We start from the raw sequence: 57,024 nt of genomic DNA, 5'->3' as shown, positions 1-57,024 counted from the left end.
ATATCAAATGAGAATGAATCGCATCAGGGGTAGGGGGGGGATCAAATCTTCAAATCCTTTGCCCCAAATGACCGCCGCCAAAGTTTGATTTTAACGCTAACCCGATTTTTTCCGTTTTAAGGTGTTGACATATGGCAGATAAACGAACCCGCTCCGACAGTTCGGCGGCGGCGATTCAGGCCATGAATAATGCAGCAGTGGACACCATCGATCCGCCGTCCCATGCAGGTTTGGAGAAAAAAGCCGAACCATTCTGGCATGACAATATCAGATCGAAAGCCCTGGACAGCTGGACACCCGCCGACCTTCTGGCCGCTGTAGAACTGGCAAATAACCAGCTCTATATCACCGTTTTACGCAGAGATTTGCGCAAAGAAGAGCGCGTGCGCGGTGAAGGCAGAAACGAGGCCCTGATTAAAGACCTGCGGAAGCAAATTCCAGAATTGCAGCGAACCATCCTGGCACAGCGACGTGACCTCCAGATCCATTCCCACGCAACCAACGGCGAAAGCCGCGACCAGAAGAAACGCAACCAGAATGATCGCGCTGCCCGGGACACGCGAGCAGAGCATCAGGACCAGGATGACAACCTGATCGCTTTTCCCAAACACGGATAAGAGACTATGACGCGAGGTGAGCGCGTAATAGCGTTCATTGAGCGCTTTTGCATCGTGCCTGAAGGCAAGCTAATCGGGCAGCCAATGCGGCTCGACCCTTTTCAGAAAACATTCATCCTGTCGATTTACGACAACCCGGCCGGTACGGACATGGCGATCCTCAGCATCGCGCGTAAAAACGGTAAAACAGGGCTGATTGCCGGGATCCTGCTGGCGCATCTTGTGGGACCCGAAGCGGTACAGAACACGCAGATCGTCAGCGGCGCCCTCAGTCGGGAGCAGGCGGCCATTGTTTTTAACCTGGCAGTGAAGATGGTTAACCTCAATCCGAAGCTGCAGGAGCTGGTTCACATCACGCCCAGCGGCAAAAAGCTGATCGGGTTGCCGTGTAACGTTGAGTACAAAGCTTTATCTGCTGAGGGTAAAACCACACACGGCCTTTCTCCCATTCTTGCGATTCTGGATGAAACCGGGCAGGTAAGGGGGCCGCAGGATGATTTTATCGACGCGATAACCACGGCTCAGGGCGCACATGAAAGCCCGCTGCTGATTGTTATCAGCACCCAGGCGGCGAACGATGCTGACCTGCTGAGCATCTGGATAGATGACGCAGTTAAATCGAAAGATCCGCACATCGTCTGTCACGTTTACGAGGCCCCCAAAGAGGCGGATATCAGTAAACGTGAATCCTGGCTTGCCGCTAACCCGGCGCTTGGTACGTTCAGGTCTGAAAAAGACATGGCGCGCCAGGCGGAAAAAGCGGGGCGCATGCCCAGTTTCGAGAACACCTTCCGCAACCTGAACCTGAACCAGCGCGTGTCTACAGTATCGCCGTTCATATCCCGCAGTGTATGGGAGCTGTGCGGCGGCATACCGCAGAACACGGCACGGAAATGGTATGCCGGGCTGGATCTGTCAGCCAGGAACGATTTAACGGCGCTGGTCATTGCTGGTGAGGCAGAAGATGGTGTCTGGGATGTTTTCCCCTTCTTCTGGACACCCGAAAAGACCCTTGAGGAACGAACTAAAACAGACCGTGCGCCGTATGACGTCTGGGTCAGAGAAGGCATTTTACGCACGACGCCCGGCGCGTCTGTCGATTATTCATTCGTCGTCGCTGATATCGCCGCAATTATCGGTGATTTCGATATTACCTCGATGGCCTTTGACCGCTGGCGCATTGACCAGTTCAGGAAAGAGGCGGACACCATCGGGCTGAGCCTCCCTCTGGTTGAGTTCGGCCAGGGCTTTAAGGATATGGGCCCGGCAGTGGACACCCTCGAATCGCTGATGCTTAACGGGCGGGTGAGGCATGGCATGCACCCGGTTTTAACGATGTGCGCCGTGAATGCGGTGATCGTGAAAGATGCTGCCGGCAACCGCAAACTCGATAAATCAAAAGCAACGGGTCGTATTGATGGCATGGTCGCAATGACAATGTCCGTTGGTGCCGCCAATGGGGAAGTTACCGAACAGGGTGGTGACTTCGAGGACTTCATTTTTCGACCGCTGAGCATGTGATGGAAGAACCTAAATACACGATTGACCTGCGAACCAATAATGGCTGGTGGGCAAGGCTGCAGTCCTGGTTTGTCGGCGGGCGTTTAGTCACCCCAAATCAGGGCTCTCAAACGGGGCCAGTTTCGGCCCACGGTCACCTGGGCGATTCATCCATTAACGATGAACGGATACTGCAAATATCGACGGTATGGCGCTGCGTGAGTCTGATTTCGACACTCACTGCGTGCCTTCCGCTGGATGTCTTCGAGACTGACCCGAGCGACAACCGAAAAAAAGTCGGTTTGAGCAATCCGCTGGCTCGTCTGTTGCGCTACTCCCCCAATCAGTACATGACCGCCCAGGAGTTCAGGGAGGCCATGACGATGCAACTTTGTTTCTACGGGAATGCATATGCGCTGGTGGATCGTAACAGCGCGGGTGACGTGATCAGCCTGATACCGCTTCAGTCCGCCAATATGGATGTGAAGCTGGTTGGTAAAAAAGTGGTTTATCGCTATCAGCGTGATAGCGAGTACGCGGACTTTTCCCAGAAAGACATTTTTCACCTTAAAGGCTTCGGATTTACCGGGCTGGTCGGCCTCTCACCCATCGCGTTTGCCTGTAAATCGGCAGGCGTGGCGGTGGCGATGGAAGATCAGCAGCGAGATTTCTTTGCGAACGGCGCTAAATCGCCCCAAATCCTCTCTACCGGCGAAAAGGTGCTAACTGAGCAGCAGCGTTCTCAGGTTGAAGAGAACTTCAAAGAGATCGCCGGCGGCCCGGTAAAAAAACGCCTCTGGATTCTGGAAGCGGGCTTTTCTACTTCGGCAATTGGCGTGACACCTCAGGATGCCGAAATGATGGCGTCCCGAAAATTCCAGGTTAGCGAACTGGCCCGATTCTTTGGCGTACCGCCTCACCTTGTTGGCGACGTTGAGAAGTCAACGAGCTGGGGATCGGGCATCGAGCAGCAGAATCTCGGCTTCCTGCAGTACACCCTGCAGCCCTATATCTCGCGCTGGGAAAACAGCATTCAGAGATGGCTGATCCCGGCGAAGGACGTTGGCCGCATTCACGCTGAACACAATCTTGATGGTCTGTTGAGAGGTGATTCTGCTTCCCGCGCTGCATTCATGAAGGCGATGGGAGAGGCAGGGCTTCGCACGATCAACGAGATGCGGCGAACGGATAACCTCCCGCCGCTACCTGGCGGCGATGTGGCAATGCGGCAGTCGCAATACGTGCCGATCACCGATTTAGGAACCAACAAAGAGCCCCGCAATGACGGGGCTTAATTTTTATGGGGGCCGAGATGCCTGAGATTGTAAAAACGCTGTCTTTCGACGAGACAGAAATCAAGTTCACCGGTGACGGGAAGCAGGGCGTTTTCGAAGGATACGCTTCTGTTTTCAATAATACCGACTCCGACGGCGACATCATCCTGCCCGGCGCTTTCAAAAACGCCCTGACCAACCAGACCAGAAAAGTGGCGATGTTCTTCAACCACAAAACATGGGAATTGCCGGTTGGAAAGTGGGACAGCCTCGCCGAGGACGAAAAAGGCCTCTATGTGCGCGGTCAACTGACGCCAGGGCACAGTGGCGCTACTGACCTTAAGGCGGCAATGCAGCACGGTACGGTTGAGGGGATGTCGGTTGGTTTTTCGGTTGCTAAAGACGATTACACCATCATTCCCACCGGTCGCATTTTTAAGAATATCCAGGCGCTGCGCGAAATCAGCGTCTGCACCTTCCCGGCCAACGAACAGGCTGGCATTGCAGCCATGAAAAGTGTCGATGGCATCGAAACCATTCGTGATGTGGAGAACTGGCTGAGGGATTCAGTCGGGCTCACCAAATCACAGGCAGTTGGGTTAATAGCCCGGTTTAAGTCAGCGATTCGGAGCGAGTCCGAGGGCGACGGAAACGAAGCACAAATCAACGCTCTGCTTGAGAGCATCAAATCCTTCCCTTCTAATTTAGGAAAATAATTATGTCTGAACTCGCTCAAATTCAAAAAGCCATCGAAGAGTCCCAGCTGAAAATGACTCAGCTTTTCGATGCCCAGAAGGCAGAAATCGAAAGCACCGGCATGGTGTCCAAACAGCTGCAGTCCGACCTGGCGAAAGTACAGGAAGAGCTGAGTAAATCCGGCACCCGTCTTTTCGACCTGGAACAGAAACTGGCTTCCGGCGCCGAAAATCCAGGTGAGAAGAAATCCTTCTCTGAGCGTGCAGCTGAAGAGTTGCAGAAGTCCTGGAATGGCAGCAAAGGTAGTTTCGATGCGAAGACCTTCAACAAATCCCTCGGCAGTGATTCAGCTTCAGCGGGCAGCCTGATCCAGCCGATGCAGGTTCCGGGAATCATCATGCCCGGCGTGCGTCGCCTGACCATTCGTGACCTGCTGGCGCAGGGCCGAATTTCCAGCAACTCTCTGGAATACGTGCGTGAAGAGGTGTTTACCAATAACGCCGACGTGGTGGCTGAGAAGGCGCTGAAGCCTGAATCGGATATCACCTTCAGCAAGCAGACCGCGAACGTGAAGACCATCGCTCACTGGGTACAGGCATCCCGTCAGGTTATGGACGACGCGCCAATGCTGCAGTCCTACGTCAACAACCGACTCATGTACGGCCTGGCGCTGAAGGAAGAAGGCCAGCTGCTGAACGGTGACGGCAGCGGGGATAACCTGGAAGGCCTGAACAAAGTGGCAACCGCCTACGACACCGCATTGAATGTCACCGGCGATACCCGCGCGGATATCATCGCTCACGCTATTTATCAGGTGACTGAGTCCGAGTTCAGCGCCTCCGGCATCGTCCTGAACCCGCGCGACTGGCACAACATCGCGCTGCTGAAGGACAACGAAGGTCGTTATCTCTTCGGTGGCCCACAGGCATTCACCAGCAACATCATGTGGGGCCTCCCGGTCGTTCCGACTAAGGCCCAGGCAGCCGGCACCTTCACCGTCGGCGGTTTCGACATGGCGTCTCAGGTCTGGGATCGCATGGATGCTACCGTGGAAGTCAGCCGCGAAGACCGCGACAACTTCGTGAAAAACATGCTGACCATCCTGTGTGAAGAACGCCTGGCGCTGGCTCACTATCGCCCGACAGCAATCATCAAGGGCACTTTCTCTTCTGGCTCATGATGGGGGAGGGCGGGGTAATCCGCCCTTTTAACGTATGGCGATAGATGTTCTGCAGGTAATCGGCCTCAACCTGTTTAAGCAGCAGATAGAGTTTGAAGAAGATGACAGGGACGAGCTGATCACGCTTTACGCCCAGGCAGCCTTTGACTACTGCTATCGATGGTGTGACGAGCCAGCATGGAAGGTGCCAGGTGATATTCCGGCAGCGGTTAAGGGAGCCGTGCTCCTGGTATTTGCTGACATGTTCGAACACCGGACCGCACAAAGCGAGGTTCAGCTTTACGAAAATGCTGCTGCTGAGCGAATGATGTTTATTCATCGCAACTGGCGCGGAAAAGCGGAACCTGAGGAGGGCTCCTGATGGAACCTGGACGATTCAGGCACAGAGTTAGAATCCTGAACTTCACAACCTCCCGGGATTCATCTGGTCAGCCAGTGGAGTCATGGAGTGGTGGCGATCCGGTTCCGGCAGAGGTGAAAGGGATCAGCGGCAGAGAGCAAATGTCAGGTGGGGCGGAGATGGCTCAGGCAACGATCCGCGTCTGGATGCGTTTCAGGCCTGAGGTACATGCTTCCTCCCGCGTCGAGGTGCTCAGTGGCCCATATATCGGACAGGAAGGTAGCCTTGCCTATAAGACACTGTTTATTGCCAGTAAGGCGGCAGCAATGGCGCAGGCAGTGATCAACACTGAACTTGCAGCAACCAAGGCTATGGCGGAAGGCGGGCTCATTATGGGGATCCCTGCGGCCACAGCAATCCGCGCCGTTGGTTATGCGTCAGTGGCGTTGATAGCAGGTCAGTCACTCGCTGGGATGGCGCACGATGGAATTGACCGGGTTCCGGAAACAGGAACCTGGCTGCTGCAAAAAGGAGAGCGAGTGGTTACCGCCAGCACTTCGGCCAAGCTCGATGCAACCCTTGAGAGGGTGCAACAGTCACGGCAGGCCAACGCCGGTGGCACTTTCAATATTCAGAACTCATTTACCGGAAAACCTGATGATGCAACGCTTGAGGCAATCGACCAGCGAAACCGTCAACTGGTGGTTTCGATTCGCAAAGAAATGGCCGCTCAGGTTGTTAAACCCGACAACGATTTTGGCAGAGCCCTGCAGTCCGTTTACCCGAACAGGAGGCGAGGATAATGGCTGACTTAGCATCGTACCCACATGGTTATCTGCCGATGCCACTCCAGGACGGATATGGATTTAAGCCTGTCAGTCCACTACAGAGAACGGCAACAACATCAGGCCGCGCGCGGCAGCGTAGGAAATATACGTCAACTCCTACGATCGCCACTGTGAACTGGATTTTTCCAAAGGATAATCAGGCACAGCTATTTGAATCATGGTACAGGGATGTACTCACCGATGGTGCCGCGTGGTTTTTGATGAATTTGCAAACACCACTCGGTTGCCAGCAAACCTTTAAATGTCGGTTCACTGATATCTATGAAGGCCCAACGTTAGTTTCACCGAAATACTGGCGCTACAGCGCTCAGCTTGAATTATGGGAGCGACCGCTGCTACCGCCTGGCTGGGGATTATTTCCCGAGCTGGTGGCTGGTTCTGACATTATCGATCTAGCCCTGAATAAGGAGTGGCCCGAAGCATGACCAGTGCAGTTCTCAACCGGCTTTACGCATCCGGCGGCGATGAGGTGATTCTGGACACGCTGCAGATCACCGTTGGCGGTCAGAGCTACTGGCTGACCCGCGGCTGGGACGATATTACCGTTACGCTTGAAACAGGCGGTAAGGCGACATTTACCGGATCGGCAATCGACGTGGCATTGCCGGCGCGCAATTCCGACGGCACGCAGGATCTAAAATTCGCCATCAGCAATATCGATGGCGTGGTATCGACCGCAATTCGCAACGCACTGGACAATCTTTCCACTGCCTCATTAACTTTCCGCCGGTACGTCTCCACCGATCTGTCAGCACCCGCAGCCCCCCCGTTCACCCTCGCGATTAAAGAAGGTTCCTGGACAGCAACGGAGGTGCAGATCACCGCCGGTTACATGAACATTCTCGATACGTCGTGGCCACGTTATCGATACACACTGACAGACTTCCCAGGCCTTCGTTACCTCCAGTAGGAAATCATCATGTTTAATCCTGATAAATACCGTTCTGTCGAGTGGCAGAAGGGCGGCCGCGCTTTCCCCTCACTCGACTGCTTTGGCATCGTTAACGAAATACGACGAGATCTGGCACTGGCTCCATGGCCTGAGTTTGCCGGGATTACAAAAGATGATAACGGTCTAGACCGGGAGGCGCGCGGGCTGATGGCTGATCTGCAGCGTTGCGCGCCTGCGCCGGGAGCGGGAATTGCCTGCTATTCCGGCTCAGTGGTGACGCATGTCGCCATCGTCGTGGAGATTGACGGTGTGCTGCATGCCGCCGAGTGTAATCCCCGCACTAACGTGACCTTCCTGCCGCTGGCGCGGTTTACGCGTCGGTTTATTCGCGTGGAGTACTATCAGTGACGATCCGAATCTATCCGTCCCGGTTGCCCGGCGAACCGCTGGAAACCCACCATCATGAAACCCTGACGCTAAGCGCCTGGTTTGCAAAGAACGTTGAGGGCTGGACGCCGTATCAGCAGCACCCGGTTGCGGTTGAAATCGACGGCGTTCCGGTGCCGCCGGCTGAGTGGGTGTTGTATGCCATTCGCCCCGACAGCGATGTAAGGATGTATCCGGTGCCGTACGGTACCGGTGCGGAAATCGCGCTGTGGGTGGCCGTCAGCGTGGCCGTCGCGTCGGCAGCGTACTCGATTTACATGATGAGCACCATGCAGACGGGGGCAGCCAGTCAGCCCGGCAGTGGTGACCAGCTTGAGCTCAACCCGGCGAAAGCCAACATGGCAAAACTCGGCGACCCGGTACGGGAAATCTTCGGACGGTACCGCGTCTGGCCGGACTATGTCACGCAGCCGGTTAACCGCCTGGCTGCGCAGTCAGACCGGCGTATAAACGTCACTCCCACCCGACTTTATGACGGGCATGCCTCACGCACGATCAGCGGGGCGCTGTACCACGTTCTCGAATCACTCGGCTTTAAGCCTGAACAGATTGACCATACAGCGATCGATACGCTGGAGCAGAACTACTGGACGCCCCGCGGTGAGACGTTCGACTGGGCAACCGGTGACAGTAAATCAGCACTGGAAGTGCTGAAGATCATCGCCGGGGCGGGGATGGGCTACTTCATGCTGTCAGATGGCCTGGTGTCCGCCGGGCGTGAAGGGGTGAAAAACTGGACGGGGATGATCACCCCACAGGAAACTACCGAAGAACTGCAGACCGCGTTTAAGGCACCGAGTCAGGATGATTACGACGGGGTCGATGTCACCTATATCAATGGCACGACATGGGCTGAAGAAACTGTTCAGTGCCGGTTGCCTGGGAACCCTACACCAGTGAAGGTGGAGGAATACAAACTGGAGGGTGTGGTGGATAAGGACCGGGCGTACCGTATAGGCATGCGCCGCCTGCTGGGTTACCGCCTGCAGCGCCTGCAGCACACTACAACCACTGAAATGGATGCGCTTTGCTATCAGTTTATGGACCGCATCATTCTTGCTGACGACGTTCCTGGCAGCCAGACCCTTAGCTGCCTTATCACTGAGATGAGCTGGGACAGCACAGCGATCACGCTAACGCTAAGCGAACCGCCGGACTGGAGCTTTCCAAACCCAAGAGTGGTGGTCCGACACCAGGACGGCCGGGCATCGGCGCTGTTGGTTCCTGCGCGCATTGATGATTACTCTCTGCGCATTCCTTACAGTGCCGCGCTGACGCCGGAGGAGTGGGATATGGACAGCCCGTATATTGAGCCGCCGCGCCTGTTGTTCTGCTCATCTTCCCGCGTGGGATATGAAGCACTGGTTGGGGAAATTTCCCCGGGTAGCGACGGGACCAGTAGCGTAACAGCCATTCAGTACCATCCCGGTAAATATCAATACGATGACGCCATTTATCCTGGAGATGTCGCGTAAAACTCAAAAATTTAATTACCCGCTTTGGCGGGTTTTTTTATGCCCGGAGCGAGCATGACAACCTATTTCACGAAAAACCCATTGGGTTCTTCCAGTCCTTACGATCTATTTGATAACTCGCAGAACTTTGACACAGCAGTTAACACCATTACTGCTGCCATATGGCAGGATCGCTTTGGGAAAAATCGCCTGACTTGGTATGGTATCGAATCTCTCGCAATGCAATCGATGCTTAATTATGGCTATATCACGGCGAAATCTTTTGAGCAGGGTTATACCCTCCTCACTCCTAACACTGTTCTGCAGCTCGAGAGCAATGGCGAATACTACCGCTGGGATGGAGACTGGTCACAGCCCAAAGTCGTTCCGCCTGGCTCTACCCCGGAAAGTGCGGGGGGGGTCGGGCCAGGCAAATGGGTTGGGGTTGGTGATGCAGCATTGCGGACCCAACTTTCCGATCCGGATGGTGTCGGAAAATATCCTGAATTACAAATTGCCCGCTGGCGGGATGAGGGAGATGTCCGAGGGTGGGGCATTGCACCCGGAAGTAAAGATAATGTGCTTTTAATTAATAAGGCGATAACGGACTTATCTCTCAGAGGTGGGGGTGAGTTATTATTCAGGACTCCGGGTGTTTACTTGATAAGTGTGCCTATAGTTCCGCGTCGCGGCGTTCTTTGTAAAACCTCACCCGGAACTGTGACCATTAAACTGGCGAATAACTCGAACACAGGCATGGTGGAGAGCTATAAGTTTGACGCATTGCGAGCAAACAGCGCGCATTCTATCGCCGACGATCCTGATTTCACGCAGGATTATGGGTTTGATGGTTTTATCTTTGACGGTAACGGAGCAAATCAGAGCACGGCTACGTTGAAATATGGCGTTAAAATGTACGGTCTCCGTTTAACGCTCAAGCGCTGCATTATTCATAACTTTGCCGGGGTAGGGTTGTTGACTGCCCACGTGGGCGTGGCTGACGATAATTATACTGTTGATATGGCGTCCATTCCTGCCTGTATTGATGAGCTCGAAATCATTAACAGCTTTGATGAGAACTGGATTTACGAAGGGCCATCAGACACACCAATTGGCTCCGTCGTCACTAACGAGAATGGCGATAAAAACAACCCTGGCACCACACCACAAACATCACGGCATTTCCCGGGCGAGCCGGTTCACAGTGTGGTTGTTGCAGCCAATAAAGCCATGCAGGCTGATTACCTGAATTTAAACTCCCCCCGTTTTGGTAAGTGTTTTGTGGTTAAGGACAACTCACGCCTGACTATTGATACGCTAATTACTGCCGGTGGCTGGGGGAATGTGGAATTTGGCGTGAACTGTAACGGCGTGGTAAAAAATAACTTCAGCCAGGCCAACAAAATCAACTGGGGAGGGATCACCAGACCGTTCGTACTCAACCATTCCAACAAGCTTGTTATAACTGACACCATTATTCGACGGGCATCCGGGCAGGATGTCGGGGCAGATGGTGTGTTTGACAGCGGCGGCGCAAACTGGGGAACGGTTGCAAATCTACAGGCTGCAACTCAGGGCGGGCATTTGTTTATCGCTGATGCCGTGAGCATCATGATTGGGCAATTAAAATCGGTTGGCATTGGATCCGTTGGTAGTGATGGGTTAGCGTCAGCTGCACTGGTGACCACAGAGAACTGCGATCAGCTTAACTGCACAATGACGTTCTCTAATGTCTCGCTCGTATGGCGTAACAAGAAGAACGGGCTGATTGGCAATTTCATTGCCGCAGGCGATGTGGGGACTGGCAACAATTTTGCAGAAGGATTAACCGGCACTCCGGCGCTGAATAAGTCATCACTGATGACGATGCAGGCTGTATTCAAAGATGGTGCTGGCGACGTTAAAACAAACAACTTTATCGGCTCTGGCAATATCGATCTAACTTCAACAGGCGGTAAAACCGTAACAATCCCTCACACGTTATGGCGAGCGCCCTCTGTCGAAGAGATTCAGGCGACACTCCGGCACGGTTCATTTACGGCGCCAGGTACATTCTCACCGGTTTACATCAGCTCATTTAACGCAACACAGGTGGTATTACGTGTCGACGTAACAGCCGCGGCCACTGGCACTCCCATCTCACAGGTTGTATGCCGAATAAATTGATGGACTGTGAAACAGGCAATGGAGCTTGATCTGCACACCCTTTAAAACTACTGTATATAAAAACAGTATAAGGAGTGCAGATCATGCCCCGCAAATCAGACATTCACAGCGCATTTGTCGCTGCAATACAGAAAAACCCTAAAGGCTACCAGTGGTTACGCACGGATGACTTCATCCGTGAATTGCGCGCGAGAAACTGGCATTTCAGCCAGGCCGACGCCAATGACTGGATAGAGCGGTATCAGGATTTCTTCGTCGACAAGACGCCTGACCACAGCGAGAACCGTCTCTGGATGCTCCGTAACATGGGGAGGGTGCTGTAATGGGCTTCCCTTCGCCGGCAGGCGACTACGTAGAGACCAGACTCACCCCGGAGAGCATCTGCGGCGTTGGCATCGACACTCGCTTCCTTGAAACATCATCGGGGTTTGCGGTTATTGAGCCGGTCACCAGGCTGGTGCAGGGACAGACTCTGCTGATCCTGTCAGGTGGCCGAACGCAGTTTGCGAAGCTCAGGGGAAGGGCATTAATTACGGATGATGGTGAAGCGATCGAGGGGGCCGAGGCGGCAGAAGTCGAGGTGATGGGCAGGGTGACGTTCTTCATCAACAGCACTAACGCTGACGATGATTCTCCGGTGTAAAAAGCGGTGCGCACCATAAATCTTACAACGGATCGGTGGCGATTTTGCTTGGGTAGGCTGGTGGCGTAAAGCGGAGAAGATAATTTTTGGAAGGAGCTACGCAAAGTTTTAGCTCTTAAAAACTTCGCCATTGTGACTTTTTGATAATCGTAACTTGTTGATTATTCATTTTAAAAAAATAAAGATTAATGGCGAAAAAATGACGTATGTATTTGATAATTTTAAATAACACGCATGATTTAAAATCCCTCGGCGTTCGCGCTGTGTGGGTTCAAGTCCCACTCCGGCTACCATGGGAAAGCAAAGAATAATCAAAGCAATAAGCAGTGTCGTGAAACCACCGAAAGGTGGTTTTTTTGTGCCTGAAATTTGGCTTATCTGACATCATTTCGCGATGGGTGACCGCCTTCGGATTACCTCCTCTGACGATCAGGATCGGCTGAACAGGCGCGACAAATTAGCCCCCTTCAGGAAAATAAACGCCAGCAGCAGGCCGCCCCACAGGGCCATGGTGATATAGCTGCTCACCCCGAGAATGTTCAGACCACTCTCCAGCATCTGCAGCAGGATCAGCGCCATCACCATGCCAAAGACCTTGCCGAAGCCGCCGTCGGGGTTTACCCCGCCCAGCACCGCCGCCAGAATCGATACCAGCAGATAAGACTCACCGTAAGAGGCCTTGGCCGAGTTCAGCTTGGACATCATCAGCAGCGCGGCAATCACGCACAATACCGATGAAAGTATATAAACCCAGATAAGGGTCTTACGGGTGTTGATCCCGGCGTAGTGGGTTGCCTGTTCATTCGAGCCGATGAGGTAAATCGTGCGCCCAAAGGCGGATTTTTCGAGGATCACCCACAGCACCGCCACCACAGCCAGAAACACCAGTAACGGCAGCGGGATGCCGAGGAAATTGGTGCTGTTAATCGCCAGAATGGTGTCGGGGAAGTTCGAGATCGACGAGCCTTTAGAGATCAGAATATTTATCCCCTTCAGCAGGGTCATGATCCCGAGCGTGGCTAATATCGGCGAGACCCGCACCACAGCAACCAAAAATCCAATAACCGATCCAATCACGATAGCCATTGCCAGTCCGGCCGCCAGCACCAGCAGCATACTGCTGAGGGTCGGGGGATAATGCGTGGCGACCCAGGCCATCACCAGCCCACAGGCGTTCATGGTGGCGATGATGGACAGGTTGATCCCACCGGTGAGGATGGTGACCGCCATGGCTAACGCCAGTACCCCGAGGATCGGCATCTGCGAGGCGACAGACTGGAAGTTGGCTGACGACCAGAAGACAGAGGGAATAAGGAAGCTAAACGCGATCACGACGACGGCGATTAACACACTCAGGTAAATCTCAACGCGATCCTGGGTTTTTCTGGCGTTCATGCTACTGCTCCCTGACTTTTGCGCTGACTCCATGCCGTCATGCTGATGCTGGTGACGATCACCACACCGGTAACGACCGTATGCCAGTAAGAGGAGACCCCTGTCAGATTGAGGCCGTTTTGTATCACGGCCAGTAAAATCACCCCCAACAGGGTGCCGAGTAAGGTTCCGCGCCCGCCGACAATACTGGTTCCGCCTAACACCACCGCCGCCAGCACCGTCAGCTCATAGCCCAGCAGGGAGTCGGGGGCGACGGTTAAGACGGTCGCGGACTGGACCACGCCGGCCACGCCGGACATCAGCCCCATATAGCCGTAAACAAACAGCTGCATTTTAAAGATGCCGAATCCCATCCGGGAGGCCGCTTCGCGGTTGCCGCCCATGGCGTAAATCATCCGGCCAATGCTGGTTTTGTTCATGATAAAGCCGGTTAACGCCACCACCACCAGCAGGGTAAGGATTGGCAGGCTTAAACCGTAATCGTAACCATCGGCAGCGGTGAATTTAAACAGCATCACCCCCTGTTCAAACCACTCCGGATAGCTGTACAGCCAGACCCCTTTGGTCAGGTACAGCAGCAGGCCATAAAAAATATTGAGGGTTGAAATGGTAATGATGATGGAGGGCACCTTTAGCCGGTTAACCAGCGTGGCGTTGACCAGGCCGAGCAGTAAACCCAGCCCGCCTGACAGCGCAAACGCCAGGGCAAAGTTGCCGCTGGTGCCCTGTATCAGGGTGACCATAACGTACTGGGAGATAATGGTCATGGCCGGGAATGAGATATCGATCCCGCCGGAGATCAGGACGATGAACAGGCCGCAGGCCAGGATGGTTAACATGGCGTAGTTGTTGATCAGGTCGTAGATATTGCCGAGGGTCATAAAATCGGCGCTGGCAAACGACAGATAGCCGCCAATCAAAATAATGGTCAGCCCGAGGAACAGCTCATGGGTTTTCACCCCGATTTTCTTAACCATTGACGACCTCTGCCAGCGCGGCCTCTGTGGTCTTTTCCGGGAGGATCTCCGCGACGATCTCGCCCTTGCGCATCACTAAAATCCGATGGCTGTTAAAGAAGGCTTCGTCGATCTCATCGGTGATCATCAGCACCGCGATCCCCTTGCGCGACAGGGCAGAGATGATCTGGTAGATCCCGGCTTTATTGGCAATGTCGACGCCGACGGTGGGCGAGTCAAGGATCAGTACTTTGGTGTTGATGGCCAGCCATTTGGCAATCGCCACGCGCTGGGCATTGCCGCCGGAGAGGGTGTTAACGGGCAGATCCACGCTGCCAATTTTTATGCTCAGCTGCTCGACGAGTTCCGCGACGATGCGGTCCGATTTAGACCTGTCCAACAGCCTGAAGGGCGTTTTTAGCCGCTTCAGTACGGTCGAGATAATATTGTCATTGATCGACTGATCCATCACCAGGCCGGTGCTCATCCGGTCCTCCGGGACATAGCCAATTCCGGCTTTCACCGCATCCCGGTTGCTGGCGAAATGGACCGCCTTGCCCTCCAGTACTATCTCGCCGGAATCGGGCTTCGTGAGCCCGAACAGGCTGAGGCACAGCTCCGTACGCCCGGCACCCAACAGCCCGGTGATAGCCAGGATCTCCCCCTGATGGATCTGAAAAGAGATGTCTTTATATTGCTGAGCTTTGGTGAGGTTATTGACCTTTAGCGCCACGTCGCCAATTTTCTCAATCGGCGGCAGGACCGCATAAGAGAACTCTTTGCCGGTCATCAGGAACGCCAGCTTTTTATTATTGATCTCGCTGGCGGGGAAGGTGCCGATCAGGCTGCCGTTTTTCAGCACGCTGATACGGTCGGAGATTTCCAGCACCTCATCCAGCCGGTGGCTGACAAAAACCACGCAGATATTTCTTTTCTTCAGGTCGCCGATCACCCGCAGCAGCCCCTTTACCTCCTGGATGGTCAGCGAGGCGGTGGGTTCATCCATAATAATTAGCCTGGCTTCCTGGGCCAGCGCCCGGCAGATGGCCACGATCTGGCGTTGGGCGATGGGCAGGGAGTCCACGTTGGCATCGAGATCTAATTTCGCATCGATACTCTTCATCGTCAGCGCTGCGATACGGCGGATTTCGCGCTTGTTGACCAGCAGATGGTGGTGGTGCTGGTGAATACCGATATTTTCCGCAACGGTTAAATTGGGGAATAAGGAGAGATCCTGATAGATAACCTGAATTCCGGCTTTAACGGAGTCGATGGGTGAAAGATGAGCGTAAGGTTTACCCTCGATGGCGATCTCAAAACCGGGATCGGGTTTATAGACGCCGGAGATGATTTTAATCAGCGTCGATTTACCGCAGCCGTTCTGCCCGGCCAAACAGTGAACTTCTCCGGGTAACAGCGTCAGGTTGATGTTATCCAGCGCTTTCACACCGTAGAAAGTCTTGCTGATCTTACCCAGTGAAATAAAGGGCGCCATATCTACCTCTCAGGGGCTCATGCCGCACGCCCTGACAGGGCGTGCGGGTTCAACCGATTAATACAGGCTATCGATATTCTCTTTGGTGACGCGCAGGACTTTGTGGAACTTGATAATCCGTTTTTCGCTATCGACGTCCGCTTTACCGAGGTTCGGGATCTCCAGACCCTGGGTAATCTCTTCGCCTTTCAGGACCTTGTCGGCGATAGCGGTGATGGCATAACCGGCAGAAGCCGGATCGTAGGTGATACCCATGGCAATATCGCCGCTTTTAATCAGCGAGGCGGCCTGGGATGGGATCATCATACCGTAGACAAAGACTTTGCCTTTCGCCCGTTTCTCTTTCACCGCGCGGCCCGCACCGATAGGGCCCTGAGAGCCAAATGAGACGATCCCTTTCATGTCGGGATGGGCTTTCATCAGATCGATGGTAGTACGTCGGGCGTCATCGATGTTTTCAGCCACCGGCATCCGGTTGGTGACTTCATGCATCTCCGGGTAATGCTCTTTCTGGTATTTCACGAAAAGATCCGCCCACAGGTTATGCTGCGGCACGGTCAGGCTACCGACATAGATGACATAACCCCCTTTACCGCCCATGGCTTTCGCCATCTCTTCAACGTTGTCGGCGGCAAATTTCTGGTTATCGATAATTTCCACATCCCAGTTGGCGCTGGGTTGCCCCGGGGATTCATTGGTTAATACCACGATGCCCGCCTCACGCGCCTTTTTGAATACCGGCTCGAGAACATCGGCGTCATTAGGAACGATACCGATCGCGGAGACTTTTTTAGCAATTAAGTCCTCAATGATTTTGACCTGCTGCGGCGCATCGGTACTGGATGGCCCCACCTGAGAAGCTTTTATCCCGAGGTCGCTGCCCGCTTTCGTGACGCCTTCACCCATGCGATTAAACCAGGGCATGCCATCTATTTTTGAGATATTGACCACTTCAATTTCTTTTGCCATTGCAGCGGTGGAGAAAACCATCAGCCCGAGCAAACTCGCAGACAATAATTTTGTTAAGCATATTTTTCTCATCTCATACCTCTGTAGGGTGGTAAAAAAATTAAAGTGATAATGACGATGTGTTGGTTGAGATAGCCGTGTTCATTTTTAATATTAGGTGAGAATAATCATTGCCAATATTTGTTCGCGAATAAAATAAGCGTACGGTCGGTTCCTCTTCATTCAGGGAGAGGGATGGGGTGAGGGCGCGCAGGCCGCACACTATTTAGCCAATCCCGATCTCTCGCCCTGCAATTGTTGCGGTTATTTTCGATTTTTTGCCTTCATGCCTGTACAACCCCGCCAGAATGCCGCCTAATAACGGCGCTTAATCTTTCATTCACAGTTAACAGGTCTGTTATTGATGAATCATCTCTATCACTCCGCGCCAGCCCCTGTCTGCTGTGATGAACATTCATTTACAAGGGACAGATAGCCATGCAGCGTCGACAATTTCTTAAATCCAGCGTTCTTCTTTCTGCCGCAGGCTTAGTAGGCCCGGTCGTTGCCAGCCAGACGGTGGCGCAAAACAGCGCTCCGCTCGCCGCGCCGGTGATGCGCCGTCGTTTTGTCCTGTCACAAACCTATAAACTGGCACCGCCGCAGGGCTCCAGCGGGACAGTCAAACTCTGGATCCCGTTACCGGTGGATACCGCCTTTCAGCAGATGACCGGCCTGACGTTCAGCGGTAACTACCAGCAGGCGTATATCACCACCAACAACGTCTATGGGGCTAAAACGCTGTTCGCGACCTGGCCAAAATCCGACGGCGATCTGCTGCTCCAGCTCGATCTGGAGATCGAAACGGCAGACTGGGAGCCGCTGAAACATGAGGCTCTGAAACACTGGCAGGCTCCGGAACAGATCGTCTATCCGCTGGCGGTGAAGCCGTACCTGCTGCCGACAACCCATACCCCGGTTGATGGCCTGGTGCGCGAAACGGCGCAAAAAATCACCGCCGGCGAAACCGATCCGCTGAAGAAAGCGCGTCTCATCTACGAGTGGGTCAGCAGCCATATGGAGCGCGATAACGACGTGATTGGCTGTGGCACCGGCGATGTGGCCACCATTCTGCAAAGCGGCAAGCTCAGCGGCAAATGCACCGACATCAGCTCGGTGTTTGTCGCCCTGGCGCGGGCCAGCGGGATTCCGGCGCGGGAGCTGTTCGGCATCCGCCTGGGCCGGGCCAATAAACTGGAGCGTTACTCCGCCAGCGCCTTCGGCAAGGCCGACAGCGCGGGCGTCTCCGACGTCAGCGGCGGGCAGCACTGCCGGGCGGAATTTTATCTGGCGGGATACGGCTGGCTGCCGTGCGATCCGGCGGACGTCACCAAAATGCGTCTGGCGGAGAAAAAAGCCCATCAGGATCCCGATGTGCAGGCGGTGAATACGTACCTGTTTGGTAACTGGGAGATGAACTGGGTGGGCTTCAACTACGGGCGCGATTTCGAGCTGTACCCGGCGACGGAGCAGGGCGCGGTGAATAACTTTGGCTACCCTTATGCCGAGGTGGACGGCGACCCACTCAATTTTTACGATCCAAAGGTGTTCACTTACCACTATGTCTCAACAGAACAACGCTAAGGGTGCAGGGCTGACCCTGCTGACGGCGGCCGCGGCGGCCGTCACCGCCGGGCTGTGCTGCGTCGGGCCGCTGCTCTATCTGCTGTTTGGTATCTCGGCCGCCGGTTTTGCCGGCCTCAGCCAGCTTGAGTTCCTGCGGGTGCCGATGATCCTGCTCTCGTCAGCACTGATGCTGCGGGTGTTCTGGCGGCTCTATTTTTCAACGCGGCCGTGGTGTACCGGGCGGATGACGCTGGGGCAAATGCGTCTGCTGTTCTGGCTCTCGCTGCCGGTACTGTTGCTGGTGCTGTTCTACCCCACGGTGGTGGCCTGGTATTATGAGGTGATGGAATGAAACGACTGCTGATAACCGCGAGTCTGTTACTGCCGCTGTGCGCGCAGGCTGCAAATGAAAAAGTGGTGCTGGACGTGCAGGGCATGACCTGCTCGCTGTGCGTGATTTCGGTCAACCAGGCCCTGCGTGAAACGGAAGGGGTGGTAAAAGCGAAAGCGTCGTTGAAGACGCGGCAAACCGACGTCATCGTCCCGGAGGGATTCCCGACGGAGACGTTATTACAGGCGGTGGCGAAAACGGGCTATACGGCAACCGTGAACCGCATTGAAAAACCGTAAAAATAATAATAATTGATGATGGTTTAATTCATATTATCGCCTTTGCGTCTTTCTTAAATTGTGAGAAAGACGCGCTACCACACAATTATTAATAAATTATGATGATATTGCTTCAATTTGCTGAAGATGAGATGACAAAACGTTGATTTTCCCACCCCCGCGCTCTATCTTTGGATAAGTTTCTCCCTAAAATGCTCCATTTTTATCCCTATATCGCCTTTCCGGCGGTTTTTTTGATCCTTGGCGCCAGCATTTTGCTGCGGCTTATTGTGGATTACGGTCAATATGAATATAACCGCGAGTAAATATACCCTCTGGATCCGCGATATTACGCTTAATCCATGGACAGCTTTTTATTTTCTCCAGTCCGTGCTGATTAATTATTCGTTTGGGTATTCTTTCAGCCTGATCTATTCGGTGGCCTTTAGCTGCGTATTATTTGTTCTCTGGCGGATGGCGCCGCGCGTGCAGAAAGGGTTTATTGCCCTGTGCAGCCTGCTGGCGGCAATGTACTTCCCGTTTCAACAGGCCTATGGCGCGCCGAATTTTAATACGTTGCTGGCGCTACACTCCACCAACGTGACTGAATCTGTTGAGATCCTGACGATATTCCCCTGGCACAGCTATCTTGTTTCATTAATTATTCTGGCACTAGGCGGGGTAGCGCTGCGGCGTAAAATTACACCGAAAATGGCGTGGCGCCGCGTGGATATGCTCTGTCTGGCCTTCAGCGTCGCCTGTTTCTTTATGACGCCAATGAAAAACCTGGTCCACTGGGGAAGCTTTACCCTGCTGGATGTGGGCTATCCGGTGTTCCGCTTCGTGAAGGACGTGGTGATCAACAACCACGAAGTGGTGCAGGAAAAAGCACACATGCTGGAGCTGGCTAAAATGAAGGACAACTGGACCGTGCTGGCGGTGAAGCCCCGCTACCACAACTACGTGGTGGTGATCGGTGAAAGTGCGCGTCGGGATGCCCTGGGGGCTTTTGGCGGGCAGTGGAATAACACCCCCTTTGCCAGCACGGTTAACGGCACGTTGTTCACGGATTTTGTCTCCTCAAGCGCCTCCACCCAAACCTCACTGGGCCTGTCCATGACCCGGGTGAACGGGGGGAATCCGGAGTATCAGAATAACTTCGTCACGCTGGCAAACCGCGCCGGATTCCAGACCTGGTGGTTCTCCAATCAGGGACAAATTGGGGAAAACGATACCGCTGTCGCCAGTATTGCGAAGCGTGCGAATAACGTGCAGTTTTTGCGCAAAGGGTATTATGAAGATGAAAATAATCCCCGGGATGAAGCCCTATTGCAGATGACGCAGCAGGTGCTCTCTACCCGCCATAGCCAAACGCAGCTGATCGTCCTGCATTTAATGGGCTCGCATCCCCAGGCCTGCGAGCGCACCCAGGGAAAATATACCGAATTTGTACAGTCGAAAGAGACCTCCTGCTACATCTACAGCATCACCCAGACCGACACCCTGTTAAAACAGCTTTATCAGCAGCTACAAAATACCGGCGACAGCTTCTCGATGGTCTATTTCTCCGATCACGGTCTGACCTATAAATCCCGTCTGACCGGGGGCCAGTATATGGGGCATGGTGATGCCTTCCAGCAAAACTATCAGGTGCCCTTTATGATCATGTCGAGTGACGACAAAGAGCATCGCCTGATTAAAGCCCGCCGCTCTGCCAACGATTTTCTCGATTTCTTCTCCGTCTGGACCGGGATCGAGGCCAAAGAGTTAAGCCCGAAATACCCCTTTGTCTCGGAGCAGGATGTGGGCTCCCCCTCGGTGACCAACTTTAAGCAGCAGAAAGTGGCGTACGCGCAGCTTCCTGACGATCTCCACGAGTGACGCCAGTCAGGGAGACCTGACTGGCGGGATCGTCCTGGCTACACGCCGCCCAGATAGGCCTTTCTGACGTCCTGATTGCCGAGCAGCTCCTCGCCGCTGCCGCTCAGGCGGATCTGGCCGTTGACCATCACATATCCACGATCGGAGAGCTTTAGCGCATGGTGCGCGTTCTGTTCCACGAGAAATATCGTCATCCCGTTGCGCGCCAGCTCGCGCAGGGTCTGGAAGATCTGCTTCACCACTATCGGCGCTAACCCTAAGCTCGGCTCATCAAGCAGTAGCAGTTTAGGCCGGCTCATTAAGGCGCGGGCGATAGCCAGCATCTGCTGCTCGCCGCCGGACATGGTCATCGCCCGCTGTTTACGCCGCTCTTTCAGACGCGGAAAGAGGTCAAACATGCTCTGGAGATCCTCTGTCGCATACTGGTTGCCGATGGGGATGGTGCCCATCAGCAGGTTCTCTTCGACGGTCATATCGGGGAAGATGCGCCGTCCTTCCGGGGCTTGGGCGATGCCGCCCGAGGCCACGTAGTGGGTCGATTTATGGCTGATGTCTTCGCCGCAAAACAGAATTTGCCCGTCGCGTACCCTGGGCTGTCCGAAAATGGACATCAGCAGGGTCGATTTGCCCGCCCCGTTCGCGCCGATCAGCGCCACGGTTTCGCCGGGGTTGACCTGCAACGAAACCTGCTTCAGCGCCTGGATCACCCCGTAATAGACATCCACCTGACGAAACTCCAGCATTGCCTCACTCATACGCTGACCTCGCTTTCATCGGTGCCCAGATAGGCGGCAATGACTTTTTCATCGTGCTGGATCTGCTCCGGTTTGCCCTGAGCAATCACATCCCCGTGGTCGAGGACGATGATGTGATCCGATATCTCCATCACCATCCCCATATCGTGTTCGATCAGCAGGACGGTAATGTCGTGGCGATCGCGCAGGAAACGGATGATGTTACTCAGCGTGTGGGTCTCCACCGGGTTGAGTCCGGCGGCCGGTTCATCGAGGCAGATCATTTCCGGCCCGGTACACATGGCGCGGGCAATCTCGAGCCGCCGCTGCTGGCCGTAGGACATTTCGCCTGCGAGGCGGTTGGCGCAGTCCACCAGATCCACTACCTCCAGCCAGTAAAAGGCCCGGTCCAGGGCGTCGCTCTCCGCCCGGCGGTAGGCGGAGGTGTTCAACACCCCGGCCAGCAGGTTGCGGTTCACCTGCATATGCTGCGCCACCAGCAGGTTCTCCACCACCGACATCTCGCGGAACAGGCGGATGTTCTGGAAGGTACGCGCCAGCCCGGCGCGGTTGACCAGATGGGTGCCGCCAAACATTTTATAAAACAGACGCTGGCCGAACTGTGCCGGGTTGATCCAGTCCCCCGGCTGGAATTTCTGCCCGAGGATCTGAATCACGTTGGTCGTTTTGCTGCGGGTATTGAACAAAATATTGCCGCCGGAGGCTTTATAAAACCCGGTCAGGCAGTTGAACACCGTGGTTTTCCCCGCACCGTTCGGCCCGATCAGGGCGGTGATAGAGCCGCGCTGCACCTCAAGATTCACGTCGTTAAGCGCCTTGATGCCGCCAAAGTGCATCATCAGATGCTCCACGCTTAAAATGGTCCCGTTCATGGCGCCACTCCTTTTCGCACCGCGAAGCCGCTACGGTTGATGCGAATCAGCCCCCGCGGTCGCCAGATCATCATCACCACCATCAGGACGCCGAACAGCAGCACGCGGTACTCGGCGAAGGTGCGCAGCAGTTCGGGGGTGACGGTGAGCACAAAGGCCGCCAGCACCACCCCGAGGGTGGAGCCCATCCCGCCTAGCACCACAATGGCGAGGATCAGGGCCGACTCAAAGAAGGTGAACGAGGTGGGGTTAACAAACCCCTGATAGGTGGCAAAAAACACGCCGGCAATGCCCGCGGTAGAGGCCCCGAGGGTAAAGGCCGACAGTTTGACCAGCACATGGTTGAGGCCCATGGAGCGGCAGGCAATCTCGTCTTCACGCAGCGCCTCCCAGGCACGGCCAATCGGCATCCGCGTCAGGCGGTGCTTGATGTACAGCACCAGCAGCACCACCAGCAGCAGAATGGCGTAGATGAAGATGAACTTCAGATTGGGGTTGAAGGTCAGGTTGAAGAACTCGTGGAAGGGCACGCCGCCATCTTTCGCCCGACGGCCAAACTCCAGCCCGAACAGGGTAGGGGGCGGGGCGGAGATACCGTTCGGCCCGCCGGTGAAGGTGAGCCAGTTGTTCAGCACCAGGCGGATGATCTCCCCGAAGCCGAGAGTCACAATCGCCAGATAGTCGCCGTGCATGCGCAGCACCGGGAAGCCGAGCAGAGCCCCGGCCGCAGCGGCCATCAGCGCCGCCAGCGGCAGCATAGTCCAGAAGCCGAGCCCCAGATACTGATAGCCCAGCGCCAGGCCGTAGGCGCCGATAGCATAAAAGGCGACATAGCCGAGGTCCAGCAGGCCCGCGAGCCCCACCACGATGTTCAGCCCGAGGCCGAGCAGGACGTAGATCAGACCGAGGATTGCCACCGTCAGCACGTACTTGGTGGAGACGAACGGAAAACAGACCGCCAGGGCGATAATCAGCGGCAGGATCCAGCGCATCCGGCTTTTGTACTCTGGCGGGCGGACGTAGACCCCCGAGTTATCGTTGTCGAAGCGGGCCATCACCCGTCGGCCCGGCGCGGTGGTCAAAAAGGCGCTCAGTAAGAAACGGCCCGTCATCACCGTGGCAATGATCCACGCCAGCCGCCGCCCTTCGAAGTTAAAGCTGTAGCCATCCAGCACCACGCCGGCGATGGGACCAAAAACGATCAGCGCCACCATGCCGGCAAAAATGGCGTCGAGAAGACAGCGCTTAAGCGAAAAAACCTCGTGGGAAGCGGGTTGCGAAACGATTTGTGCAGTCATCTTTTTTCCCTCATACCTTGGCCACGACAGGGCGGCCAAGCAGTCCCTGAGGACGGAAAATCAGGATCACCACCAGCAATCCAAAGGAGAACACATCCTTATAGTCGGAGTTCACCATGCCGGAGAATTGCGCCTCGGCAATGCCGAGGATCAGGCCCCCCAGCATCGCGCCGGGCAGGGAGCCGATCCCCCCGAGAACGGCGGCGGTAAAGGCTTTAATCCCGATGATAAAACCGGCGTAAAAATCAAAGGTGCCGTAGTTCATGGTGATCAACACTCCTGCCAGCCCGGCCATCGCCGCGCCAATCACGAACACCAGGGAGATGATCCGGTCGGTATTGATACCCAGAATCGACGCCATCTTGCGATCCTGCTGCACGGCGCGACACATCCGCCCGAGCCGGGTATTGCTGATTATCCAGGTGAGCAGCAGCATCCCGGTGAACGAGGCGATCAGAATAAAGACTTTGGTGTAGGTGATCTGCACAAAGCCCTCGCCAATATGAAAACGCAGCACCCCGTCGAGCATGGTGGGGACCCCCTGCTGGCGCGGCCCCTGGCTGATTTGGGCGTAGTTTTGCAGGATCAGCGACATGCCGATGGCGGAGATCAGCGGGGCCAGGCGCGTGGAGTTACGCAGCGGTTTATAGGCGATCCGCTCGATGGTCCAGCCATAGACCCCCGTCACCACGATGGTGAACACCAGCGTGCCGAGGATCAGCAGCGGAAAGGATTCCAGCCCGAAGAAGGAGAGGAGCGCCAGGCCGATGGCACAGAGATAGGCGGAGATCATATACACTTCGCCGTGGGCGAAGTTAATCATGCCGATAATGCCGTAGACCATGGTGTAGCCGATGGCGATCAAACCGTAGACCGACCCCAGCGTTAAGCCATTGATTAACTGCTGCAGAAAGAAAGTTTCCATCATCGCGCGCTCGTGTTTTAGGCCGCCCGTTCAGGGCGCGGCCCGATGTTTATACTGCGTCGGTATGTCGCCATACCGACGTTGAGCGTGATTCCGTCCCGTTACTGCACTTCCTTATATTTTCCCTTGTCGTCCCACTCGTACACCACGTAGTCGGAGACTTTCAGGTCGCCTTTGCTGTCCCAGGATTTTTTGCCCATTACGGTATCCACCGAATTAGCCTTCAGCCATTCGCTGGCTTTGGCCGGATCGGCACCGCCCGCAGCTTTAAAGGCCGCAGCAATGGCCTGGATAGAGGCGTAGGAGTAGAGGGTGTAGCCTTCCGGCTCGAATTTACTGGCGCGGAATTTGTCGATCACCGCTTTGCCTTCCGGGATCAGGCGCGGGTCTTTACCGAAGGTCATATAGATACCGTTGGTGTATTGCGCGCCCCCGGCGGCGGTAACCATCTCTTCGTTGACGATACAGTCGCCGGAGAAGAATTTGGCCTGCACGCCCTGCTCACGCATCTGGCGCACCAGCGGGCCCGCCTCCGGATGGCAGCCGCCGAAGAAGACCACGTCCGGCTTCTGGGCACCGATTTTAGTCACCAGCGCGTTAAAGTCTTTTTCGCCCCGCGACAGGCCTTCGTACATCACATCCTTAACGTCGCGTTTCGCCAGCGCCGCTTTGGTGGCATCCGCCAGCCCCTGGCCGTAGGTGTCTTTGTCGTGAATGATCACCACCCGTTTGGCTTTCAGCTTATCGATAATGAAATCAGCGGCGACCTGACCCTGCTGGTCGTCACGACCGCACATGCGGAACATGTCGCTCATGCCGCGCTCGGTGATGAGCGGGTTGGTGGAGCCCGGGGTGATCGCCAGTACGCCGGCGTCGTTATAGACCTCGGAGGCCGGCATGGTGGAGGAGGAGCAGAAGTGGCCGACCACGGCTTTGACCTTATCCTGGTCAACCAGACGGTTAGCGACCGAGACGGCCTGTTTCGGTTCACAGGCATCATCGCCCTGCACCAGTTTGATCTTCTCGCCATTAATGCCGCCCGCGGCGTTAATGTCTTCCGCGGCCTGGGTCGCGCCGTGCCAGTACTGGTCCCCGTAGGTGGCGTTCGGCCCGGTGAAGGGACCCGCCACGCCAATGACGATATCAGCCTGGGCGGAAAACGCCGTCACCAGACACCCTGCCAGCACGATAGAGAGAGGACTTCTGATCAATTTCAGCGACATTATTATGTACCTTTTCTGAGTGGTTTTTGGCACAACCCTGTGTAGTCGAACGCCGGAGGCGTACCCAATCCAAAACGTGTTCAAAACGTAATGCACTAAACGGACGACATACCGCAGAAACAGGCGAGATTGCCTGAGGGTGATAACCCTCAGCACAACAGTAAGCAAAATGGTTGCCAGAACGGCAGCAGATTGCCTGTGTTTCGACAATTTTCAGTATAGAGCGCCGTTTTAAGCCACCCGGCACCACGCAGTGAAATTACAGCGGGGATCACATCTCATTAACAACAAAGCACATAAGTTGTGCAACGGTCACGATTCAGGCGCATTTGCACCAGTAAAGCGCCCGGGATAAGCAGGGGAAGGGGACAGTTCAACACGCTTTCTGTGTTACCCTGCACGCAATTCAATTCTGCAGGAGATTTACCATGAGCGAAGGCCCGTTAAACGAAACCGAAATGGAGTGGCTGGAAGAGACCTTAATGACCTACGGTCATGACGGCGAGTCCGTTATAGACGTCTCGGAGCTCGACGGGATGCTGACCGCGGTGCTGTCTGGCCCGGTGGTGGTTGAGCCGGACCGCTGGCTGGTGGCGGTATGGGGCGGCGAGAAAAACATTCCGCGCTGGAAGAACGATCGCGAGATGAACCGCTTTATCGATCTCTGCTTCAAGCACATGAACGATATCGCCGAGCGTCTGAGCGACTACCCGGAACAGTTTGAACCGATGTTCGGCATGAACGACGTCGAGGGCGAAACGTATACCGTGGTAGAGGAGTGGTGCTTCGGCTATATGCGCGGCGTGGCGTTGACCGACTGGTCATCCCTGCCGGAATCCCTGCGTGCCGATCTGGATTTGATTGCCCTGCACGGCTCCGAAGAGAACTTTGAGCGTCTGGATAGCTTCAGCGAAGAGGAGTTCCAGCAGAGCATCGAGAACATTCGTCCGGCGGCGCTGCGTCTGTATAACTACTGGATTGCCAACCCGCAGGAGCCGGTCACCCAGCAGCCGGTGATCAACGGCACCAAAGTCGGCCGCAACGATCCCTGCCCGTGCGGCAGCGGTAAAAAATTCAAGAACTGCTGTCTGCATTAACAGCGCCCGGCGGCGCTTCGCTTGCACGGGCCTACAGCTATCGTAGGCCGGGTAAGCGCAGCGCCACCCGGCACAACTGCTTATCCCACTTCCGGTAACAACCCCGCCGCAATGCCGAACTGCACAAGGATTATCGCAATCCCGCAGGCGAAGACCAGACACAGCGCCGGTTTACCGCCGGGTACCCGGTAGTCGCCGGTGGCATGCTGCTTACGGCTCTGCCAGACCAGCAGCGACGGCAGCAGCAGCGCCAGCACCGCCAGCGCCACCCCGGCATACCCCAGCGCCATCACAAACCCGCGTGGATAGAACAGGGCGAAGGCCAGCGGCGGCAGGAAGGTGATCGCCCCGGTCTGCATCCGCCCGCTCAGGGTGCGGCTGCGCTGGAACAGATCGGCAAGGTAATCGAACAGGCCCAGCGCCACGCCGAGGAACGAGGTTGCCAGGGCGAGGTCGGCAAACAGGTGCACCGCCAGCTCCACGTGCGGCGACGCAACCACTTCACGCAGGGCCTGCAACAGCCCGTTCAGGCCGGTATGGCTCGCCAGCATCCCCACAAAGGTCGAAGAGTTGATACTGCCGAGGGTGACCAGCTGCCAGAAGATATAGGCCACCAGCGGGATGGCGCTGCCGGTAATAAAAATCCAGCGCAGCTTGCGCACGTTGCCATTCATATAGCTGACGATGCTCGGCACGCTGCCGTGAAAACCGAACGAGGTAAAAATCACCGGGATGGCCGACAACGCCAGCCCTTTCTCCAGCGGCAGGGTCAGTAAGTTGACCTTATGAATATGCGGTGCCAGCAGGGCCAGCATCACGACCAGGAAGAGGATTTTTGCCGAGAACAGGAAGCGGTTGAAGAGATCCACCAGCGAGGTGCCCACGCAGACCACGCCGCCGCCAATCAGGGTAAAGAAGATCACCCCGGTGGCAGGGGTGATATCGGCGTTGAACCAGTCGTTAACGCTGGAGGCGATGAGCTCCCCCGCGCCGCTGATATAGGCCGCGGTCAGGGCATACATCAGGAACATCATGCTGAAGCCGGTGATCCACTGGCCGAAGCGGCCCAGATAGCGCCCAGCCAGCGACCCCAGCCCGGTATCGGCGGGAACGTGCTGATACACTTCGAGCAGCAGCAGGGCGGTGTAACACATCAGCGCCCAAAGTACGCCCAGCAATACCAGCGTGACGCCAAACCCGACGCCCGCGGCCGCCAGCGGCATCGCCAGCATTCCAGCCCCAATCGTCGTTCCGGCGACGATAAAAATACTTCCCAGCGTTCTGTTCTTCACGTTTTCCTCTACGGCCTTGCTGTATCACGACAAAATCTGCGGCGCAGAGTAAGGGAAAAGCACAGGTTCGTCAAACCGACGTTACAACGACTGTAAAACAATGTTTACGAAAATAACCCGGAGCGACGGCCTGGTCGTATGCCCATGAAAGTGGGGGTATTCGCCTACTTCATAAGGACAATGTTTTCGCCCGATAATCAGGCGTAACGTAAACGTTTCTTATAAATAATCAAAAAAAGTGAGACGGCGATGACCGGCAGTAAGCCCTTCAGTGCAAAATGGAGTCGCTCAGGCAATTTATTGTGTCATGGGCACTGGATCATCACCTGGCAGGGGCAGGCGTTAGCCCTGCCGGAGGCGCGGCAGGAAAAGGACATGGGTACCTGGGCGATTTACTCGATTATCGATCCTGAGGATGAAACTTTCGCCCAGGGCTTACAGGAAGATGAGTGGATCATTGAGAACGTCGAGTGGCTGACCGACCTCTTTTTCGACCACGCCATCCCGCTGGAAACCGATAGCTATCGTCAGTTTTATCAGGCGGTGAATAAACAGGACTGGCGCTGTACCAGCTGTGCCGGCTGTATGTAAACCTGCGCCAGCGCAAGGCGGGCAGGGGAGGAACGTGTCAGGCTGCGCCTTTCATTCTGGAGGGTTTATGGCATCCATACATGGGCACGACGTGCTGACGATGATGATTGATTCCGGTGAACAGTACACCGAAGCGAGCCTGGTGGCGGCAATTACCGCACGCTTTGGTGAGGCGGCACGTTTTCATACCTGTTCGGCGGCGGAAATGACCGCGACGGAGCTGGTGGCGTTTCTGGCGGCACGCGGGAAATTTATTCCGCTGGATACCGGTTTTTCAACGCACGAAAGTAAAATTTGTCGTCATTAAAAAATAACGCGGCGCCGGAAGGCGCCGCAGTAATATTAATTTTGAGCGTCGAGCGTCGACAGCTCTTTATCAATAAAGTACAACCCTTCACCCGATTTACCCGCCAGCGACAGTTTATCGAGCACGGATTTAAACAGCTTCTCTTCTTCATGCTGTTCTGACACATACCACTGCAGGAAATTAAAGGTGCCATAATCCTGGCTGGTCATGGCCGCATGAACCAGTTCGTTAATTTTCTGGGTGATCAGCTGCTCGTGCTCATAAGTGGCGCGGAACAGTTCGTCCAGCGATGCGTACTCTGCAAAGGGTGATGCCACCGGGTTGATGCGCGGCAGGCTGCCGGTATCGGTAAGATAATCAAAGAGACGCTGCATGTGGCTCATCTCTTCCTGCGCGTGACGGCGCATAAATGCCGCCGCGCCTTCAAAACTGTGATAGCTACACCAGGCGCTCATCTGCTGATAGAGCAGGGATGAGTACAGCTCCAGATTCATTTGCTCATTAAGCTTGTCGATCATTTCAGTTTTAAGCATGGTGTAGCTCCGTTTTATTATTAACTGGTCAACGTGAGCGTCACTATAATTTGTTATTTATTTATTTATTTGCAAAAAGTAAAATAAATATTTAAGCGATCATAATACGAATGGGAATAAAACGCATTGCGGGTAATTTAAATATATTAATGAGAATTATTCTGTTTCGTGTTTAAAATATTATTGCCAGCGGGAGCGCTGGCAATGGCATTATTACCAGGCGGACGTCGTGACGACGAGCGGCGGAGCATAACCATAACACTTATACTGGATGGTCATGGTCTCATTGAGGCACAGCGAGCCGCTGATGAGGCTACAGGTTTTGACCGGCTGACCGTAGGCCATGGCCGTGTTGTACCCCATCGCCTGGCATTCACGGGTCGCGGTGCCGCTGGTGACGTAGTCGTCATAGCGGGCGTTCTGCAACATGGCCTGATCGTAATTGAGCATGACGACACCTGACGTGACGTCGACGCTGCTGACTTCTGCTTGCCGGGTAACGCTACAGCCTGCCAGTAACAGGAGCAGGCCGCCAGTGCATAATCTCTTCATAGAACACTCTGAATGCGTTGAAATAATCTATACTAGCGGCTGATGTGCGCCGCAATGCCAGGATTAAACGCCTGTTCTGCCTCTTCTCTTTGCCACGAGCCCCGGCTCCTTCAATCTTATGCCATCCTTTTATCCATCGGTGGCAAAAACGCCTCTGAGTACAAAATTGTGAGCGCATCTTTGTTTTTTGAAACTATTTTTCACTTAATTTGAAAGTGTGTTTGCTTAGTAGTAAGGTTGAACAGGTAAGCTATTCACAGCGGGATGCCCCGCATCGCATTCAGGAGACGAAGAATGAAAATTGCACTGATGATGGAAAACAGCCAGGCGCCAAAAAACGCCATCATCCTCAAGGAATTGAACGCCGTTGCTGAAGAGAAAGGTTTCCCGGTCTACAACGTTGGGATGAGCGACGAAAACGATCACCACCTGACCTATATTCACCTGGGGATCATGGCGAGCATTCTGCTGAACTCGAAAGCGGTTGATTTCGTGGTAACCGGTTGCGGTACCGGCCAGGGCGCGCTGATGTCCCTGAACATCCATCCGGGCGTGGTGTGCGGCTACTGCATCGATCCGGCGGATGCTTTCCTGTTCGCCCAGATCAACAACGGTAACGCGCTCTCCCTGCCGTTTGCCAAAGGCTTCGGCTGGGGTGCAGAGCTGAACGTCCGCTTCATCTTTGAAAAAGCCTTCACCGGCCGTAATGGCGAAGGTTATCCGCCAGAGCGTAAAGAGCCGCAGGTTCGCAACGCCGGCATTCTGAACCAGGTTAAGGCCGCGGTGGTTAAAGAGAACTATCTCGACACCCTGCGCGCTATCGATCCAGAGCTGGTTAAAACGGCAGTGACCGGTCAGCGTTTCCAGCAGTGCTTCTTTGAGAACTGCCAGGATAAAGAGATCGAAGCTTTTGTCCGCGGCATTATCGGCTAAGTTGCCAACACCAGGAAAAAGCCAGCTTGCGCTGGCTTTTTTTATGCCTGCTTGCGGGATACCGCACTGCCGGCATCTTTCACCAGCCGCAGGGTATCAAACATCCCCAGCAGACAGACCAGCGCAATCGCCACAAATGCCAGCCGGAAACCGATCCCCGGTAGCGCTTCAATCCCCAGCATCTCGCTGCACAGTTCGCCGATACGGATCCCGATAGCGCCGAGGGTGATCCCCAGCCCCACCGCCAACTGGGTGGCGGTCGAAAACAGAGTGTTGGCATAGCTCATCTGCGGGGAAGGGACGTCGGCAAAGGCGAGGGTGCTGATGGCGGTAAACTGAATGGAACGAAATACGCCGCCCAGATAGAGCACCAGCATGATGACCCACACCGGGGTTTGCGGCGTCAGGAACGCGCAGGCCAGCAGGGCCAGCACGTTCAGCGCCCCGTTGATCAGCAGCAGCTTTTTAAACCCCAGCCCGCGAATCAGCGGGGTGGTCGCCGGTTTGATGGTCAGGTTGCCGACAAACACCGCCAGCACCAGCAAACCGGAGTGGAACGCATCCATGCCGAATCCCACCTGAAACAGCAGCGGCAGCAAAAAGGGTACGGCGCTGATGGAGGCGCGGAACAGCGACCCGCCGTACATCGTCACGCGAAAAGTGGGCACCTGCAGGGCATCCAGGCGGATCATCGGCCATTCAGCGCGCCGGAAATGCCGCAGCGCATAGATCATCGTGACCACCCCGATAGCCAGCAGCGCCAGGGTGATCCCCGTATTGACCTGCTGCGCCCCCATCATCTCCATGGCGCAGACCAGGCTGACCATCGCCACCGAGGTGGCGATAAAGCCCGGGGTGTCGAACGGGCGACGGCTCTCTTCATAGATATCCGGGATAATGCGCAGCGCCAGCACGATGGCAATCAGCCCCAGCGGCACGTTAATAAAGAAAATCCAGCGCCAGTTGGCATAGCTGGTAATAAAGCCGCCCAGCGGCGGGCCGATAATCGGCGCTACCAGCGCGGGCCAGGTGAGGGTGGCGATGGCGGCGATCAGCAGATGTTTTGGCGTGGTGCGCAGCACCGCCAGCCGCCCAACCGGCACCATCAGCGCGCCGCCCATCCCCTGCAGGACGCGCATGGCGACAAACTGATCGACGCTGGTGGCAAGGCCGCACAGCACCGAGGCGAGGGTAAAAATGGCCAGCGCAAGGGTGAAAACTTTACGCGCCCCAAAACGGTCGGCGATCCAGCCGCTCGCGGGAATTAATACCGCCAGGGTGATGAGATAGGCACTGATGCCGATGTTGAGATCCACCGCCTGCACGCCAAAGCTTCTCGCCATATCGGGCAGCGCGGTGGCGATCACCGTGCCGTCGAGAAACTCCATAAAGAACGCGCCCGCGACTAACAGCGCAGCGGGAGAGATCCCGCTGGACGCTTTACCGGAGATATTTTCGGTCATTTTTCCTCTGCCACTTCAAAATTTTTTTAAAAATTTACAGGAACAAATACGCTGCTAATCACCTGATTTGTCATCGTTTTTAACAGGAACGCTGTTTTATTTTAAATAAACTGCCGTGATGAATATCACAAAATCATTGATTTTTGTGATGCAGGTCATATTATAGGCGCATCAACAATAACACCTGCATAACATTTAGCCGGAGCATAATGATGAAATTGCGCAAAATCCTGAAAAGCATGTTCGAATCCTACTGCAAGACCTTCAAGGACGTACCGCCAGGCGCGATGTTCTGATAAAAAAACCTGCTTCGGCAGGTTTTTTTGTGCCTGCAGGCCGCATCAGGGCAGGCGTTTTGCTACTATGGCGGCCTTTCAAACAGGAGAAGCCTATGTCTCAAAACCTGAGTGCCGATCAGGAACTGATCTCTGACGTTGTTGCATGCCAGCTGGTTATCAAACAAATTCTTGATGTGATTGAAATCATCGCCCCGGCTGAGGTGCGCGAGAAGATGTCCAGCCAGCTCAAAAATATCGATTTCGCCAGCAATCCTGCCTCGGCCGACCCCGTCACGCTGCGCGCGGTTCAGAAAGCCATTGCGCTGATTGAACTGAAGTTCACGCCGCAGGGCGAGTCTCACTAAAATAAACCGACGTTTTGAATTTAGAAATGGTTTTGTGAGAATAAAGTGAACGGGCGACCCGCAGTCGCCCGGTATGATGATTACAGGAAGGTCTGCACCAGCAGATAACTCACCGCACAGGCACAGCTCACCCCGATGAGCCCTGGCAGAATAAAGCTGTGGTTGATGATAAACTTGCCGATACGCGTGGTGCCCGAGCGGTCAAAGCCAATGCAGGCGAGGTCGCTGGGGTAGGTCGGCAGAACGAAATAGCCGTATGACGCGGGGAAGAAAGCAATCAGCATCTTCGGGTCAATCCCCAGCATTAACCCCATCGGCGCAACTGCCGTCAGCGCTGCCGCCTGGCTATTGACCAGCTTCGAAACCAGAAACAGCACAATGGCGTAGGTCCAGGGGTGGCTTTTCACCACGCCTTCAAGGGCCATCTTCAGCTCAACCAGATGCGCCTGGAAAAAGGTATCGCTCATCCATGCCACGCCAAAGACCGAGAAAATAGCCACCATCCCGGCCTTAAACACCGCCCCGTTTGAGATCGCCGCTGCATTCACTTTGCAGAGCATCAGCATTACCGCCCCGGCAATCAGCATCATCATCTGGATCACCAGGTTCATCGACAGCGCCGTCAGCTTGCCTTTCACCTCAAAGGCCGGACGCAGCTCGGGCAGGGCGCCCAGCAGCACCACGACGGCAATCCCGGCGAAGAAGATCCAGGTGGACCAGTACGCCTGCTTCGGGAAACGCTGATTCATCAAGGTATCGGTGCTGCCATAGATGAACTTACGCTGCTCAGGATCCTGCAACCGGGCCTGAAATTCCGCGTCGTCGGCCAGATCCTTGCCACGGCGTAGACTCCAGAGCGCGGCAATCGCCACTCCCGCCAGCGAGGCCGGGACCGAAATTGCGAGGATCTCAAGAATGCCAAATGCCTGACCCACGCCGTGCTGCGCGGCAAGAATAGACACCAGCGACACGACGGCAACCGACACCGGAGAGGCGGTAATCGCCATCTGCGAAGCAATGGACGCCACCGCCATCGGACGCTCGGGACGGATCCCTTTTTTCAGCGCGATATCGGCAATAATCGGGAACATGGTATAGACCACATGGCCTGTACCGCACAGAAAGGTCAGCATCCAGGTCGTGAAAGGGGCGAGTAGGGTAATGTGTTGCGGATGCCGCCGCAGCAGCCGTTCGGCAAACTGCATCATTACATTCAGCCCCCCGGCGGTCTGAAGCGTGGCCGCACAGCCAATGACCGCAAGGATCGTCAGCATGACATCTACCGGGGGCTTACCGGGCTGGAGCCCAAAGACAAAGCTGAGAATAAAAAGGCCAATGCCGCTTATCAGCCCCAGCCCCATTCCTCCAAACCGGGTGCCGATTAACAGGCACAGAATAATGACAATAAATTCAACGCTAATCATACGTATCCCTCGTCTGTGAAAATGAAATTTTCGCAAATCATTACACGGAGAAGGGTTATTCGGTGGGAGCCAGATCGGACTTGTTAAAGATTAATAAAAGCAAAGGCTTGGTTGCGTTTTTGTAACAAAATTACCCGGCACAGGCCGGGTAATGAACGTGAAGTGCAGAATCAGTGGTGCTGGCAGTTGACGACGTTAAGCAGGTGGCGATCGGTCTGTTCCATACCCATGCCGGTGCGACGTGCCTGACGAACTTCATCAAGGACAGTTTTCAGTAACAATCCATCCTGCTGCTGTTCCTTTTCAATATCATGCAGGAAGTTGAGCGTGGAGATATCCTGCATTTTCCGCGCTTCATCCGTTAATTGAGTCAGGGTCAGACAGCGTTGCTCATACTCTTCCAGCGTGCGCTGGAAAACGGCTTCCAGACCATTACAGTCTTCGTCCGTCATATCCACGGGCTTCAGAACCGGCATGGCGCCTGAGGCTTTCAGAAAATCAAAAACGCGCATCATCTGCGTGACGTTGCTCTGCGCCTGGGTGCGCAGGAAGGTCGCGGAACCGGTAAGCTGATGTTCTGAACACCACTCGCTGAGGTGCAAAGAGAGATTTGACGCGTGAAACTCCAGGTTCATCTGCGTATTGAGCTTGGTAATCATATCCGAGACAGCCATATCCATTCCCTTTTCTTCGTTTATGTAACCTAAAAAATAATCATCATTAACGATAGTTCACTACAGAATAAAAGCATTCTGTTTTCCCTGTATGTGATCCCATATTCATTTCAGGCATCGGGTAAAATTCATCATAACAGCGGTTGGTTTATAAGAAAATCCTTATAAATATATTCTTACTAAACCTTACTTCCCATCGGCAATTTAAAACAGTGAAAGGTTTAGTGAGGAATGACGGGAAGATGATGATTCATAAGCTAATGATATTTAAGCTTATGTATAAATATAAGGCAGGTTGACCGATAACGCCGTTTAATGTTTTATTCGGTAGCACTGGAATATGCGCTTAGCAAGTAAATTAATAATTATTCCCGTAAGACGGGATAGAGATAATTCTTGCTATTAATCTTTTTTTACACCTGACGGAAATTGAGCAGGATCATTTTTGCAATAAATAGCGTGTTATGTGATCCAGCAGGAAGTTTGCCGCCCCGCACTCTGTGAAAATGAAACGTTGTTTTATGTTTTTATCTAACGGAGTTCACTATGGCAAACGTTGCGGTGCTGCTGGCACCCGGATTTGAAGAGGCGGAAGCGATCATCACCATTGATATCCTGCGCCGTCTCAACATTGAGGTAGAAACCCTGGCCTGCGCCGAATCGCGCGCGGTGGTGAGCTACCATAATATCCCGATGGTCGCGGACAGCACCCTGAGTGAGAAAATCGACTGTTACTACGACGCCGTTGTTTTACCGGGCGGGCCGCAGGGCAGTGTTAACCTCGCTGCCAGCGCCGGGGTGCTGCGTTTTATTGCCGCCCATGACGAAGCGGGCAGGATTATCGCGCCCATCTGTTCCGCGGCCGCGCGCGTGCTGGGCGGGAACGGTTTATTAAAAGGCCGTCGCTATGTCTGTTCAGGCGATCTCTGGCAGGCCGTGCAGGACGGCGTGTATGTTGATGCCCCGGTGGTGGAAGACGGCAACCTCATCAGCGGCAAAGGTCTGGGCCATGCCTTCGACTTCGCGCTGACCCTCTCTGCCCGCCTGTTAGGCGATGAAGCGCCGGTGCGCGACCATGCCGATCACATCTACTATCCCTGGGAAGATCTCCGGGCGCGCGTGCGCCCGTCTAACAAGGATATCTTAGCTGATCTTATGGACTAATCTGCTTTACCCCTTTCTATTTGTCTGACAAACACCTCCGTATTTATGTCATTTTTCGCTGAATGTATGTACGCAATTACTGTAATTCTGCGGTGTGATGGCGCTCTCTTATGGATGATTAATTTCCCGCTAAAACTATCTCAAGCAAATGCGCTTTAAACACGGTTGGCGCTAATGCCTTGTTTTAAGTCCGATTAAACAGAATTGAGATGTTGTTTCCCCTACATATTAGAACGCTAAAGCTGGAGTTAACCATGCACAAATTTACTAAAGCGCTGGCGGCCATCGGTCTGGCTGCCGTTATGTCACAATCCGCTATGGCGGAGAACTTAAAGCTCGGTTTCCTGGTGAAGCAGCCGGAAGAGCCATGGTTCCAGACGGAGTGGAAATTCGCTGACAAAGCCGGGAAAGATTTGGGCTTTGAAGTGATTAAAATTGCCGTGCCGGACGGTGAAAAAACGCTGAACGCCATCGACAGCCTGGCGGCCAGCGGCGCGAAAGGGTTTGTCATTTGTACTCCGGATCCGAAACTAGGCTCCGCCATCGTGGCGAAAGCGCGCGGCTATGACATGAAGGTCATTGCGGTGGACGATCAGTTCGTCAACGCCAAAGGCAATCCAATGGATACCGTGCCGCTGGTAATGATGGCGGCGACCAAAATCGGCGAGCGTCAGGGCCAGGAGCTGTATAAAGAGATGCAAAAACGCGGCTGGGATGTGAAAGACACCGCCGTGATGGCCATTACCGCCGACGAGCTTGATACCGCGCGCCGTCGCACCACCGGCTCAATGGATGCCCTGAAAGCCGCCGGTTTCCCGGAAAAACAGATCTACAAAGTACCTACCAAATCTAACGATATCCCGGGCGCCTTCGATGCGGCCAACTCCATGCTGGTCCAGCACTCTGAAGTGAAACACTGGCTGGTGGTCGGGATGAACGACAACACCGTGCTCGGCGGCGTGCGCGCCACCGAAGGCCAGGGCTTCAAAGCGGCTGACGTGATCGGCATCGGCATCAACGGCGTGGATGCGGTGAGCGAACTCTCCAAAGCACAGGCTACCGGCTTCTATGGCTCCCTGCTGCCAAGCCCGGACGTACACGGCTACAAATCCAGCGAAATGCTCTACAACTGGGTGACCAAAGGGGCAGAGCCGGCGAAATTTACTGAAGTAACCGACGTGGTGCTGATCACCCGTGACAACTTCAAAGCCGAGCTGGAGAAAAAAGGACTGGGCGGTAAGTAATTTACTGTGATTGCGCCCCCCGGAAGTCAGGGGGGCCAGACGTTCACTACTCGATCCTCGGAGACGTTATGCAACAGTCTGAACCGTATCTCTCTTTTCGCGGCATCGGCAAAACCTTCCCCGGTGTCAACGCGCTGACCGACATCAGCTTTGACTGCTACCCGGGTCAGGTTCATGCCCTGATGGGGGAGAACGGCGCCGGAAAATCCACGCTGCTGAAGATCCTCAGCGGCAACTACACCCCCACGACGGGTACCCTGGCGATACAGGGCAAAGAGGTGGCGTTTGCGGACACCACCGCCGCGCTGAATGCCGGCGTCGCCATCATCTACCAGGAACTGCATCTGGTGCCGGAGATGACGGTCGCGGAAAACATCTACCTTGGGCAGCTCCCGCACAAGGGCGGTTTTGTGAACCGTTCGCTGCTCAACTATGAAGCCGGTCTGCAGCTGAAGCATCTCGGGCTGGATATTGACCCGCAGACCCCGCTCAAATATCTCTCCATCGGCCAGTGGCAGATGGTGGAGATCGCCAAAGCGCTGGCGCGCAATGCCAAAGTCATTGCCTTTGATGAACCGACCAGCTCCCTGTCGGCGCGTGAAATCGACAACCTGTTCCGGGTGATCCGCGAGCTGCGTAAAGAGGGTCGTATCATTCTGTACGTGTCGCACCGTATGGAAGAGATCTTCGCTCTCAGCGATGCCATCACCGTGTTTAAAGATGGCCGTTATGTTCGCACCTTCACCGATATGCAGCAGGTTAACCACGACCAGCTGGTGCAGGCGATGGTGGGGCGCGAGCTGGGGGATATCTATCACTGGGAGCCGCGCCAGTACGGCGGTGAGCTGCTGCGTTTGGAAGAGGTAAAAGCCCCGGGCGTACGCACGCCGGTCAGCCTTACCGTGCGCAGCGGAGAAATTGTCGGCCTGTTCGGGCTGGTGGGGGCAGGGCGCAGCGAGCTGATGAAAGGGCTCTTTGGCGGGACCCGTATCACCGGCGGTCAGGTCTTTATCGACGGACAACAGGTCGATATCCAGAAACCGGCGCACGCCATTCGCGCAGGGATGATGCTCTGCCCGGAAGACCGTAAAGCCGAGGGGATTATCCCGGTGCACTCGGTGCGGGACAACATCAACATCTCGGCGCGCCGCAAGACCATCCGCGCCGGGTGTCTGATTAACGATACGTGGGAGGTCAGCAATGCCGATCACCACATTCGCGCGCTGAACATTAAAACCCCGGGCGCGGAACAGCTGATCATGAACCTCTCGGGCGGTAACCAGCAGAAGGCGATCCTTGGCCGCTGGCTGTCGGAAGAGATGAAGGTGATCCTGCTGGATGAACCGACCCGCGGTATCGACGTGGGGGCGAAGCACGAAATTTATAACGTGATATACGCCCTGGCAAAACGCGGTGTGGCGGTGCTCTTCGCCTCCAGCGATCTGCCGGAGGTGCTGGGTGTGGCCGACCGTATCCTGGTGATGCGTGAAGGGGCCATTGCCGGTGAATTGCTACATGAACAGGCGAACGAACAGCAGGCCTTAAGCCTCGCCATGCCTAAAGTCAGCCAGGCTGTCGCCTGAGTAAGGAGAATAAGATGTCCTCTGTCACTACATCCGGAGCGCCGAAATCGGCCTTCAGCTTTGGGCGGATCTGGGATCAATACGGCATGCTGGTGGTCTTCGCCGTACTGTTCCTCGGCTGCGCCATCTTTGTGCCTAACTTTGCCACCTTCATTAATATGAAGGGGCTGGGGCTGGCGATCTCCATGTCCGGTATGGTCGCCTGCGGGATGCTGTTCTGTCTGGCGTCTGGCGATTTCGACCTGTCGGTCGCCTCGGTTATCGCCTGCGCCGGGGTCACCACCGCGGTGGTCATCAACATGACCGAGAGCCTGTGGATTGGCGTCGCGGCCGGGCTGCTGCTCGGGGTACTCAGCGGGCTGGTGAACGGCTTTGTTATTGCGCGTCTGAAAATCAACGCCCTGATCACCACCCTCGCCACCATGCAAATCGTGCGCGGGCTGGCCTATATCATCTCTGACGGTAAAGCGGTGGGGATTGAAGACGAGCGCTTCTTTACCCTCGGCTACGCCAACTGGCTCGGTCTGCCTGCGCCTATCTGGCTGACGGTGGGCTGCCTGATTATCTTTGGTTTCCTGCTGAACAGAACCACCTTTGGCCGTAATACCCTGGCGATTGGCGGTAATGAAGAGGCGGCACGTCTGGCCGGTGTCCCGGTGGTACGCACCAAGATCATCATCTTCGTACTCTCCGGTCTGGTGTCGGCGGCGGCGGGGATTATCCTGGCCTCGCGCATGACCAGCGGCCAGCCGATGACCTCCATCGGTTATGAGCTGATTGTTATCTCTGCCTGCGTTTTAGGTGGCGTATCGCTGAAAGGCGGCATCGGAAAAATCTCATATGTGGTGGCGGGGATCCTGATTCTTGGGACGGTAGAGAACGCCATGAACCTGTTGAACATCTCCCCGTTCTCGCAGTACGTGGTACGTGGCCTGATCCTGCTTGCAGCGGTGATCTTCGACCGTTACAAACAAAAAGCCAAGCGCACACTTTAACCCGTTTTCCTGCCTTCCACGACCTAACTTTTAAGTGTAGTCGCGACCTTAACCCCCTTTCCAGCCGCAGCGGGAAGGGGGTTGTCAAATGGCGAGCGCCGTCACACTGTCTATACTTACATGGCTACTGAGATGTTAACAGTTTTTCATCTCGCCAACTGTAAGGAGGATCAGGGTGGCCGATACGTTAACTTCACCGCCGTTACTAACTGAAAACTATGCGTACTTTTTTGACCTCGACGGGACCCTGGCAACCATCAAGCCGCACCCCGATGAGGTGGCAGTTCCCGTAGAAGTGTTAGAGGCGCTGAATCAGCTCGCGCAGCTGAACCAGGGGGCACTGGCATTGATATCAGGGCGTTCAATCGCCGAGCTGGATCAGCTCGCCGGACCCTACCGTTTTCCGCTTGCCGGTGTACACGGGGCGGAGCGCCGCGACATCCATGGTCATCTGCAAACCGTTACCCTTCCTCCGGATCTGGTTCAGACGCTGCATGCGCAGCTGACGACGGCGCTTTTATATCTGCCTGGCACTGAGCTGGAGGCTAAAGGGATGGCGTTTGCGCTCCACTATCGCCAGGCGCCCCAGTATGAGAAGGAAGTGTTTAACCTGGCGGAACAGGTGGTCCATGACAACCCGCAGCTGTCACTTCAGCCGGGTAAATGCGTGGTCGAAATCAAACCGAGGGGCATCCACAAAGGCGAAGCCATTTCTGCCTTTATGCATGAAGCGCCTTTCCTCGGCAGAACGCCGGTGTTCTTTGGCGATGACCTGACCGACGAGCATGGCTTTGAGGTAGTCAACCAGCTTAAAGGGGTATCAGTGAAAGTCGGCGCGGGTGAGACCAAAGCCAGCTGGCGGCTGGCAACGGTACCCGATGTCTGGCAATGGGTAATAAAAGCCGCTAATCATCAACAAGAAAAAGAAATAGCGCAAATTAACAGGAGAAAACCTTATGGGTCGCTTGATCGTAGTTTCTAATCGCATCGCTCCCCCGGACGACAAAAAAGCCAGCGCAGGTGGCCTGGCGGTAGGGGTGCTGGGGGCGTTAAAAAGTACGGGGGGGCTCTGGTTTGGCTGGAGTGGAGAGATTGGTAATGAGGAAAAACCGCTAAAAAAGGTGACACGCGGGAACATCACCTGGGCCTCGTTTAATCTCAGTGAACAGAATTACGATGAGTATTACAGCCAGTTCTCTAACGCCGTACTGTGGCCGGCCTTTCACTATCGCCTGGACCTGGTGAAGTTTAAGCGCGAGGCCTGGGAAGGATACTCGCGGGTGAATAGCCTGCTGGCCGATAAGTTACAGCCGTTAGTCCAGCAGGACGACAGGGTGTGGGTGCATGATTACCATCTGCTGCCGTTTGCCAGCGAGCTGCGTAAGCGCGGCGTCAACAACCGCATCGGCTTCTTCCTGCATATTCCTTTCCCGACGCCGGAGATCTTCAACGCGCTACCGCCCAGCGACGAACTGCTGGAAGATCTTTGTGATTACGATCTGCTGGGCTTCCAGACCGAAAACGACCGCCTGGCCTTCCTCGACAGCGTGGCCAGCAAAACGCGGCTGACGGCCCATGACGATGATTCGCACTCTGCCTGGGGCAAGCGCTTCCGCACCGAGGTCTATCCTATCGGCATTGAGCCGGAAGAGATTGTTGAGCAAGCCTCCGGGCCGCTGCCGCCTAAGCTGGCGCAGCTTAAAGAAGAGCTCAAGAACGTTAAAAACATCTTTTCCGTTGAGCGTCTGGATTATTCAAAAGGGCTGCCGGAACGTTTTCAGGCCTATGAAACCCTGCTGGAGAAATATCCCGAGCACCACGGTAAGATCCGCTATACCCAAATCGCGCCGACCTCGCGTGGCGAGGTCCAGGCCTATCAGGACATTCGACACCAGCTTGAAAACGAAGCCGGGCGCATCAATGGCCGCTACGGCCAGCTGGGCTGGACTCCGCTGTTCTACCTCAACCAGCATTTTGAACGCAAAATTCTGATGAAAGTGTTCCGCTATGCTGATGTCGGGCTGGTGACGCCGCTGCGTGACGGTATGAACCTGGTGGCGAAGGAGTACGTTGCCGCGCAGGATCCGACCGACCCCGGGGTTCTGGTGCTGTCGCAGTTTGCCGGTGCCGCCAATGAGCTCACCTCAGCGCTGATCGTCAATCCTTACGATCGGGATGATGTGGCCAACGCCCTGCACCGGGCGCTGAATATGCCGCTCACGGAGCGTATCTCACGCCATGCGGAAATGATGAAAGTCATTCGCGAGAATGATATCGACCGCTGGCAGGCGCGTTTTATTGACGATCTGAATCAGATCACGCCCCGCAGCGTGGAGAGCAACCTGCAAAAAAAGGTCGCAACCTTCCCTAAACTTGCCTGAATAATATTCCACTCAGCGCATTAGACTGCGCTGAGTGGAATTAACAGCACATCCACTTTACTGTTGCTAACTATTGTTTTTGCGGAACAGGCTGCACGCGAAAAAAAGCTGTGGTTATGATTTCCGTATATCACCAGGTCTACATTCTGTTTTTGACATATATCAAATATCCGCTCGCTTAATTCGCCTGTCGCACAGAGTGTTTGCGCAATGGGATATTCTGCGCGGGCAATAAGATCGGCCAGAAATTGCTGGGTTTCCTCCTGAATAACGCCACGAATATCTTCCAGCATCGGTGCGGCCAGTTGGTTGTACATCTCAGGATCGGCAGAAAGAGTGACCAGAGTGATGCGCGCCTGGGTAGGACGAGCGATCGCGACCGCTTTGGCGACCAGTTGATGGCTTTCAGGGGAAACAGAAACAGAAACAAGGATATGGGAGTAACTCATCGTACCCTCCAGACGTATCTGTACATTAGCGATTCCTCAGCTTTAGCGCGATTTTTTTACTGGCGCAAGAGCATAATATGACATTCATGTGATGCTTATCATAATTATTCATTAAATATTCTTATGTAATGAATAGCGCTAACCCCTCCTACTGGGGGTAAAACAGGGTTCTTAACGTAAATCATACAATTGAAACCCTCGCAAAAACAAGGGGATTAACGCCCCTGCAACAACCACTCAGCCGTAAACGAAAGAAATTACTTACGTATTTACCCTGGTTTTATTTATTATATTTCAATAACTTATATTGCTGTTTCTATCTTAGATATACATATGGTTTTTGCAAATTTGTAAGTTGTCAACCCCCGGCAAGTAACGTGCCGGGTTTGTTCATACTTCTGCATGAATATTCGTCCATACAGAATATATCCTGATGCTATTTGCTCATAAAACAGACAATTTAGAAGTGATGCTGATGGATTTTTGGTTCCAATTCACTTAAATTATGTGACGTAGATCACATTTATTTTAAATTTCGGGCGAGGCCGCATTGTATGTCCTACACCGGACGGGTAGAGTTGCACCGAATTAGGAAAAATCTTAGTTAATTGTAAGAAGTGATAACTGTCAGGAAGCAATTATTGTTTTTTTACGTGATTCATCAATACAGAACTTAATTCAACTATGCGTTTTAGCCTTTTCTTCTTTTTTTACCGGGGTTTTCCCGGCGACATCACGGGGTGCGGTCTACCGCACAAGAATATAGTGTTATTCGGGAAGGGATAAATGAACACATCCGAATTGCTAAAACACATCTATGACATCAACCTGTCATATTTATTGCTTGCACAACGTTTGATTAGCCAGGACAAAGCCTCGGCGATGTTCCGTCTGGGTATTCATGAAGAGATGGCGACAACACTTGGCGGTTTAACGCTGCCACAGATGGTTAAACTGGCCGAAACTAATCAGTTAGTTTGTCAGTTCCGTTTCGATAATCACCAGACGGTGACGCAGCTGACTCAGGAGTCCCGCGTGGACGATCTGCAGCAGGTTCACACCGGTATTTTGCTTTCTACCCGTTTGCTTAACGAAATCAGCCAGCCTGATGACGCAGCCCGTAAGAAAAGGGCATAACAATGAGTGAGAAGAGCATTGTTCAGGAAGCGCGTGACATTCAATTGGCGATGGAACTGATTACGCTTGGTGCTCGTTTACAGATGCTTGAAAGCGAGACACAGCTGAGCCGTGGTCGTCTTATCAAACTCTATAAAGAATTACGTGGTAGCCCGCCGCCAAAAGGCATGCTGCCATTTTCCACCGACTGGTTTATGACGTGGGAGCAGAATATTCATGCTTCCATGTTCTGTAATGCCTGGCAGTACCTGCTCAAGACCGGCTTATGCAGCGGCGTTGATGCGGTGATTAAAGCGTACAAACTTTACCTCGAGCAGTGCCCGCAGCCTGAAGAAGGCCCTTTGCTGGCACTGACCCGCGCATGGACGCTGGTGCGTTTTGTTGAAAGCGGATTGCTTGAGTTATCGCGCTGCAACTGCTGCAGCGGTAACTTTATCACCCACGCACATCAGCCCGCTGGCAGCTTTGCCTGCAGTTTGTGCCAACCACCGTCTCGCGCGGTAAAAAGACGTAAACTTTCCCGGGATGTTGCCGATAGTAATCCACAACTGCTGGATGAACAGATCGAACAGGCTGTTTAACCCGAACGTATGGGCAAGATTCCAGCAGCGGTAAGCAATTACCGCTGCTTTTTTTTGCCCCGCGGACGGGTAAACCCCGAACTGTGTATCCTGGCTAAAGTCACTAGCGGAAGGATGATGTCGTGCTTATCGTATTAGGTTACCTGGTAGTTCTCGGTACAGTTTTCGGCGGTTATATGATGACCGGCGGGCACCTTGGGGCACTCTATCAACCGGCCGAACTGATCATAATCGGTGGTGCAGGGGTGGGTGCATTTATCGTTGGCAACAACGGCAAGGCGATCAAGGGAACGTTAAAAGCGTTACCGTTACTGTTCCGTCGTTCGAAATACACCAAAAGTATGTATATGGACCTGCTGGCGCTGCTCTATCGCCTGATGGCCAAGTCGCGTCAACAGGGGATGTTCTCTCTGGAACGTGATATTGAGAATCCGAAAGAGAGCGAGATCTTCGCCAGCTATCCGCGGATCCTCGCGGACTCGATGATGCTCGAGTTTATCGTCGACTATCTGCGCCTGATCATCAGCGGCAACATGAACACCTTCGAAATCGAAGCGTTGATGGACGAAGAGATCGAAACCCACGAAAACGAAGCTGAAGTGCCAGCCAACAGCCTGGCGATGGTGGGCGATTCTCTGCCAGCGTTCGGTATCGTAGCAGCGGTAATGGGGGTGGTTCACGCCCTGGCCTCTGCGGATCGCCCGGCAGCAGAGCTGGGGGCGTTGATCGCCCACGCCATGGTGGGAACCTTCCTCGGCATCCTGCTGGCGTACGGTTTTATCTCCCCGCTGGCAACCGTATTACGCCAGAAGAGCGCTGAAACCACCAAAATGATGCAGTGCGTCAAAATCACGCTGCTCTCCAACCTCAACGGTTATGCGCCGCCGATCGCGGTAGAGTTTGGCCGTAAAACCCTGTACTCCAGCGAGCGTCCATCGTTTGTCGAACTCGAAGAGCACGTGCGCGCGGTGAAGAATCCAAACCAGCAGACGAGCAATGAGGACGCATGAAAAACCAGTCCCATCCCATCGTCATAGTCAAAAAGCGCAAGCATAAAGGGCATGGGGGAGGCTCCCATGGCTCCTGGAAGATCGCCTATGCGGACTTTATGACCGCGATGATGGCGTTCTTTCTGGTGATGTGGCTGATCTCTATCTCCAGCCCGAAAGAGCTGATTCAGATAGCAGAATATTTCCGCACTCCGCTGGCGACGGCGGTGTCGACGGGTCCGCGTATCTCCAACAGTGAAAGCCCGATCCCGGGCGGCGGCGATGATTACACCCAGCAGCAGGGTGAAGTGAAACGCGAGCCCAACGTTGACGAACTGAAAAGACGTATGGAACAGGCGCGCCTGAAGAAACTGCGCGGCGATCTGGATCAGCTGATCGAAGCGGATCCTAAGCTGCGCGCCCTGCGTCCACACCTGAAGATTGACCTCGTTCAGGAGGGGCTGCGCATTCAGATTATCGACAGCCAGAACCGACCAATGTTTAAAACCGGCAGCGCCGAAGTAGAACCCTATATGCGCGACATCCTGCGCGGGATTGCCCCGGTGTTGAACGGCATCCCAAACCGAATCAGTCTTTCCGGTCACACCGATGACTTCCCTTACGCCGGTGGCGAAAAAGGGTACAGCAACTGGGAGCTCTCTGCGGATCGTGCTAACGCATCCCGTCGTGAGCTGGTGATCGGCGGGCTGGACGATGGCAAGGTGCTGCGGGTCGTCGGCATGGCCGCAACCATGCGCATGACTGACCGCGGGCCGGAAGATGCCATCAACCGTCGTATTAGTCTCTTAGTGCTCAACAAGCAGGCGGAGCAGGCCATCCTGCATGAAAACGCCGAAAGTCAGAATGAGTCACTGGATGATTTAAAACAGCCAGGCCCTGTGCCGTCGGCTGCCGTTCCAACATCGCCACCAGCCAATCCGAGGTGATAGCGTGAGCATGGATATTAGCGATTTTTACCAGACGTTTTTTGATGAAGCCGACGAACTGTTGGCGGATATGGAGCAACATCTGCTGGACCTGGTGCCCGAGGCACCGGATTCAGAGCAGCTCAACGCCATATTTCGTGCAGCCCACTCCATAAAAGGAGGCGCCGGTACGTTTGGCTTTACCATTCTGCAGGAGACGACCCATCTGATGGAGAACCTGCTGGATGAGGCCAGACGCGGTGAGATGCAGCTCAATACCGACATTATTAACCTGTTTTTGGAAACGAAAGATATTATGCAGGAACAGCTCGATGCCTATAAAAGCTCGCAAGAGCCGGACGCTGCCAGCTTTGAATATATCTGCCACGCCCTGCGTCAGTTAGCGCTGGAAGCCAAAGGCGAGACGGCAGCCGTTGCCGTCAGCCCGGCGAAACTGAGCGTCGTGGACGCCGCCCCGGCGGCGGCACCCGCCGCAGATGACCGCGTGCGCGTGGTGCTCTCCGGCCTGAAAGAGAGCGAAGTGAATCTGCTGGAAGAGGAGCTGAGCAATCTGGCGACGCTGAGCAACGTGGTGAAGGGCAAGGATACCCTGGCCGCCACCCTTGATGGCGGCATCAGCAAAGATGACGTGGTCGCGGTGCTCTGTTTTGTGATTGAGCCTGAACAGATCGACTTTGAAGCGGTAGCGGATGCACCGGCTGCCGGATCGGCTGAAGTGGCTGAGGTTGTTGAAGCTGCACCGGCGGTACCGGCTGTCGCACCTGCTGCGCCGGCGCTGAAAGCCGTCCCGGGCGAACCTGCCGCGCCAAACCGTGGCGAACGTGAGAAGCCGGCTGCCCGCTCCAGCGAATCGACCAGTATCCGCGTGGCCGTTGAGAAGGTGGATCAGCTGATCAACCTGGTCGGCGAACTGGTGATCACCCAGTCGATGCTGGCCCAACGTTCTAACGAACTGGACCCGGTGAACCACGGCGATCTGATCACCAGCATGGGCCAGCTGCAGCGCAACGCCCGCGATCTGCAGGAATCGGTGATGTCCATCCGTATGATGCCGATGGAGTACGTCTTCAGCCGCTTCCCACGTTTGGTCCGTGACCTGGCCGGTAAGCTGAATAAGCAAATCGAACTGACGCTGATGGGCAGCTCCACCGAGCTGGATAAGAGCCTGATTGAGCGCATTATCGACCCGTTAACGCACCTGGTGCGTAACAGCCTCGACCACGGGATCGAGCTGCCGGAAAACCGCGTTGCCGCAGGGAAATCCCCGGTCGGGAACCTGATCCTCTCGGCGGAACATCAGGGCGGGAACATCTGTATCGAAGTGACCGACGATGGCGCAGGCCTTAATCGCGAGCGTATTCTGGCGAAGGCGATCTCGCAGGGGATGGCGGTCAACGAAAATATGACCGACGAAGAAGTAGGTATGCTGATCTTCGCCCCGGGCTTCTCCACCGCCGAGCAGGTGACGGACGTCTCCGGCCGTGGCGTGGGCATGGACGTGGTGAAACGTAACATCCAGGAGATGGGCGGCCACGTTGAGATCAAGTCTAAGCAGGGCTCAGGTACCACCATCCGTATCCTGCTGCCGCTGACGCTGGCGATCCTTGACGGCATGTCGGTCAAAGTGGCGGACGAAGTCTTTATCCTGCCGCTGAACGCGGTAATGGAATCGCTGCAGCCGCGTGAAGAAGATTTGCATCCGCTGGCGGGCGGGGAGCGCGTACTGGAAGTGCGTGGTGAATACCTGCCGCTGGTGGAGCTGTGGAAAGTGTTCGACGTGGACGGTGCCAAAACCGAAGCCACGCAAGGGATCGTGGTGATCCTGCAAAGCGCGGGCCGCCGCTATGCTCTGCTGGTCGATCAGCTGATTGGTCAGCATCAGGTGGTGGTGAAGAACCTCGAGAGCAACTACCGCAAGGTGCCAGGCATTTCAGCCGCCACCATCCTGGGTGATGGTAGCGTGGCGCTGATCGTCGATGTTTCGGCGCTTCAGGGATTAAATCGTGAACAACGTATGGCGCACACAGCCGCCTGATTCAGTTAAGAAGGTAAAAAAATGACCGGTATGAGTAATGTAACCAAGCTGGCCGGCGAGCCATCAGGGCAGGAATTCCTGGTTTTCACTTTAGGTGACGAAGAATACGGTATCGATATTCTTAAAGTGCAGGAAATCCGTGGCTATGATCAGGTGACCCGCATCGCCAACACGCCAGATTTCATCAAAGGCGTGACTAACCTGCGTGGCGTTATCGTGCCTATCGTCGACCTGCGCGTGAAGTTCAGCCAGGGCGACGTCGAGTATGATGACAACACCGTGGTGATCGTGCTCAATCTGGGCCAGCGTGTGGTCGGGATCGTGGTTGACGGGGTGTCTGACGTGCTCTCCCTGACTGCCGAGCAGATCCGCCCGGCACCGGAATTTGCCGTCACGCTCTCCACCGAATACCTGACCGGTCTGGGCGCGCTCGGTGACCGGATGCTGATTCTGGTGAATATCGAGAAGCTGCTGAACAGCGACGAGATGGCATTGCTGGACGTGGCGGCGAGTCATGTAGCCTAAGTAAACGCAAAACGGCAGCTATGTTGCCAGTTTGTAGGCCGGGTAAGGCGTAGCCGCCACCCGGCTTTTTTATTGCCGCACCGTGCCTGATGCGGCAACGCCCGGCGGCGCTGCGCTTGCCGGGCCTACGGATCGAGATTTACGCGTCCTGCGCAACTAACACCGGCTCATCCTCCAGCAGCCCTTCATTCTGCGCTAGCATCGCCGTCGCCACGCCGTTCCCCAGCACGTTAATCGCGGACCGCCCCATATCCAGGAAGTGATCGATCCCCATCAGCAGCAAAATCCCCGCCACCGGAATATGGAAACTCGGGATAGTGGCAGCCAGCACCACCAGCGCCGAGCGCGGCACCCCGGCAATCCCTTTTGAGGCCAGCATCAGGGTCAACATCAGCACCGTGATTTCCGAAAACGTCAGCTGAATATTGTACGCCTGGGCGATAAACATCGAGGCAAACGAACAGTAGACCATCGAGCCCACCAGGTTAAACGAATACCCAATCGGCAGTACGAACGAGACGATATTGCGCGAGCAGCCAAAGCGGGTCAGCTGCTCCAGGGTTTTCGGGTAGGCGGCTTCGGAGCTGCTGGTGGTAAAGGCCACCAGCACCGGATCTTTCAGCATGCTCACCAGGCGGAAGATCTCGTTTTTCAGCACCATATAGCCTACCGCCACCAGCACCATGCAGGTCAGGACGATTGCCAGATAGTAGCCGCCAATAAACGAGGCGTAGTTAAGCAGGATCCCCAGCCCCTGGGTGGCGATCACCGAGGAGATAGCGGCGAAGATCGCCATCGGCGCAACGTACATCACGTAGCCGGTCACTTTCAGCATAATGTGGGAAACCACGTCCAGCGCGGCCACCAGCGGGGCATTAAATTTCTCCCCCAGCGACGCGCCGCCAATGCCGAAGAACATCGAGAACACCACAATCTGCAGGATCTCGTTATTGGCCATCGCCCCGGCAATGCTGGTGGGGATGGTATGGGAAAGGAAACCTTTCAGCGACATGCCGCTGGTCGCCAGCCCCGTATCCACCGTGCCGGCCGGGATGGCCAGATTCAGGCCGCTGCCCGGGTGTAACAGGGTAACGATAAACAATCCGACCAGAATGGAGAGTACTGAGGAGCTGATAAACCAGACCATCGCTTTACCGCCCACGCGGCCAATGGTGGCGGTCTCGCCAACAACGCCCCGCTGCCGGTGACCTCTACCGCCGGGGGCGTCGACAGCTACACCCTGTATGGCCGCATCACCGGCGGGGGCAACAGCGTCACCGTGGTGCCCGGCACTTACACCGACACCATTAACGTCAGCGTCACCTATTAGCGCCAGCACGTTTCAATGAGCGTGGATAAACAAACGCTCCGACATACGGGAGAGGGCAGGCTGCGCGCTTTTTTTGTCCTGAGCATGCTGCTGCTTGCGGCGGGAAACGGCCATGCGGTGACGACGCAATCCTTTCAGGTGAGCGCCACCATCACCCCCGGCTGTTCGGTCGCCGCAAGCAGCGGTGGTCTTCTGGGTACCCTGGACTTTGGCACCCGCAACGGGGTGGAGCGGGGAGCGGTGAATACCAGCTTTGTGCCGAACGGCGCGCTGTCCATCGCCTGTACGCCCGGCGTGGCGCTGAGCATGAGTATCGACGGCGGTCAGCACTACACCTCGGTGCGCAATATGCAGCGGGCCGGCGGGACAAATCAGGTGCCGTACCGCCTGTACAGCAGCAGTTCCCTGGCGGCCAACAGTGAGATCGGGGTTAACCAGGCGGTGTCTGTGGCTTACACCAACAGCAACAACATTGCGCTACCGCTTTTTGGTGTGGCGCTTCTGACCGGGTTCAGCCCGGCCGGAAATTATTCCGATCAACTCACTGTGACCCTGTCGTGGTGACAAAGGGAGAAGGACAATGAAGGCATTTTCGGGATATCGCACGCTCTGTCTGCTGATGGCGCTGGGCGCGACGCTCAATACCGCCCACGGGGCGGCCACCATTCTGCTGTGGCCCATCGACCCGTGGCTGTCGGCGGATACCAAAGCCACGGAGCTGTGGGTGCAGAACCAGGGCACCAGCGCCACCACCATGCAGGTGCGGATTGTGCGCTGGCGGCAGGAAAACGGTCTCGAACGCTACACCGCCCAGCAGGAGGTGGTGGCCAGCCCGCCGATTGTCACTATCGCTAAGGGCAGCAAGCAGTTAATCCGCCTGATTAAACAGAGCGAGGTGCCGATGGGGGTGGAGCAAGCCTACCGCATCATCGTGGATGAGATCCCCCAGCCGCAGGATAAGGAGACCCCGCAGATGGGGTTGAAGCTGCAGATGCGTTACTCCATTCCGCTGTTTGTCTACGGGCAGGGAGTTGCCACCATTAAGGACGGCGCGCACCATGCGCTGGTCGAGACGCGGGATCTCAACTGGCGGGTGGTCCGCGAGAATGGCCAGCCGGCCTTGCAGGTCCGTAATCAGGGCGATGTGCATGTCCGACTCAGTCAGGTGACGCTGCAACAGGGGGGGCAGCGTCGCACTCTGGCAGATGGCCTGCTGGGTTACGTGCTGCCGGGCAGCGCCCGCAGCTGGCCGCTACCGTCAGGGATGGACCACCCGGGCCAGATGCGTGCGCAAATTAATGCCCGGGACACGCAATGGCAGTCGGCCCCCGTCAACTGAAGCCGTCGATGCTAATCCTGCTCTGCGTCAGTTCCGCAAGCTGGGCCGATCCCGGTGACGATATGTTGCCTCCGCCGCCGGTGCCGCAGTCGATGAGTGACGAGGCCGTATTCCAGCTGGTGCTGATCGTCAACCATTACGATACCGGGCTGGTGGTGCCCGTCACCCGGCGGCAGGAGGAGTATCTGGTCGCCAGCGCCGATCTGCGCCGCGCCGGATTACCCGCCGAACACGTCCCGCCGGGAGAGGTGAACGTCAGCCGTCTGACGGACGTGCGCGCCGAGTATGACAGCACCGGGCAACGGCTGCTGCTCAGCGTTCCGCGGGAGTGGATTGGCGCGCGCGTCACCCCCTTCAGCGGCCAGATGACGCGCAGCACCCCCCATTTTGGTAAAGGGGCGCTGCTTAACTACGACTTCTATACCAACCACACCGAACACAGCGGCGGCCAGGCCTCCCTGTGGCATGAGTTTCGCTATTTTGACGACCGGGGATCGTTATCCTCCACCGGCTATGTGCGGAAAAACTTGTCCGGCGGCAGCGGTCAGGAAGAAGGGTACGTGCGCTACGACACCACCCTGACGATCACCGATGAAGAAGACGCCACCACCTGGACCGCCGGGGATGTGATCAGCGATGCCCTGAGCTGGAGCAGCAGCGTGCGCATGGGCGGCATCAGCTACGGCCGCGATTTCTCCCTGCGCCCGGACCTCGTCACCTGGCCGCTGCCCGAATTCTCGGGTGAAGCGGCGGTGCCCACCTCGGTGGATCTGTTCGTCAACGGCTACCGGGCGGGCTCCACCCGTTTGCAGCCGGGGCCGTTCACCCTCACCAATCTGCCCTACATCAACGGCGCGGGGGATGCGGTACTGGTCACTACCGATGCGCTGGGCCGCCAGGTGAGTACCACCATGCCGTTTTACGTCACCAGTGATCTGCTTCGCCAGGGGCTTAGTGACGGGGCCATGACCCTCGGCAGCCTGCGCCGCAACTACGGCATCAAGAATTTTGACTACGGCCCGGCGGCGGGCAGCGGCTCATACCGCTACGGGCTGACCGACTGGCTGACGCTGGAAGGCCACGTTGAAGGGGCGGAGGAGCTGGCGCTGGGCGGGGCCGGAACCATCGTCAAGCTGGGGCGTCTGGGGGTGGTGAACAGCGCCTGGACGCAAAGCAAGATGCGCGGCGAAACCGGCGGGCAGGTCAACTGGGGCTACCAGTACAGCACCAACGCCTTCAGCATTGCCACCCAGCACAGCCGTCGCGATCGCGGCTTCGGCAACCTCGCGCTCTACGATCAGCCGACCGTCTACGATGAGCACGACCAGCCCATCGCCAGCCTGAGCCGCAATACCGATCAGTATTCCCTGACCTTTAACCTTGGCGACTATGGCAATATCGGCGCGGCATGGATCGGCGTGCAGAGTTTCGACGATAAGAAAACCGAGCTGCTGAACCTCTCCTGGAGCCGTAATCTATGGGGCAGCAGCAGTATTTATCTCGCCGCCAGCCGGGATCGACAGCAGGGCGACTGGACGGTGGCCCTGTCGCTGCAGATCCCGCTGGGGGAGCGCGACAGCGCCGCCATCACTCTGGAAAACACCCCGGATGCCGGCAGCACCCAGCGGCTCAACTATAACCACTCCATGCCCACCGACGGTGGCTTCAGCTGGAATATGGCGTGGGCGCGCCAGTCGCAGGCCAGCAACTATCAGCAGGCCACCCTGGGGTGGCGTAACAACAATATTGAGCTGCAGGGCGGCGGCTACGGCGAGCGCGACATGATGACCTGGTGGGGCGAGGCGATGGGCGCGGTAGTGCTGATGGACGGGGAGCTGTTTGCCGCCAACAAAATCAACGACGCCTTTGTGGTCGTCAGCACCGACGGACAGCCGGACGTGCCGGTCAGCTATGAGAACCAGCCGGTGGGCAAAACCAATCGCAACGGTTATCTGCTGATTAGCGGCGTATCCGCCTATTACCCGGCCAGCTACAGCATTAACACCCTTAATTTACCCGCCGATACCCGCCTGAAGGAGACCGAACGCCGCATCGCCCTGCGGCGTAACAGCGGCTATCTGGTGGATTTCCCGATGGAGCAGGAGCGGGTCGCCAGCGTGATCCTCCACGACGGGGCAGGGGAGGCGATCCCGCTGGGCAGCCAGGTGCGACGCCAGGGGCGCAAGCCGGTGGTGGTGGGCTATGATGGCATCGCCTGGCTGGAAGATCTGGCGGACGTCAACCCGCTCGACGTCATCACGCCGGAGGGCAAAGGCTGCCATGTCACCCTGACGCTGGCGGCGAACCCGGAGCATAAGCTGCAAACTTACGGTCCGCTGACCTGCCGGGTGCAGCCATGAAACGCCTGCTTCTGTTGGTAGGATTGCTTCTCTTTTCGGCGACCAGCTGGGGAGCCTGCCGGGTCAGCACCGTCAATGCCAGCTTTGGCAGCGTGACCTCGTTTGCCCTCAGCGGCAGCAATGAAGTGGCAACCACCGGCACGCTGGTGGTGAACTGCGATAAGGTGCTCAGTTTGTTGACCAACGATTCGGTGACCCTAACCTTCACCGGAGCCACGATTGCCGCCAACAGCCGCGGCACGATGAAGCGCACCGATAACGCCGCTATCACCGATGCGATCCCTATCCGTCTGTGCGGCCAGTCTACGTGCAACAGCAGCAGCGAAGTGCTGACAGGCAAGAGCTACACCTGGAACGGTACGTCGCTGTTAACTCTGCTCGGTTCAAACCAGTACAACATCCCGCTCTATTTTCGCACCCTCGCCGGACAGAACGTCAGCGCCGGGCCCTATCAGGTGACCCTCAACTTCAGCGTAAGCTACAACGTCTGCTTTTTGGGCGCGCTGGGATTATGTACCACGCCGCAAACCGGCACCGTGCTGACCAGCATCACCCTCAACATGACGGTCACCAACGACTGCAGCGCCATGACCACCCCGAACGTCAACTTCAACAGCGCGCCGCTGGTGCAGAATTTCCCCACCGTCTCGCAGGCCATCTCGGTGACCTGCACCAAAGGCAGCGTCTATACCATCGGCATCAATAACGGTGCTAACGCCAGCAATAACGTGCGCCGGATGGCCAGCGGCAATAACCGCATGAGCTATGAGATCTATAAAGAAGCGACCGCCAATCGCTGGGGAAGCAGCGGCAGCGAACGCTGGTCCAGCGGTGCCTCTTCGCAGGTGAGCGCCGACGGGCTGTTACGCAGCTACAACTACACCGCCCGCGTCCTGACTAATCAGACCACTCCCCCCGCCGGTAATTACAGCGACACCCTGGTCGTCGACGTCGCGTTCTGACCCACGCTTTTCCCTTTCGCAAATGTAAAGTTCCCGTCAGTTGTGCCGATAACACCGAGAACAAATTCATAAGAAGGTGTTGTATGTTGAACCGTATGCGCGTTGTTACAATGCTGATGTTGGTGCTGGCTGTCTTCGCTCTGTTACAGCTCGTTTCCGGCAGTCTGTTTTTCTCTTCTATTAAAGCCAACCAGGACAGTTTTGCGGTTTCTAACGAATTCCGCGTTCAACAAAGCGAAATCACCTCCACCTGGGATTACCTGCTGCAAACGCGCATCAACCTGAGCCGCGCCTCCGCGCGCATGGCGACGGATCCCGCTAAGCCGCAACCTGAACTGATCAACAGCGCCCGCACGACGCTGGCGGAAGCGGACAAACACTTCAAGGCTTACAGCGCCATCACGCCACAGCCGTCGATGGCGCAGGTGAGTCAGACCATCAATGACAAATACCAGGAGTATGCCGCGGCGCTGACGGAGCTGATCCAGTTCCTCGAGAGCGGCAATATGGACGCCTATTTCGCCCAGGCCACCCAGTCAAAGCAGAACGCGCTGGGCACCGCCCTGCGGGATTATGTTACCGCGTCCGATGCGCGTAACCAGGAAGCATTCAACGCCAGCGTGAAAGATTACACCTTTGCCAAATGGCAGATGGGGATCCTCGCCCTGGCGCTGGCGATCGTGCTGGTAGGGGTCTGGTACGGCATCCGCCATACCCTGCTCAATCCGTTAAATCGCGTTATCGACCATATTCGCCAGATTGCCAGCGGCGATCTGACCCAGAGCCTGACCATCGCCGGGCGCAGCGAAATCACCCAGCTGGCCGTCACCGTGGACCATATGCAGCGCTCCCTGAGCGAGACGGTTGCCAACGTGCGCCAGGGCTCGGATGCCATCTACACCGGCACCAGCGAAATCGCGATGGGCAACAACGATCTCTCCTCCCGCACCGAGCAGCAGGCATCGGCGCTGGAAGAGACCGCGGCGAGCATGGAGCAGCTCACTGCTACCGTGAAGCAGAACGCCGATAACGCCCGTCAGGCGTCACAGCTGGCGAACAGCGCCTCGGAAACCGCACAGCGCGGCGGCAAGGTGGTGGATGGCGTGGTGAAAACCATGCACGACATCGCCGGCAGCTCGAAGAAGATCGCTGACATCATCAGCGTGATCGACGGTATCGCTTTCCAGACCAACATCCTGGCGCTGAACGCCGCGGTGGAAGCCGCGCGTGCCGGCGAGCAGGGTCGTGGATTTGCGGTAGTGGCCGGAGAAGTACGTAACCTCGCCAGCCGCAGCGCCAACGCGGCCAAAGAGATCAAAGCCCTGATTGAAGATTCTGTCGCGCGCGTGGATACCGGCTCGGTGCTGGTGGAAAGCGCGGGAGAAACCATGAATGACATCGTCAACGCGGTAACGCGCGTGACCGACATCATGGGTGAAATCGCCTCGGCCTCT

General features: G+C 55.7%; 55 protein-coding genes and 4 pseudogenes (1 of these 59 only partly in view). 42 read left to right on the top strand and 17 right to left on the bottom strand.

What is annotated here, in order from left to right; genetic code table 11:
• Nucleotides 1–131 precede the first annotated feature (131 nt).
• From GNG27_RS14645 to GNG27_RS14575, 14 genes and pseudogenes are all read left to right on the top strand, one after another.
• Entirely contained in the window at nt 132–617 is a 486-nt protein-coding gene (locus GNG27_RS14645) for a hypothetical protein (RefSeq protein ID WP_063922244.1), read from the top strand.
• A 6-nt stretch (nt 618–623) separates the two neighbouring features.
• A complete protein-coding gene (locus tag GNG27_RS14640) occupies nt 624–2,138 on the top strand; it encodes a terminase large subunit (protein WP_156264123.1) in 1,515 nt (504 codons plus the stop codon).
• Nucleotides 2,138–3,412, top strand: a complete 1,275-nt coding sequence (locus GNG27_RS14635; protein ID WP_156264122.1) for a phage portal protein — start codon at nt 2,138–2,140, stop codon at nt 3,410–3,412. Before GNG27_RS14640 ends, GNG27_RS14635 begins: the two co-directional genes overlap by 1 nt.
• A gap of 17 nt (nt 3,413–3,429) precedes the next feature.
• Nucleotides 3,430–4,107: an HK97 family phage prohead protease gene (locus GNG27_RS14630; RefSeq protein WP_156264121.1), complete on the top strand. Its 678-nt coding sequence runs from the start codon at nt 3,430–3,432 to the stop codon at nt 4,105–4,107.
• A 2-nt stretch (nt 4,108–4,109) separates the two neighbouring features.
• A complete protein-coding gene (locus GNG27_RS14625; RefSeq protein ID WP_156264120.1) occupies nt 4,110–5,267 on the top strand; it encodes a phage major capsid protein in 1,158 nt (385 codons plus the stop codon).
• Nucleotides 5,268–5,301: 34 nt separating this feature from the next.
• Nucleotides 5,302–5,628 carry a head-tail connector protein gene (locus GNG27_RS14620; protein WP_156264119.1) on the top strand — a complete coding sequence of 109 codons (327 nt, stop codon included), beginning with the start codon at nt 5,302–5,304 and terminating at the stop codon, nt 5,626–5,628.
• A pseudogene (locus tag GNG27_RS23895) lies at nt 5,628–5,882 on the top strand (phage head closure protein); the annotation flags it as partial. The gene GNG27_RS14620 and the pseudogene GNG27_RS23895, both read left to right, overlap by 1 nt.
• A 527-nt stretch (nt 5,883–6,409) precedes the next feature.
• Nucleotides 6,410–6,880 (top strand): hypothetical protein, encoded by a 471-nt coding sequence (locus GNG27_RS14605; RefSeq protein WP_156264118.1) that lies wholly within the window; start codon nt 6,410–6,412, stop codon nt 6,878–6,880.
• Nucleotides 6,877–7,365 (top strand): DUF1833 family protein, encoded by a 489-nt coding sequence (locus GNG27_RS14600; protein ID WP_156264117.1) that lies wholly within the window; start codon nt 6,877–6,879, stop codon nt 7,363–7,365. Before GNG27_RS14605 ends, GNG27_RS14600 begins: the two co-directional genes overlap by 4 nt.
• Before the next feature lie 9 nt (nt 7,366–7,374).
• Nucleotides 7,375–7,755 carry a nitrite transporter gene (locus tag GNG27_RS14595; protein ID WP_156264116.1) on the top strand — a complete coding sequence of 127 codons (381 nt, stop codon included), beginning with the start codon at nt 7,375–7,377 and terminating at the stop codon, nt 7,753–7,755.
• The gene (locus GNG27_RS14590) at nt 7,752–9,269 is read left to right on the top strand and encodes a host specificity factor TipJ family phage tail protein (protein ID WP_156264115.1); all 1,518 of its coding nucleotides are present in this window, start codon (nt 7,752–7,754) and stop codon (nt 9,267–9,269) included. Before GNG27_RS14595 ends, GNG27_RS14590 begins: the two co-directional genes overlap by 4 nt.
• A gap of 54 nt (nt 9,270–9,323) precedes the next feature.
• Nucleotides 9,324–11,414 carry a hypothetical protein gene (locus GNG27_RS14585; RefSeq protein ID WP_156264114.1) on the top strand — a complete coding sequence of 697 codons (2,091 nt, stop codon included), beginning with the start codon at nt 9,324–9,326 and terminating at the stop codon, nt 11,412–11,414.
• An 83-nt stretch (nt 11,415–11,497) separates the two neighbouring features.
• Nucleotides 11,498–11,737 (top strand): hypothetical protein, encoded by a 240-nt coding sequence (locus GNG27_RS14580; RefSeq protein WP_156264113.1) that lies wholly within the window; start codon nt 11,498–11,500, stop codon nt 11,735–11,737.
• Nucleotides 11,737–12,057, top strand: coding sequence for a hypothetical protein (locus GNG27_RS14575; protein ID WP_156264112.1), 321 nt, complete (start codon nt 11,737–11,739; stop codon nt 12,055–12,057). The genes GNG27_RS14580 and GNG27_RS14575 overlap by 1 nt, the downstream gene beginning before the upstream one ends.
• 429 nt (nt 12,058–12,486) lie before the next feature.
• Here the strand turns inward: GNG27_RS14575 and GNG27_RS14570 are convergent, their stop codons facing one another.
• From GNG27_RS14570 to GNG27_RS14555, 4 genes are read right to left on the bottom strand one after another with little or no spacing between them, the layout of a single operon-like run.
• Nucleotides 12,487–13,452, bottom strand: coding sequence for an ABC transporter permease (locus tag GNG27_RS14570; protein ID WP_156264111.1), 966 nt, complete (start codon nt 13,450–13,452; stop codon nt 12,487–12,489).
• Nucleotides 13,449–14,429, bottom strand: coding sequence for an ABC transporter permease (locus GNG27_RS14565; RefSeq protein ID WP_156264110.1), 981 nt, complete (start codon nt 14,427–14,429; stop codon nt 13,449–13,451). Before GNG27_RS14565 ends, GNG27_RS14570 begins: the two co-directional genes overlap by 4 nt.
• Entirely contained in the window at nt 14,422–15,903 is a 1,482-nt protein-coding gene (locus GNG27_RS14560) for a sugar ABC transporter ATP-binding protein (protein ID WP_156264109.1), read from the bottom strand. Before GNG27_RS14560 ends, GNG27_RS14565 begins: the two co-directional genes overlap by 8 nt.
• A gap of 57 nt (nt 15,904–15,960) precedes the next feature.
• Nucleotides 15,961–16,944: an autoinducer 2 ABC transporter substrate-binding protein gene (locus tag GNG27_RS14555; RefSeq protein WP_156264108.1), complete on the bottom strand. Its 984-nt coding sequence runs from the start codon at nt 16,942–16,944 to the stop codon at nt 15,961–15,963.
• Nucleotides 16,945–17,349: 405 nt separating this feature from the next.
• Here GNG27_RS14555 and GNG27_RS14550 point away from each other — a divergent pair, with 405 nt between their 5' ends.
• From GNG27_RS14550 to GNG27_RS14535, 4 genes are all read left to right on the top strand, one after another.
• Nucleotides 17,350–18,495, top strand: coding sequence for a transglutaminase-like domain-containing protein (locus GNG27_RS14550; protein ID WP_156264107.1), 1,146 nt, complete (start codon nt 17,350–17,352; stop codon nt 18,493–18,495).
• Nucleotides 18,473–18,829 carry a mercuric transporter MerT family protein gene (locus GNG27_RS14545; protein ID WP_142486280.1) on the top strand — a complete coding sequence of 119 codons (357 nt, stop codon included), beginning with the start codon at nt 18,473–18,475 and terminating at the stop codon, nt 18,827–18,829. Before GNG27_RS14550 ends, GNG27_RS14545 begins: the two co-directional genes overlap by 23 nt.
• A complete protein-coding gene (locus GNG27_RS14540; protein ID WP_156264106.1) occupies nt 18,826–19,107 on the top strand; it encodes a heavy-metal-associated domain-containing protein in 282 nt (93 codons plus the stop codon). Before GNG27_RS14545 ends, GNG27_RS14540 begins: the two co-directional genes overlap by 4 nt.
• Before the next feature lie 285 nt (nt 19,108–19,392).
• A complete protein-coding gene (locus tag GNG27_RS14535) occupies nt 19,393–20,967 on the top strand; it encodes a sulfatase-like hydrolase/transferase (protein ID WP_156264105.1) in 1,575 nt (524 codons plus the stop codon).
• 38 nt (nt 20,968–21,005) lie between these two features.
• Here the strand turns inward: GNG27_RS14535 and GNG27_RS14530 are convergent, their stop codons facing one another.
• From GNG27_RS14530 to GNG27_RS14510, 5 genes are all read right to left on the bottom strand, one after another.
• Nucleotides 21,006–21,722 (bottom strand): ABC transporter ATP-binding protein, encoded by a 717-nt coding sequence (locus GNG27_RS14530; RefSeq protein WP_142486277.1) that lies wholly within the window; start codon nt 21,720–21,722, stop codon nt 21,006–21,008.
• The gene (locus tag GNG27_RS14525) at nt 21,719–22,594 is read right to left on the bottom strand and encodes an ABC transporter ATP-binding protein (protein ID WP_142486276.1); all 876 of its coding nucleotides are present in this window, start codon (nt 22,592–22,594) and stop codon (nt 21,719–21,721) included. Before GNG27_RS14525 ends, GNG27_RS14530 begins: the two co-directional genes overlap by 4 nt.
• Complete coding sequence (gene livM, locus GNG27_RS14520; protein WP_156264104.1) at nt 22,591–23,892, bottom strand: high-affinity branched-chain amino acid ABC transporter permease LivM; 1,302 nt, start codon at nt 23,890–23,892, stop codon at nt 22,591–22,593. Before livM ends, GNG27_RS14525 begins: the two co-directional genes overlap by 4 nt.
• A gap of 10 nt (nt 23,893–23,902) precedes the next feature.
• Nucleotides 23,903–24,817 carry a branched-chain amino acid ABC transporter permease gene (locus GNG27_RS14515; RefSeq protein ID WP_059309089.1) on the bottom strand — a complete coding sequence of 305 codons (915 nt, stop codon included), beginning with the start codon at nt 24,815–24,817 and terminating at the stop codon, nt 23,903–23,905.
• A gap of 101 nt (nt 24,818–24,918) precedes the next feature.
• The gene (locus GNG27_RS14510; RefSeq protein ID WP_142486274.1) at nt 24,919–26,040 is read right to left on the bottom strand and encodes a branched-chain amino acid ABC transporter substrate-binding protein; all 1,122 of its coding nucleotides are present in this window, start codon (nt 26,038–26,040) and stop codon (nt 24,919–24,921) included.
• Between the two features lie 428 nt (nt 26,041–26,468).
• Here GNG27_RS14510 and GNG27_RS14505 point away from each other — a divergent pair, with 428 nt between their 5' ends.
• Entirely contained in the window at nt 26,469–27,137 is a 669-nt protein-coding gene (locus GNG27_RS14505; protein ID WP_156264103.1) for a YecA family protein, read from the top strand.
• Between the two features lie 80 nt (nt 27,138–27,217).
• Here the strand turns inward: GNG27_RS14505 and tyrP are convergent, their stop codons facing one another.
• Nucleotides 27,218–28,429, bottom strand: coding sequence for a tyrosine transporter TyrP (gene tyrP / locus GNG27_RS14500; protein WP_156264102.1), 1,212 nt, complete (start codon nt 28,427–28,429; stop codon nt 27,218–27,220).
• A gap of 249 nt (nt 28,430–28,678) precedes the next feature.
• On the opposite strand from tyrP, the gene GNG27_RS14495 reads away from it, so the two are divergent.
• Nucleotides 28,679–29,020, top strand: a complete 342-nt coding sequence (locus tag GNG27_RS14495) for a hypothetical protein (protein ID WP_156264101.1) — start codon at nt 28,679–28,681, stop codon at nt 29,018–29,020.
• A 67-nt stretch (nt 29,021–29,087) separates the two neighbouring features.
• On the top strand, nt 29,088–29,327 hold the full coding sequence (locus tag GNG27_RS14490; protein WP_156264100.1) for a YecH family metal-binding protein: 240 nt from the start codon (nt 29,088–29,090) through the stop codon (nt 29,325–29,327).
• A gap of 35 nt (nt 29,328–29,362) precedes the next feature.
• Here the strand turns inward: GNG27_RS14490 and ftnA are convergent, their stop codons facing one another.
• The gene (gene ftnA, locus GNG27_RS14485) at nt 29,363–29,860 is read right to left on the bottom strand and encodes a non-heme ferritin (RefSeq protein WP_142486269.1); all 498 of its coding nucleotides are present in this window, start codon (nt 29,858–29,860) and stop codon (nt 29,363–29,365) included.
• Between the two features lie 213 nt (nt 29,861–30,073).
• Nucleotides 30,074–30,412 carry a YecR family lipoprotein gene (gene yecR / locus GNG27_RS14480; protein WP_156264099.1) on the bottom strand — a complete coding sequence of 113 codons (339 nt, stop codon included), beginning with the start codon at nt 30,410–30,412 and terminating at the stop codon, nt 30,074–30,076.
• A 294-nt stretch (nt 30,413–30,706) separates the two neighbouring features.
• On the opposite strand from yecR, the gene GNG27_RS14475 reads away from it, so the two are divergent.
• Nucleotides 30,707–31,345: an RpiB/LacA/LacB family sugar-phosphate isomerase gene (locus GNG27_RS14475; protein WP_032612023.1), complete on the top strand. Its 639-nt coding sequence runs from the start codon at nt 30,707–30,709 to the stop codon at nt 31,343–31,345.
• A gap of 41 nt (nt 31,346–31,386) precedes the next feature.
• On the opposite strand, the gene GNG27_RS14470 is transcribed toward GNG27_RS14475, so the two are convergent.
• Complete coding sequence (locus GNG27_RS14470) at nt 31,387–32,808, bottom strand: MFS transporter (RefSeq protein WP_156264098.1); 1,422 nt, start codon at nt 32,806–32,808, stop codon at nt 31,387–31,389.
• 212 nt (nt 32,809–33,020) lie between these two features.
• Here GNG27_RS14470 and azuC point away from each other — a divergent pair, with 212 nt between their 5' ends.
• Together azuC and GNG27_RS14460 are read left to right on the top strand one after the other, a co-directional pair.
• Nucleotides 33,021–33,104, top strand: coding sequence for a stress response protein AzuC (gene azuC / locus GNG27_RS14465; protein ID WP_098946254.1), 84 nt, complete (start codon nt 33,021–33,023; stop codon nt 33,102–33,104).
• A gap of 95 nt (nt 33,105–33,199) precedes the next feature.
• Nucleotides 33,200–33,451, top strand: coding sequence for a DUF2766 family protein (locus GNG27_RS14460; protein WP_039030868.1), 252 nt, complete (start codon nt 33,200–33,202; stop codon nt 33,449–33,451).
• 80 nt (nt 33,452–33,531) lie between these two features.
• On the opposite strand, the gene GNG27_RS14455 is transcribed toward GNG27_RS14460, so the two are convergent.
• Together GNG27_RS14455 and GNG27_RS14450 are read right to left on the bottom strand one after the other, a co-directional pair.
• On the bottom strand, nt 33,532–34,875 hold the full coding sequence (locus tag GNG27_RS14455; RefSeq protein ID WP_156264097.1) for an anaerobic C4-dicarboxylate transporter: 1,344 nt from the start codon (nt 34,873–34,875) through the stop codon (nt 33,532–33,534).
• 170 nt (nt 34,876–35,045) lie between these two features.
• Nucleotides 35,046–35,549, bottom strand: coding sequence for a non-heme ferritin-like protein (locus GNG27_RS14450; RefSeq protein ID WP_142486265.1), 504 nt, complete (start codon nt 35,547–35,549; stop codon nt 35,046–35,048).
• A 546-nt stretch (nt 35,550–36,095) separates the two neighbouring features.
• On the opposite strand from GNG27_RS14450, the pseudogene GNG27_RS14445 reads away from it, so the two are divergent.
• From GNG27_RS14445 to otsA, 6 genes and pseudogenes are all read left to right on the top strand, one after another.
• Nucleotides 36,096–36,650, top strand: a pseudogene (locus GNG27_RS14445) (DJ-1/PfpI family protein); the annotation flags it as partial.
• Between the two features lie 317 nt (nt 36,651–36,967).
• Nucleotides 36,968–37,957, top strand: coding sequence for an arabinose ABC transporter substrate-binding protein AraF (gene araF / locus GNG27_RS14440; protein ID WP_156264095.1), 990 nt, complete (start codon nt 36,968–36,970; stop codon nt 37,955–37,957).
• A gap of 68 nt (nt 37,958–38,025) precedes the next feature.
• The gene (araG, locus tag GNG27_RS14435) at nt 38,026–39,540 is read left to right on the top strand and encodes an L-arabinose ABC transporter ATP-binding protein AraG (protein ID WP_156264094.1); all 1,515 of its coding nucleotides are present in this window, start codon (nt 38,026–38,028) and stop codon (nt 39,538–39,540) included.
• Nucleotides 39,541–39,554: 14 nt separating this feature from the next.
• Nucleotides 39,555–40,535, top strand: coding sequence for an arabinose ABC transporter permease AraH (araH, locus tag GNG27_RS14430; RefSeq protein WP_142486261.1), 981 nt, complete (start codon nt 39,555–39,557; stop codon nt 40,533–40,535).
• A gap of 175 nt (nt 40,536–40,710) precedes the next feature.
• Nucleotides 40,711–41,517: a trehalose-phosphatase gene (gene otsB / locus GNG27_RS14425; RefSeq protein WP_142486260.1), complete on the top strand. Its 807-nt coding sequence runs from the start codon at nt 40,711–40,713 to the stop codon at nt 41,515–41,517.
• Nucleotides 41,492–42,916, top strand: coding sequence for an alpha,alpha-trehalose-phosphate synthase (gene otsA, locus GNG27_RS14420; protein WP_156264093.1), 1,425 nt, complete (start codon nt 41,492–41,494; stop codon nt 42,914–42,916). Before otsB ends, otsA begins: the two co-directional genes overlap by 26 nt.
• Before the next feature lie 20 nt (nt 42,917–42,936).
• Here the strand turns inward: otsA and uspC are convergent, their stop codons facing one another.
• The gene (gene uspC / locus GNG27_RS14415) at nt 42,937–43,365 is read right to left on the bottom strand and encodes a universal stress protein UspC (protein ID WP_156264092.1); all 429 of its coding nucleotides are present in this window, start codon (nt 43,363–43,365) and stop codon (nt 42,937–42,939) included.
• 786 nt (nt 43,366–44,151) lie between these two features.
• Between uspC and flhD the strand changes: the two genes are divergently transcribed.
• The 6 genes from flhD (at nt 44,152) to cheW (ending at nt 49,579) form a co-directional block, all read left to right on the top strand.
• Nucleotides 44,152–44,502 (top strand): flagellar transcriptional regulator FlhD, encoded by a 351-nt coding sequence (gene flhD / locus GNG27_RS14410; protein WP_142486257.1) that lies wholly within the window; start codon nt 44,152–44,154, stop codon nt 44,500–44,502.
• A 2-nt stretch (nt 44,503–44,504) separates the two neighbouring features.
• Complete coding sequence (gene flhC / locus GNG27_RS14405) at nt 44,505–45,083, top strand: flagellar transcriptional regulator FlhC (RefSeq protein WP_039030857.1); 579 nt, start codon at nt 44,505–44,507, stop codon at nt 45,081–45,083.
• 122 nt (nt 45,084–45,205) lie between these two features.
• Nucleotides 45,206–46,093: a flagellar motor stator protein MotA gene (gene motA, locus GNG27_RS14400; RefSeq protein ID WP_142486255.1), complete on the top strand. Its 888-nt coding sequence runs from the start codon at nt 45,206–45,208 to the stop codon at nt 46,091–46,093.
• A complete protein-coding gene (gene motB / locus GNG27_RS14395; RefSeq protein WP_142486254.1) occupies nt 46,090–47,019 on the top strand; it encodes a flagellar motor protein MotB in 930 nt (309 codons plus the stop codon). Before motA ends, motB begins: the two co-directional genes overlap by 4 nt.
• A 4-nt stretch (nt 47,020–47,023) precedes the next feature.
• Complete coding sequence (gene cheA / locus GNG27_RS14390) at nt 47,024–49,054, top strand: chemotaxis protein CheA (RefSeq protein WP_142486253.1); 2,031 nt, start codon at nt 47,024–47,026, stop codon at nt 49,052–49,054.
• Nucleotides 49,055–49,075: 21 nt separating this feature from the next.
• Complete coding sequence (cheW, locus tag GNG27_RS14385) at nt 49,076–49,579, top strand: chemotaxis protein CheW (protein WP_032611989.1); 504 nt, start codon at nt 49,076–49,078, stop codon at nt 49,577–49,579.
• A 139-nt stretch (nt 49,580–49,718) separates the two neighbouring features.
• On the opposite strand, the pseudogene GNG27_RS14380 reads toward cheW, so the two are convergent.
• Nucleotides 49,719–50,768 (bottom strand): annotated as a pseudogene (locus GNG27_RS14380) (dicarboxylate/amino acid:cation symporter); the annotation flags it as partial.
• Between GNG27_RS14380 and GNG27_RS14375 the strand changes: the two are divergent.
• From GNG27_RS14375 to tar, 6 genes and pseudogenes are all read left to right on the top strand, one after another.
• Nucleotides 50,760–50,909: pseudogene (locus GNG27_RS14375) on the top strand (spore coat protein U domain-containing protein); the annotation flags it as partial. The pseudogenes GNG27_RS14380 and GNG27_RS14375 overlap by 9 nt on opposite strands.
• Before the next feature lie 15 nt (nt 50,910–50,924).
• Entirely contained in the window at nt 50,925–51,473 is a 549-nt protein-coding gene (locus tag GNG27_RS14370) for a spore coat U domain-containing protein (protein WP_156264091.1), read from the top strand.
• Between the two features lie 16 nt (nt 51,474–51,489).
• Entirely contained in the window at nt 51,490–52,248 is a 759-nt protein-coding gene (locus GNG27_RS14365) for a molecular chaperone (RefSeq protein WP_156264090.1), read from the top strand.
• The gene (locus tag GNG27_RS14360; RefSeq protein ID WP_156264089.1) at nt 52,224–54,608 is read left to right on the top strand and encodes a fimbria/pilus outer membrane usher protein; all 2,385 of its coding nucleotides are present in this window, start codon (nt 52,224–52,226) and stop codon (nt 54,606–54,608) included. Before GNG27_RS14365 ends, GNG27_RS14360 begins: the two co-directional genes overlap by 25 nt.
• Nucleotides 54,605–55,570 carry a spore coat U domain-containing protein gene (locus tag GNG27_RS14355; protein WP_142486247.1) on the top strand — a complete coding sequence of 322 codons (966 nt, stop codon included), beginning with the start codon at nt 54,605–54,607 and terminating at the stop codon, nt 55,568–55,570. Before GNG27_RS14360 ends, GNG27_RS14355 begins: the two co-directional genes overlap by 4 nt.
• An 83-nt stretch (nt 55,571–55,653) precedes the next feature.
• Nucleotides 55,654–57,024: the 5' portion of a methyl-accepting chemotaxis protein II gene (gene tar / locus GNG27_RS14350; RefSeq protein ID WP_156264088.1), read on the top strand. The gene runs 285 nt beyond the window's last position; only the first 1,371 of its 1,656 coding nucleotides appear in the window; its start codon is at nt 55,654–55,656; its stop codon lies beyond the right edge, outside the window.

It is taken from the genome of Leclercia sp. 119287 (assembly GCF_009734485.1).
In the GTDB taxonomy this organism is placed as follows: Bacteria; Pseudomonadota; Gammaproteobacteria; order Enterobacterales; family Enterobacteriaceae; genus Enterobacter; species Enterobacter adecarboxylatus_C.
This window is presented reverse-complemented; position numbering and strand designations above follow the sequence as displayed.

Excerpts from the sequence above, each read along its gene's own strand:
- GNG27_RS14645 (WP_063922244.1), top strand. The coding sequence starts at position 132 with ATGGCAGATAAACGAACCCGCTCCGACAGTTCGGCGGCGGCGATTCAG.
- GNG27_RS14640 (WP_156264123.1), top strand. The coding sequence starts at position 624 with ATGACGCGAGGTGAGCGCGTAATAGCGTTCATTGAGCGCTTTTGCATC.
- GNG27_RS14635 (WP_156264122.1), top strand. The coding sequence starts at position 2,138 with ATGGAAGAACCTAAATACACGATTGACCTGCGAACCAATAATGGCTGG.
- GNG27_RS14630 (WP_156264121.1), top strand. The coding sequence starts at position 3,430 with ATGCCTGAGATTGTAAAAACGCTGTCTTTCGACGAGACAGAAATCAAG.
- GNG27_RS14625 (WP_156264120.1), top strand. The coding sequence starts at position 4,110 with ATGTCTGAACTCGCTCAAATTCAAAAAGCCATCGAAGAGTCCCAGCTG.
- GNG27_RS14620 (WP_156264119.1), top strand. The coding sequence starts at position 5,302 with ATGGCGATAGATGTTCTGCAGGTAATCGGCCTCAACCTGTTTAAGCAG.
- GNG27_RS14605 (WP_156264118.1), top strand. The coding sequence starts at position 6,410 with ATGGCTGACTTAGCATCGTACCCACATGGTTATCTGCCGATGCCACTC.
- GNG27_RS14600 (WP_156264117.1), top strand. The coding sequence starts at position 6,877 with ATGACCAGTGCAGTTCTCAACCGGCTTTACGCATCCGGCGGCGATGAG.
- GNG27_RS14595 (WP_156264116.1), top strand. The coding sequence starts at position 7,375 with ATGTTTAATCCTGATAAATACCGTTCTGTCGAGTGGCAGAAGGGCGGC.
- GNG27_RS14585 (WP_156264114.1), top strand. The coding sequence starts at position 9,324 with ATGACAACCTATTTCACGAAAAACCCATTGGGTTCTTCCAGTCCTTAC.
- GNG27_RS14580 (WP_156264113.1), top strand. The coding sequence starts at position 11,498 with ATGCCCCGCAAATCAGACATTCACAGCGCATTTGTCGCTGCAATACAG.
- GNG27_RS14575 (WP_156264112.1), top strand. The coding sequence starts at position 11,737 with ATGGGCTTCCCTTCGCCGGCAGGCGACTACGTAGAGACCAGACTCACC.
- GNG27_RS14570 (WP_156264111.1), bottom strand. The coding sequence starts at position 13,452 with ATGAACGCCAGAAAAACCCAGGATCGCGTTGAGATTTACCTGAGTGTG.
- GNG27_RS14565 (WP_156264110.1), bottom strand. The coding sequence starts at position 14,429 with ATGGTTAAGAAAATCGGGGTGAAAACCCATGAGCTGTTCCTCGGGCTG.
- GNG27_RS14560 (WP_156264109.1), bottom strand. The coding sequence starts at position 15,903 with ATGGCGCCCTTTATTTCACTGGGTAAGATCAGCAAGACTTTCTACGGT.
- GNG27_RS14555 (WP_156264108.1), bottom strand. The coding sequence starts at position 16,944 with ATGAGAAAAATATGCTTAACAAAATTATTGTCTGCGAGTTTGCTCGGG.
- GNG27_RS14550 (WP_156264107.1), top strand. The coding sequence starts at position 17,350 with ATGCAGCGTCGACAATTTCTTAAATCCAGCGTTCTTCTTTCTGCCGCA.
- GNG27_RS14545 (WP_142486280.1), top strand. The coding sequence starts at position 18,473 with ATGTCTCAACAGAACAACGCTAAGGGTGCAGGGCTGACCCTGCTGACG.
- GNG27_RS14540 (WP_156264106.1), top strand. The coding sequence starts at position 18,826 with ATGAAACGACTGCTGATAACCGCGAGTCTGTTACTGCCGCTGTGCGCG.
- GNG27_RS14535 (WP_156264105.1), top strand. The coding sequence starts at position 19,393 with ATGAATATAACCGCGAGTAAATATACCCTCTGGATCCGCGATATTACG.
- GNG27_RS14530 (WP_142486277.1), bottom strand. The coding sequence starts at position 21,722 with ATGAGTGAGGCAATGCTGGAGTTTCGTCAGGTGGATGTCTATTACGGG.
- GNG27_RS14525 (WP_142486276.1), bottom strand. The coding sequence starts at position 22,594 with ATGAACGGGACCATTTTAAGCGTGGAGCATCTGATGATGCACTTTGGC.
- livM (WP_156264104.1), bottom strand. The coding sequence starts at position 23,892 with ATGACTGCACAAATCGTTTCGCAACCCGCTTCCCACGAGGTTTTTTCG.
- GNG27_RS14515 (WP_059309089.1), bottom strand. The coding sequence starts at position 24,817 with ATGGAAACTTTCTTTCTGCAGCAGTTAATCAATGGCTTAACGCTGGGG.
- GNG27_RS14510 (WP_142486274.1), bottom strand. The coding sequence starts at position 26,040 with ATGTCGCTGAAATTGATCAGAAGTCCTCTCTCTATCGTGCTGGCAGGG.
- GNG27_RS14505 (WP_156264103.1), top strand. The coding sequence starts at position 26,469 with ATGAGCGAAGGCCCGTTAAACGAAACCGAAATGGAGTGGCTGGAAGAG.
- GNG27_RS14495 (WP_156264101.1), top strand. The coding sequence starts at position 28,679 with ATGACCGGCAGTAAGCCCTTCAGTGCAAAATGGAGTCGCTCAGGCAAT.
- GNG27_RS14490 (WP_156264100.1), top strand. The coding sequence starts at position 29,088 with ATGGCATCCATACATGGGCACGACGTGCTGACGATGATGATTGATTCC.
- ftnA (WP_142486269.1), bottom strand. The coding sequence starts at position 29,860 with ATGCTTAAAACTGAAATGATCGACAAGCTTAATGAGCAAATGAATCTG.
- yecR (WP_156264099.1), bottom strand. The coding sequence starts at position 30,412 with ATGAAGAGATTATGCACTGGCGGCCTGCTCCTGTTACTGGCAGGCTGT.
- GNG27_RS14475 (WP_032612023.1), top strand. The coding sequence starts at position 30,707 with ATGAAAATTGCACTGATGATGGAAAACAGCCAGGCGCCAAAAAACGCC.
- GNG27_RS14470 (WP_156264098.1), bottom strand. The coding sequence starts at position 32,808 with ATGACCGAAAATATCTCCGGTAAAGCGTCCAGCGGGATCTCTCCCGCT.
- azuC (WP_098946254.1), top strand. The coding sequence starts at position 33,021 with ATGAAATTGCGCAAAATCCTGAAAAGCATGTTCGAATCCTACTGCAAG.
- GNG27_RS14460 (WP_039030868.1), top strand. The coding sequence starts at position 33,200 with ATGTCTCAAAACCTGAGTGCCGATCAGGAACTGATCTCTGACGTTGTT.
- GNG27_RS14455 (WP_156264097.1), bottom strand. The coding sequence starts at position 34,875 with ATGATTAGCGTTGAATTTATTGTCATTATTCTGTGCCTGTTAATCGGC.
- GNG27_RS14450 (WP_142486265.1), bottom strand. The coding sequence starts at position 35,549 with ATGGCTGTCTCGGATATGATTACCAAGCTCAATACGCAGATGAACCTG.
- araF (WP_156264095.1), top strand. The coding sequence starts at position 36,968 with ATGCACAAATTTACTAAAGCGCTGGCGGCCATCGGTCTGGCTGCCGTT.
- araG (WP_156264094.1), top strand. The coding sequence starts at position 38,026 with ATGCAACAGTCTGAACCGTATCTCTCTTTTCGCGGCATCGGCAAAACC.
- araH (WP_142486261.1), top strand. The coding sequence starts at position 39,555 with ATGTCCTCTGTCACTACATCCGGAGCGCCGAAATCGGCCTTCAGCTTT.
- otsA (WP_156264093.1), top strand. The coding sequence starts at position 41,492 with ATGGGTCGCTTGATCGTAGTTTCTAATCGCATCGCTCCCCCGGACGAC.
- uspC (WP_156264092.1), bottom strand. The coding sequence starts at position 43,365 with ATGAGTTACTCCCATATCCTTGTTTCTGTTTCTGTTTCCCCTGAAAGC.
- flhD (WP_142486257.1), top strand. The coding sequence starts at position 44,152 with ATGAACACATCCGAATTGCTAAAACACATCTATGACATCAACCTGTCA.
- flhC (WP_039030857.1), top strand. The coding sequence starts at position 44,505 with ATGAGTGAGAAGAGCATTGTTCAGGAAGCGCGTGACATTCAATTGGCG.
- motB (WP_142486254.1), top strand. The coding sequence starts at position 46,090 with ATGAAAAACCAGTCCCATCCCATCGTCATAGTCAAAAAGCGCAAGCAT.
- cheW (WP_032611989.1), top strand. The coding sequence starts at position 49,076 with ATGACCGGTATGAGTAATGTAACCAAGCTGGCCGGCGAGCCATCAGGG.
- GNG27_RS14370 (WP_156264091.1), top strand. The coding sequence starts at position 50,925 with ATGAGCGTGGATAAACAAACGCTCCGACATACGGGAGAGGGCAGGCTG.
- GNG27_RS14365 (WP_156264090.1), top strand. The coding sequence starts at position 51,490 with ATGAAGGCATTTTCGGGATATCGCACGCTCTGTCTGCTGATGGCGCTG.
- GNG27_RS14360 (WP_156264089.1), top strand. The coding sequence starts at position 52,224 with ATGGCAGTCGGCCCCCGTCAACTGAAGCCGTCGATGCTAATCCTGCTC.
- GNG27_RS14355 (WP_142486247.1), top strand. The coding sequence starts at position 54,605 with ATGAAACGCCTGCTTCTGTTGGTAGGATTGCTTCTCTTTTCGGCGACC.